Genomic DNA, 43,864 nt, shown 5'->3' on the forward strand with positions numbered 1-43,864 from the left:
CAGGCGGCGACGGCCGCGGGACCGGTCACGCCGGTGGCCGCGAATCCTCGTAGCGCCACACCGACTTTCGATCACCTCCGGTACGAACACGCCGATGGCGAGGACCTCGTGGCGCCGGTCGCGGTCGCACGGATCGTCATGCATACCCAGCTCGGTCAGGGCGTCACCCACGATCAAGCTCTCCAGTTCTGGCAAAGAGCGCAGCTGGCAACGGATCTGGAGTTCGGCAGGGGTGAGATTCTGGAGCCGCTGCAACTGCTGCACGTCGACCTCGTGCCCACCCAGAGCACAGCGGATATCGCCTCGGCGCACCTGAACATCACCATCGGCCACGACCACGGCCAATGGCATCCCGACATGTCCGTGGAAACCTTCACCGAGAACCTGCGCGAGCACCTCGGCCTGCCGCGCCCCTCGGATCCCGACGGGCTGAGCGCGGACGATCTCCGGCACTTCACCAACGCGATGGCCCGAGCGCTCACCGCATCACACCTCACCGGCCTCGGCGGCACCCGCCACTACGGACTCAACTACCTGCAACCGCTGGAGGACCCCAGCTTCCAGCACGAGGTCGAGGACGCCCTGCGCGACGGCGACAGATTCCTGATCGGCGCGGACCCGCGCGACAACGACTACGGCACACTCATCAACGCCGGCGGCACCAGCGAACCGGGCCGCAACAACAACTGTCTCGATACGTCGCTGGCCGGTCTGGCGAGTTTCATGGGCGACCCGCAGGTCGCACTGGCGCGGTGGCTCGACAATCGCTGGGGTGAGGCGGGCGGTATGCAGCGTGCCCAGAACTTCCTCGGCACCCCGATCCAGAGCTTCTATTCCGCCGGTCGAATGGACAGACAGTTCGCGGCTCTGCACGACTACATGAAGCAGCAGGGCCCCGGCTCGGCGGCGCTGGTCCACAACGTCTGGCAGAAGGAGGACCCGATCACGAAGCAACCGCTGTTCCATGCGAACGGGTTCCCGGTCCTCAGCGACATCAGCCATGCGACGGTGATCGTCTACCCGACGATCGTGGCGCCGAACCGCACACCGGGACCGGTGTGGTGGGACCCCCAGAGCGGCGCCACCTCCGACCGCCCGCCCGCCTGGCTGGTGAACAGATCGGCACATATGGAATACCTACTGGTACCCCGGCAGACGACCACACCGGCCGGCCCCACCAGCTGACACCCGTACCCCGCATGATGACGAGGGAGTGGAAATACCTGCTCGCCCCGACAAGGAGCCGCACATGCCCGACCTCAGTACCCGGGAACGCACCCGCGAGTACCTGGCCGAGATATTCCCCGCCGACGATCGGGAATGGCGGATCTACCAGTTCCCACTCGGCTGGATCTGCCAGCCGGAGCTGACCCCGGAGCAGATCGAGGCGGGCCGGGGCCTCGGCCAGACGAACCTGGTGATCGACGCGCACACGGCGGTGGTGCTCGAGTACCCGAGCTGGTCCATCGATATGGTCGCGGACGACTACACGGCCACCGAACAGAGCGGCCGCCGCCCCAACGGCAGGCAGATCCACCCGCCCCTGTGGCGTCTGACCATCCGCCGAACCCAGGAAACCCCCGACACGATCGGCTACCACGTCCAGGCGCTGTCCCTGGCGACCCCGCCGACCGAGAACGCGGAGTACGACCTCACCATCGACAAACACACGTTCCAGCGCAATGGCAACGGCCCACTGGCAGGCAGCGTGATCGCCTGGGCGGAAGCCCGGAGCAGAGAACACGGCAACTGGCCCGCCCAGGGCACCTGGGACCTCTGACCCCACCGCCGGCCCTCACGGCAGCGCCTGCGCGGGATCGATCCGGCCGGTGGTGAACCGGCTGCTCGCGTCGTGATCGTGCGTCGGGACGATGGTCACCGTGTGCCGCGCCAGGTGTAGCCGGTGCAGCGTCCGGAAGGTGGCATCGCGGTCCACGTCGGCGAAAAGCCCTGGGTATCCGGCCTTCTGGCGAATGTCTTCGATTTGCAGGTGATGCCACGCGGCATCGCCCGCGAGCAGCACCCAGCCGGTCGAGGTGTGACACAGGATCCCGATACTGCCCGGAGTGTGACCGGCCAGATCGACGAGCACCACACTGCCGTCGCCGAACAGGTCGCGGCTGCGGGTGAAGGTGAGCACCGGTGGTCCGTCGAGGTCGAACTGCTCGACCGGACGGTCACGCAACGAATCGCGCACGCCGCCGACCGGAGCGACCACCCCGTCGGCGATCCACCGATGTTCGTCGCTGTGCAGGTGGACCGGCAGACCGGGAAAGTCGAGCAGACCGCAGACATGATCCCAGTGCGCATGTGTGGGCAGCGCGAAATCCGGTGCGGGAAGCTGAGTTTCGCCCTTCAAGGCGGTGACCGTCGCAATGGTGTCGGCGGGCGGGCGGACCGCGACCCGCAGGATCGCGGGCAATTCGGCGATGGCCCGGCGCTCGGCATCGAGGCAGAAACTCGGATCCACCAGGAAGGTGGCCTCGGGATGCCGCACGACGAACGAGGTGAGCGCATTGCGAATCCGCCTCGGATTGAACCGGCCCTCCACGACCATGGGCGTCGGCACCGCTCGCGGCACCTGTTCCAGGGTCGTGATCTCGACCGTGCGCCGCGCGTTCGGCAACCCCGCATCGGCGATCGACCGCAGAAAGGACTCGTCAGGCTTGCGCGGACGCACCATTCCACGCACCAGACTCGTTGCAGCGGAACAGCATTCGAATACATTCGGACTACGAACTGGTTCGGACATGACGGAACGCTAATACTTGATGTCGACATGAAGTCAAGGAGGCGAACGTGAGCACCGAATCGACCCTGCGCATCGGCGACGCCGCCGCGATCCTCGGCATCGAGGCCCACGTCCTGCGCCACTGGGAATCCGTCGGCCTGCTGCACCCACCCCGCACCCCCTCGGGCCACCGCACCTACAACCAGCAAACCCTCGACATCGCCCGCCTGATCCGCATCCTCCAGCGCACCGGCCTGTCCCTCGAACAGATCCGCGACCTCGGCGCGAACAGCAGCGCCACCCGCATCACCCTCATCGAGACCAGACGCGCCGAAATCCGAGCCCGGATGGCCCTCCTCGAAGCCACCGACAGCTTCCTCGCCCACCTCACCACCTGCAGCCATCCGCTGATCGCCGACTGCCCCGAATGTTCGAAGTTCAGCAGGCTCACCCCACCGCCACACCTCGATACACCGATCGGCAACACCCGCACACCGACCACCACACACGCCCCCGCACCGCGAAGTGAATCAGCCGGGATCCCCTGAGAGTGCGACTGCGCGCACCACGCTGTTATTGCGGGAAGCGTTGCTGTGGAAGCCGATTGGCCGTATGCACAGCGGATCGCCGACCTCGCGATCTCGCACCGTACGCAACACCTCTCGATGACATCGACCGGGAATTCCGACACTGAGAGGGCGCTGAGAATTACAGTTCCCGCTGTCGATCGCCATCCCGGTCAGGCAGGATGCGTAGGTTCGCCGTGGCCGCCGATGGCCAGGATCACCACTCGTTCGCGGTAGCCCGACGTTCCGATTCGGGCCCAGGAGTTAGGACCGACTTTTGCGGATCGCCAATCCGGTGTACGAGGTGTACACCCGCAGGCTCAGACATCAGCTCGCCGGAGCGGAACTGCCGCGGCACGTCGGCCTGATCATGGACGGCAACCGCCGCTGGGCCCGCAAGAAGGGCCTGGCCGACACCCGGCTGGGGCACCGCTACGGCGCCGAGCACGCGGAGAACGTGCTCGCCTGGTGTGAGAGCCTCGGCATCCGGCACGTCACGGTGTTCCTGTGTTCCACCGAGAATCTGCAGAACCGCCGCAACGACGAGATCGACTTCCTCATGCAGGTCGTCGAGGATCTGGTCACCGATCGCCTGGGCCGCCCGGATTCCGGCTGGCAACTGCACGTCGCCGGTTCGATGGACGTCCTGCCCGACACCACCGCCCGCGCCCTGAAGAACGCCATGGAAGCCACCCGGGACTGCACCACCGAGGCCCACGTCACCCTCGCCATCGGCTACGGCGGCCGCCAGGAGATCATCGACGCCTTCCGCGACCTGCTCTACGAAAACGCAAGCCAGGGAAGATCTCTCGCCGACATAGCCAACACCCTCACCGCCGAGGACCTGGCCGCCCACCTCTACACCGCCAACCAACCCGACCCCGACCTGGTGATCCGAACCAGCGGCGAACAACGCCTCTCCAACTTCCTGCTCTGGCAATCCGCCTACGCCGAACTCTATTTCTGCGAGGCCTACTGGCCCGCCTTCCGCGAACTCGACTTCCTCCGAGCCCTCCGCAACTACGCCAGCCGCCACCGCCGCTACGGAAAATAAGCCCCTCCCCGCGCGCCATATCCCCCGTTACCAGCTCGAACCCCGTGTCAGGGGCCGTGTCAGGCCGACATCAGGCCCATATCAGCCGGGCTGGCGACAGTATCCCCATGAACATGGCAATCACGGCCTCCGGGCTGCGGAAGTCGTACGGCGACAAGGCCGTACTCGATGGCGTCGACCTGAGTATCGGTGCCGGAACGATCTTTTCGTTGCTCGGACCGAACGGGGCGGGCAAGACGACGACGGTGAACGTGTTGACCACGCTGTTGAAGGCGGACGGCGGCACGGCACACGTCGCCGGGCACGATCTCACCACCGCACCCGAAGCGGTGCGCGCGGCGATCGGTGTGACCGGACAGTTCGCGGCGGTGGACGAGCTGCTGACGGGCGAGGAGAACCTGCAGATGATGGCGGATCTGCACCGCCTGAAGGGCGGCGAGCGCAAGCGTGTCGTCAGCGAGCTGCTGGAACGATTCGATCTGGCAGGGTCGGCGAAGAAGCGGTCGTCCACCTATTCCGGTGGGATGCGCCGTAAGCTGGACCTGGCGATGACGCTGGTCACCCGGCCGCAGATCGTCTTCCTGGACGAGCCGACCACGGGCCTGGATCCGCGCAGCCGACGCACGATGTGGGAAATCGTGCGGGAGCTGACCTCCGACGGCGTGACGATCTTCCTCACCACCCAATATCTCGAGGAGGCCGACCAGCTGGCCGACCGGATCGCGGTGCTCGACCAGGGCCGCATAGTCGCCGAGGGCACCCCCGACGACCTCAAGCGCCAGATGCCCGGCAGTCACATCCGGCTCCGGTTCACCACGATCGACGAATTGGATTCGGCCGCACGGGCGCTGCCCGGATCCACCCGCGACGACGAGGCCCTGACCCTGCGGGTTCCCGGTAGCGGCGGCACGAAATCCCTTCGGCTGCTGCTGGATCGGCTCGGCGAATCCGCAATCGAGGCCGAAGAGGTCTCCGTCCACACTCCCGATCTCGACGACGTCTTCCTTTCCCTGACCGGTCACGCGACCACGGAGGCCACAGCATCATGAGCACCATCACAGCACCACTCGGCGATTCCTCGATCATGTTGCGCCGCAACGTCAAACACATCACCCGGACCCCGGTCACGATCTTCAACGCGGCCCTGATGCCGGTCGTGATGATGCTGATCTTCGTGTACGTGTTCGGCAGCGCGTTCGATGTCGGCGAGCACTACATCGACTACGCGACGCCGGGAATGATCCTGCTGGCCATCAGCTACGGCCTGTCGGGCACGGCGGTATCGGTGAGTTCCGATATGGCCAAGGGCATCATCAACCGCTTCAAGGTGATGGACGTGTCCCGCAACGCGGTCCTGATCGGTCACGTCGTGGCCACCGTCCTGACCAACGTGGTCGCCATCGCGGCCATCGTCGGCATGGCCTTCGCGCTCGGATTCCGTTCGTCCGCAACAGCACTCGACTGGCTGGGCGCGATCGGCGTCATGGCCGCGACATCGTTCGCGGCCTCCTGGCTCACGGTCGCGCTCGGGATGGCGGCGAAGACTCCGGAATCCGCGGGCATGAGCGTCGTGCCGCTGATCATGCTGCCCTTCCTGAGCAGCGCGATCGTGCCCGCCGACAAGATGGGCCAGGGCGTGCGGCAGTTCGCGCAGTATCAGCCCTTCACGCCGATCATCGAATCCCTGCGCGGTTTTCTCACCGGACACCCCTGCGGCGGATACACCGCGGCTGCGCTGGCCTGGTGCGCCGGGTTCGCCATCGTCGGATACCTGTGGGCACGTGCCACTTTCAACAAGCGAGTGTAGTCGCGGCCAGCTCATGCCAGTCCGCCTGCGCACCCTCCCTCGTCGCCTCGGTGAAACGTTCTTCACCGAGGCGACTTCGTGCTGCCTGCTCGATCCGGGCCACGTCCGGCTGGGAATGATCGGGGAGTCCACGGACCGCCTCGCCCGCCGCGAGCAGCCGCGCGGCCTGTTCGTCCCGGCCCTCACGCAGGGCCAGATCCGCGATCCCGACCAGCACTCTGGCGACGAAGGGCGCGTACCCCGCCTCGGCGGCGGCCCGGAAGGCCACGGTGTGCTGTGCGCGCGCCTCGTCGAGACCGTCGGCGAGATAGCCGAGCTGACTGTGTATCTCCGCGCTGACGCTCGCCTGCTCGACGTCGCTGCCGAACAGGGTTGTCGCGGTATCGATCTGCCGATGGGCCTCCGCCGCGTCACCGCTCCACCGGGCCAGATCCGCCTTCGCCATGGCCAATCCGGCCAGCGCGCTCGGCCAAGCAGCCTGATCCGCGCACCGCTGCGCCTCCGCCACGGCGAACGCACTCGCCTCCGAATCACCCAGCAGCCAATATAATTGGGCCTGGCGCCACCGGCATCGGACGACATCGTCGAGCGTGCCGACCTCGGTGACCACCGCGATCCCTTGCTCGAAATACTCACACGCAGAAGCGAATTCGCCACGCATGGCAATGCGATCCGCCAGTTCGGTCAACGCGAAGAAAATGCCCCAACGCTCACCGATCGCCCGGAACTGGGCCAGGGCCGTCTCGAAGTACTCGTCCGCCTCCCGCCCCTGCCGGCCGACCATCGTCCGCATCTTGCCCAGCTGCAACCGGGCCAGCGCACGCACCCAGGGGTCGTCGTCGGTGAGCAGCGGTTCGAACGCGGTCAGCAGCGCGTCCGGCCCCTGCAGCATTCGTTCGAGCGCGGCGACGAACCCGAGCAGCGGGTAGCGGGCCTGGCTGTGCCGGCTGAATCGGTATGCCTTGTGGATCCATTCCTGCGCCAGGCTCTCATCGGTCGGCCCGGACATCATGAAGTGCACGACCAGGCCGTACACCATGGCCCGCGTCCCGTCGTCGACCTCGCCGGGCAGGTCGGCGGCCGCGGTGATCAACTCCAGGCCCTCGGCCTTGTGCCCGCCGAGCCACCAGTACCAGCCCGCGGCCGCCGCGAGCCGTATCGCCCCCGCATCGCCGGCCGCGAGCCCGCCGCGCATCGCCACCGCGATGTTGTCGTGCTCGGCCTCGAGCGTTGCGAGCCACCGGATCTGCTCTGCGCGGCGCAGATTCGGCTCCGCGGCCTCGGCGAGCTCGGTGAAATACTCCAGATGCGCCCGGCGCGCCGACTCCGATTCACCCGACTCCTCGAGCCGTTCCCACGCGTACTGCTGGATCGTGCCGAGCATCCGATACCGCGGCCCACTGTCGTCGGCGATGAGCAGCAGGGATTTCTCGGTCAGGGCGGTCAGCAGCTCGAGTATCTCCCATTGCTCGATCGCCGTATCCTTCCCGCCCCCGCGACCCCCGACCCTCACACAAACCTGTTCGGCCGCTTCGAGACTCACGCCACCGGAGAACACCGAGAGCCGACGCAGAACCATCCGCTCGGCATCGGTGAGCAGCTCCCAGCTCCAGTCGACCACCGCGCGCAGCGTCCGATGCTGCGGTATCGCGGTGCGGCTGCCGCCGGTCAGCAGCCGGAACCGATCATCGAGGCGAGTGGCGAGCTGATCGAGCGACATGGTCCGCAGCCGGGCCGCGGCCAGCTCGATCGCCAGCGGTATTCCGTCCAGGGCCCGGCAGACGTGCACCATCGTCGACAGGGCGCGGGCATCGGCCGGGAGATCCTTGCGCACAGCACCGGCCCGATCCCGCAGCAGCTGCACCGCCGGGGAGGCTTCGATCTCGCCGGTGCTCGCACCCTCGGCCGGCAACGTCAACGGCTCGACCTGCCACAGCGCCTCACCCGTGATGCCGAGCGGTTCCCGGCTCGTAGCGAGGATCCGCAACTTTCGGCACTCCCCCAGCACCCGGTGGGCGAATGCCGCCGCGGCATCGATCACATGCTCGCAGTTGTCCAGGATCAGCAGCGTTTCCCGTTCACGCAGCGCCGCGACCAGCCGGTCCATCGGTTCCGCATGCTGCACGGCAAGCAACGCATCCCGCAGACCCAGCGCAGCCAGTGCCGATTGCGCCACATCACCGGTCGCACCGACGGAAACCAGCTCCACCAGCCAGGCCCCGTCCGGCAGGTCGTCGAGCATGCTGCGCGCGGTCTCGAGCGCCAGCCGGGTCTTTCCCGAGCCACCGGGCCCGGTCAGGGTGGTGAGCCGATGGTTCGAGATGAACTCGCGCACGGCCGCGACGTCGGCGTATGTGCCGATGAACGTGGTGAGCTCGGCCCGCAGATTCGTCCTGCGCTCCGCCTCCTCCCGCGCACCGACCTCGCCCCGCAGCAGCGCGACGTGCAGCGCCGACAGCTCGGGTGAGGGGTCCGCGCCCAGCTCGTCGGCCAGTGCCTCCCGCGCGCGCTGGTAGACGGTCAGCGCCTCGGCGGCACGCCCCGCCTCGCCCAGCGCCCGCATCAGCCCGGCAACCAGCCGCTCCCGCACCGGGTTCCGGGCCACCAGCTCGGTCAGCTCGGCGACCAGTTCCGGCCCCCGGCCGAGCCGAATCTCCGCCTCGTACAGATCCTCCGCGGCCGCCAGGCGCAAGCCCTCGAGCCGAGTGACCACCGCGTCGACGCCCTCACTGTCCTGGATACCGACGTCCTGCATCAATGCGCCGCGCCACAGCTCGACGGCCTCGCGCAGCAGCTCGGCGCGATGCGCGTCGCCACCGCCACCGGCCTGGTCCAGCAGCTGTTCGAAGCGCACGGCATCGACGGCACCGGGCTCGATGATCAGCCGGTATCCGCCCGCCTGCACATCGAGCGACCCGTCCGGCAGCACCCTGCGCAGCCGGGAAACCAGCGCCTGCAGCGCATTCGCCGCGTCGGCGGGCGGCTGCTCGCCCCAAATCCAATCGACCAGCGTCGATTTCCGGACCGCGCGGCCGGGTTCGAGCGCCAGGGCGATCAGCAACGCCCGCAACCGCGCACCCGGTACTTCGATCACCCCACCGTCATCTGCTCGGATATCGAGCGGTCCAAGCAATGCGATCTTCACCCGGCCATTCTGCCGTGAACGGGCAAATCGTCCACCGACAACTTTCCGGCGGCCACGCAACCGAGGTCTACCAGGTGGAACACCGTGCCGGCCAGACCGAACGCCGTGTCAGCGGGCATGTCAGAGCGATGTCAGGCCGGTATCAGCCACCCCGGCGAAAGTATTGCCATCAACGAAATACAGCAATCCAGCACACCGGCTGAATTCGCTACTCGCACAAGGAGAAACGCCATGAACATCTTCCAGACCCCGAACCCGATCGCCGTCGTCGTCGATGTCCTGTCCGCGACCGTGAACGTGATCGCCTCGGACCGCACCGACACCATCGTCCAGGTCCACCCCGCCGACGAGTCCAAGAAGGCCGACGTGCGCGCCGCCGCGCAGACCCAGGTCGACTTCGCCGCGGGCACCCTGACCGTGACGACCCCGAAGGACTGGCGCACCTACTCCCCCTTCGGCGGCAACCCCACCATCGAGGTGACCATCGAGGTTCCCACCGGCTCCCAGCTGAGGGGCAACGCCGGAGTGGGCCGCCTGCGGGGCACCGGCGAATTCGGCGAATGCCGGCTGGAGATCGCCGCGGGTGACATCTTCGTCGACCGCCCGCTCGGCTCGGTCACCGCCAAGACCTCCTGCGGCGACATCCGCATCGGTGCGGCAGCCCGCGGAGACATCCGGCTGGAAACCTCCATGGGCGAGCTCGAGGTCGGCATCCGTCCGGGCAGCGCGGTGAACGTGCAGACCAACACCATGAAGGGCAACGTGCAGAACCAGCTGGGACCGGTCGCGGACGCCAGCGGCGACACCGTGCAGGTGTACGCGCGCAGCGCGATGGGCAACATCACCATCCACCACGCCGCCTAGTGCGCCCGGCACCTCCGCAGGCGGGTGCGCGACGCGCGTCAGCGTCGGCACCCGCCTCTGGAAACGGCCTCGAGCAGGATGAACATCGCCCCACCCGGCATGTCAGGTCCGTATCAGGCCGGTATCAGCCGACCCGGCGACAGTATTCCCATGAACAGCTCAGCAATCGCGGCGACCGGGCCGCGGAAGGCGTACGGGCACACAATGATCCGCAACGACGCGGAGATGCGCAACGACGCGCTCGCCATCTGCCGCACGCCCTCGCGCCCGGTCGCCGGGGAGAAGGGGTGAGCCCATGGAACTCAGGGTGGACCGGGAGCGCTGCATCGGCGCCGGAATGTGCGTACTGACCGCCCCCGGAGCATTCGGCCAGGACACCGCGGACGGCCGGGTGATCCTGCTGCGCGACCCGGCCGAGCCCGAGGCCGTCCGCGAGGCCGTCCGGGTGTGCCCGTCCGGCGCGATCACCATCGTCGAATAATCGTCACGTAAGGAAAACCCCGATGAGTCAAGCAGATTCGATCCCCCACGGCCTCGCCACCGACCGCGACGCGGGCCCCTTCAACCCGCCCAGCGGTACCACGCGGCTGCGCGAGACCCGCCCCGTCAGTCCCATCGTCTTCCCCGACGGTCACCAGGGCTGGATCGTCACCGGTTACGAGGCGCTGCGCACGCTCATGGCCGACACCCGGTTCAGCTCCCGCCAGGACATCGGTGTTCTCCACACGCTGGAGGACCTGCCCGGCCTGCCCGTCGACCGGGAACCGTCCCCGCAGATCCCGGGCGTATTCATCGCGATGGATCCGCCGGACCACACCCGGCTGCGGCGCAAGCTCACCGGCGCCTTCACCGTCCGGCGCATGAAACAGCTCGAGGACCACATCGTCGAGGTCGTCGAGCGGCAGCTGGACCACCTGGCGAGCCTGACCCCGCCGGTCGACCTGGTCGAGGAGTTCGCACTGCCGGTGCCTTCACTGGTGATCTGCGAACTGCTCGGAGTTCCCTACGCGGATCGCAGGACCTTCCAGGCGAATTCGGCCAAGTTCCTGATCAAGGACCAGCCGATCGAGGAGAAGATGGCGGCGTACGGCGCGCTGACCACCTATCTCGCCGAACTGGTCATGAGCAAGCGCGCCGACCCGGGCGAGGATATTCTGTCCGACCTGGCCCGCCAGGACGACCTGTCGATCGAGGAGCTCACCGGCATCGCCTTCCTGCTGCTGCTCGCGGGTCACGAGACCACCGCGAACATGTTGGGGCTGGGCACCTTTGCGCTCCTGGAGCACCCCGGGCAAGCCGCCGAACTTCGCGCCGACCCGGATCTGATGCCCGGCGCCGTCGAGGAGCTCATGCGCTATCTGTCCGTCGTCGACATCCTCTACCGCTACGCCGTCGAGGACATCGAGCTCGGCGGCGAAACGATCGCCAAGGGATCGACCGTCGTCATCTCGACGCTGGCCGCCAACCACGACCCGCACCGCTTCGACAACCCCGACACCCTGGACATCCACCGCACCGCCCGCGGCCACCTGTCCTTCGGCCACGGCGTCCACCAGTGCCTCGGCCAGCAGCTGGCCCGCATCGAGATGCGCGCCGGCTTCCAGGGACTGCTGCGCCGCTTCCCCACCCTCGCACTGGCCATCCCCGCCGAGGACGTGAAGCTCCGCACCGACATGAACATCTACGGCGTGCACGAACTGCCGGTCACCTGGACCGACACGGCCGAATAACCCGATACGCCAACTTCAGGGCGGTGGATCCGAGGGATCCCCGCCCTGAACTTCTGTGCCAACGAATTACACCGCCGAGCTGCTCCCCGGCGAAGTGCTCACCACCCGAGAACTGGCCCTACGCCCCCACCCAGCCTGCCCAGCCATCAACGCTGACCTCCCCGTTTTCGCGATCCGCCACCGAGACGATAGACTCGCACAGCCGAAAGGTACGCCGCCTTAGCTCAGTCGGTAGAGCGCTTCACTCGTAATGAAAAGGTCGGGGGTTCGATTCCCCCAGGCGGCTCCATTTTCCCTGGTCGATCCTGGTTCAAGAGTCGATTATGTCGACGCGGACTGCCGAGATTCCTGCAAGATCCCAATCACTTCCCTCCGCGTGCAGATGGACACTCTCCGCCGACAGCACGCGTCAGCGCATCGGCGGCAGCTTCGTGCGCCCTCGCCCGATACAGCGCCGTTGAGTCATGGCCAGGTCACCATCATCCCGCCGCACTCGAACCGTCGCGCGGCAACTCCGGCCAGATCGCGCACAGGAACCACCGCTCCCGCCAGCACCCCCACCCCCTGGGAACATTCCACAAAACTATGACACATCATTCTGTGGTATGTACCATCAAACTGTGGCATATTGAACCGGCCGGAGAACTACATCGAGCGCTGCCGCCCAGGTAGCGCGGACGTTTTCGCGATGGAGAGCGGATGACCACATTCAGCACACCTCCCGCCGATGCCGGGGCCGTAGCGGTGCAGGAGCTCTGCCGGGCCGCGGAGGCACACCGAGAGTTCGGGGACAGATACGGGACGTTGCATCCGAAGGTGTGGCAGGAGTTGGAGGATTCCGCGCTGCCGCGCGCTGCGTTGCCGAAGCAGTTCGGCGGGCTCGAGTGGTCGGTGCCGCAGCTGTTGGAGGCGGTGCGCGAGGTTTCCGTCGCCGATCCGGCCACCGGGTGGGTGGCTGCGATCAACGGTCCGGCCGGGGCGTTTCTGTCTCGCCTATCTCCTTCTGTCGCAGGTGATTTCGCCGACCGCCGCCTGGTGATCGGCGGCTCCTCGGTACCTGTCGGCACCGCCGTCCGGCACGGTACGAGGGTTCGGCTGCGGGGACGCTGGCCGCTGGTCACCGGTGCGCCGTCGATGACCCTGGCTGCGCTCGCGGCTCCCGCGATGGAATCCGACGGAGTCTCGGGCACCCGGTGGTGGCTGGTCCCGCCGTCGGCATTGGTTATCGAAAAGGACTGGGACGCATTGGGTTTGCGCGGTAGTGCGTCCTACACACTCGGCTGTGACACCGTGGTGCCGAGCGGACACAGCGTCGACCTGACCGCACCACCGAACATCGACGCGCCGATGTTCCGATACCCGCTCTACAGCCTGTTGGCCGGGTGTATCGCGGAGGTCGCACGGGCGACCGCGGACCGCGCACTCGCTGCCTTCGCGAACCTGGCCGCTTCCACCCGCACCCGTTACGGGGCCGGACCGCTCGCCGAACAACCCGTCGCGCAGGCGGCATACGCCCGCGCGCACGGACGTGTGCAAGCCGCGGCGGCGTTGCTCGACAGCGCCACGACGCTCGCGTGGTCCAGCGCGCAGGTCGGCGAGGTTCCCACCGAGCAGGTGGCGCTGCTGCGCTCGGCCTGCTGTCAGATGGTCGATACCGCGCAGGAGGTGTGCCGCGACCTGTTCGAGGCCGGTGGCTCCGCGGCGATCCACCGGCGCAACGGACTCGAGGGATGCTGGCGCGACACCGTGGTGATCGCCCGCCACGCCCTGGTCGCGGCGCGCGGACGACAACTCGTCGGCGCGCATCACCTCACTTCCACTGCAGCCAAGGACCTGTGACGGTGCGGTCCGCTCCAGCGCTACCCGCGCCACCGTCCGCCGCCCCAACCCGAGCATCCAGCTGGACCCTGGTCGCGCTGTGCCTCGGCTTCTCCCTGGTGACCTTCGACAACACCGTCGTCACGGTGGGCCTGCCGCAGATGCAACAGCAACTCGGCATCGGCGCCGAGGTCGCACTCTGGATCGTGGACGCGTACATGGTGGCCTTCACGGCGCTCCTGCTCATCGGCGGCTCACTCGCCGACCGATGGGGAGCCAGACGCGTGTACCTGAACGGAACCGCACTGATCGCCGCAGGCTCGGCATTATGCGCGGTCGCCGACTCGGGCGGACTGCTCATCATCGGCCGGGCGCTGCAAGGAATCGGTGCGGCGGCGGTGATGCCCGGCTCCCTGGCGTTGATCAAATCCAGCTACACCGACGACCGGCATCAGGCTCGCGCGGTCGTCATCTGGACGACGGCCGGCAGCGCCGCCGCGGTCGCGGGACTCGTCTGCAGCGGTGCGCTCGTCTCCGCCTTCGGCTGGCGAAGTCTGTTCTGGACGAATCTGGCCGTCGCCGTTCTAACGCTCGCCCTGTCCGGACTGTGCTTGCGCGAAGCGCCGACCGTGCACAACCGACTGAACCTGTTGAGCCAAGGCGTATTTCTCGCCGCCCTGACATCCTTCGTGGCAGGTGTGATCGAGTGGGGAGCATCGAGTACGGATTCGCTCACGGGTCCGGTCCTCATGGCAGTCGGTCTGGCGCTCGCCGTGGGCTTCACCGTCGTCGAACGCCGATACCCCAGCCCCGCACTGCAACTGTCACTGCTGCGTCGTCCGGACGCCCGCGCCGCCACGACAGTGGCATTCGTGGTCAACTTCGGTTTCTACGGACAACTCTTCCTGACGGCCGGATTTCTCCAGCGAGTCGAGGGATTCTCGCCCCTGCAAACCAGTCTCGTGATCACGGTCGAAGCGGTCGGGGCGGTGTTCGGTTCACCGTGCGGCAGTTGGATCGCCGAACGCTCTTCGTACCGCATCGCCATGCTCACCGGACTGCTGGTCATCGCAGGCGGAATGCTCGTCATGGCGACGGGCGTATGGACTCACACACTGGAACTCACGGCCGGGTCGTCGTTCTTCGTAGGTCTCGGCGTCGACCTCGCGATCGCCTCGGCGACAGCGGATATGCTGCGCGTCGCGTCCACCGGCCGCGCCGGGGCCGCATCGGCCCTGCTGACGGTGTCCCGCCAGGTCGGCAGCGCGATCGGCGTCGCCGTGCTCGGTGTGGCAGGGGCGGCGAGCGCCCCATCGGCAACCGGTTCCTCTCGCGCGTTGATCATCGCCGCGCTGAGTTGTGCGGTGGCCGCATACCTCATCCGACGGACAGGCACCGCACGATTCCACGGCCGACTCGGTGACCGGCCCGCGACTCCCGCAACAAGCAGGTGAGAGATGAAGATATCGATCCGCGTCAACAACGACCTGTCCTACGACGAACTCCTGCAACTGGTTTCGGCCGCCGAAGCGGCAGATGTGGACCAGATCTGGGTATCGCACGATCTGCTGCTGCGTTCCGCGCCGGTGCTGATGGGCGCTCTCGCCGCACGGACCGAACGCATCCACCTCGGCATCGGCATCATGAATCCGTACACGGTGCACACCACCGAGATCGCGATGGTGGCCGCCACCGCCCAGGAGGTCTCCGGCGGCAGATTCGCCCTCGGAGTGAGCGCGGGTGCGACCGACTTCCTCGGCTGGGCCGGACTCGAGCGCCGACGACCGATGACGACGGTGCGACAGTCGGTGACAGCGTTGCGAGCCCTGTTGGGGCACAACGACATAGCCGAAGACGACCTACCGGACTGGTGGAGCAGTTCGTTCTCGCTTCGTTTCCCTCCGACGAGCCCGGTACCGGTATACATCGGCGCGACGGGACCACAGATGCGCCGGCTGGCCGGCCGGATCGCCGACGGAGCACTCCCCCTGCTCCCCTGCCCGGACCTGTTCGGCAAGATCAGCGCCGATATCCACAGCGGCCTCCGCGACGCCGACCGCGACAGCGCCGCATTCGATCTACCGGCATGCATCTGGGTATCGGTCGGCGAACGCGACGCAGCGCGCCGGGCACTGGCCGAGAAACTCGCCTACTACGGCCAGTCCTTCTCCCCGGACCATCTGGCCCCGGCGGGCCTACGCCCCATCGACTTCCATGAGGCCGGAAGATACGCTCGCGCAGGGGATCTCGGAAAGGCCGTGGAATTCATCGACGACCGGATGATGCGTCTCGCCGTGGTCGGATCACCCGAGGAGGTGATCGAGGGGTGTCTCGAGTTGCGCGAACTCGGTGCCCGACACGTTTCGTTCGGTCCACCCCTCGGCCCGGATCCCCTTGCCGCACTTGCAAAACTGGGACGCTCGGTCATTCCGGCACTGCGTTCGGCGACGTCGTGATCAGCCAGGTCCATCGCTCGCGGCGGCGAGCAGCGGCACCACCAGATCGCTGATCGGCGTCGGGATACCGTGGGCCCGTCCGCGACGCAGCACGACACCATTGCGCACGTCCCATTCGAGCGGCCGATCGGCTTCACGGTCGGCGAGGATGGAAGTGCCCATATCGGCCGGGTAGGCCCGAAACCCGTCGACGATCTCCTGCGGCAAGTCATCGCTCAGCGCCGCGCCGTCGGCTCGGGCAACCTCGAGACACTCTCGGAGATAAGCCAGGGACAGTTCGGCGATATCGCCCCTGGCGAACATCCCGGAGCGCCGCCCCGTCAGAACCATCAATCCGGCGACCGCGTTCTGCAACAGCTTGCGCCACGCCACGGACTTGAAGTCCGCGGCCAGTTCGACCGAGCACCGCGTGCCACCCAGAGTCTGGACCACCACACGAGACGCCGATGTGTCCGGCAGGGTCAGGCGCGCCTCGCCACGCAACCACACCGAACCGTCGGACTGGGTCTGAGCGGGAAACCACACCACCGAGGGGATGACCCGAGCACCGCAGACATACGGCCCGACAACCGATTCCTGCTCGACACCGTTCTGGAGAACACAGACGACAGTGTCCGGACCGCACAATGCCTTCAACCATGACGCTGCCGCCTCGACCTGCGTCGACTTGACGGCGAGGAAGACGAGATCGGCCGCCCCGTCGACCTGTGCCGGGTCGATCTGCACAGGCCCCGGCACGACGACCCGGCCGCCCTCCACCTGCAACTCGAGGTTTTCACGCGCGGTCCGACCACACATCCTCGGCGTCCGGCCGACCTCGTGCAGCGCCGCCGTCACGGTCGTGCCGATCGCCCCCGGCCCCACAACGGCGACGGTTGGATTCATCGACAACATCCTCTCCCTCGAGTGGTCCCGGCCTCGCACCCGGCCGAGCAGGCCCTTGTGTCTCGGACAGATCGTCTACCGAGGTTAGGCAACTCGCGCCGCCACCCCTTGGCCCGACCCAGTGAAACCCCGCACCACGAACCGGATCACAGACCTGTGTGTCGGGATATGAAGGTTCGGTAGGCGAGCCAGATCATGAACGCCTGGTGGTCGAGCGGGACGACCGGCGCGAGGGAGAGCCACTGGCGGTGAATGAAGATGGCGGTGAACCAGCCGTCGCCCAAGGGTTCGCCCTGTTCGGTGACGGTGTAGCGGTCGCCTCTGCCCTGCACCATCTGGTAGCGGCGGTCTGCTGCCTGAATTCTCCAGTCGTACCGCGCGAGGTGGGTGGTGACGGCTGTCATCGTCGCCGAGGCCGGAGGTGGCGCCAACGGGTCGGCATCTGGGGGGACAGGGTGGGCGCGGATATCGACGTTGGAGTGGTTGCGGAAAGTCATTGTCGCCGTCGGCAGATCCGCGATGGCACGATGCCCTCGTTCCCGGAGAACGCCGACAGGCCGGTCGTCGTGAGTCAATTCCAGACGACGCCACCTGGCCCGCGCTACCAGCATGCGCCGACGATAACGCGACGGCGCTGTCGGCAGCACGCGAGTTTCCTGCGCTCTCGGCGAGATGTTCACGGCCTCGGCGAGCGTGGCGCGTCGGTGACGGCCAGTGGCATACGGATTCGATGCACGTTACATTTCTGCGGGATGTAGCGAAAGGAGATCCGGTGCGCAGACGGCGCATGCTCATCGCAGCCGTGGCGACACTGGGCGCGATCGTGTCATCGGGCTTCACCACGGCGCACGCCGATCCGATGCGCACCGCGAATTCGCAAGTGACACCGGTGGCAGGGGTGCCGCTCGACCAGTTCCGCAACGCCTTCGTCCAGCGGGACCGATCCGCACTCACCGTGGCCGGTCACCCGTTCCGATTCTCCGGCGCGAACGTCGAATGGCTGGGCCTGGAGAACTACGGCCCCGATCCCGCGCCCGCCACCCCGCTGGGCAGCGAACGTTATCCGAGCGACTACGAGATCGACGACGTATTCACCACCGCCCGAGAAATGGGCGCGACCGTCCTTCGAGCGCAGACGCTCGGCGATACGATCGGCTGCCCGTCCTGCCTGGAACCCGCACTGGGACAATTCAATCCGGCCGCCTTCGCGCATATGGACAAGGTCGTGGCCGCGGCCCGCGCGCACGGGATCAAACTGATCGGCGAATTCTCCGGCGACGCCAACGGCGCACCCGCCCCGAACCAGAACTCCCCGTCCGCCGACAGCCACGACTGGTACTGCACCTGGCGGCATCGCCCCGACTGCGGGCAGGCGTTCTTCACCGACCCGGCCATCATCGGCGACTACCAGCGGCACATGAAAGCCGTACTGGAGCATGTGAATCCGCTGACCGGACTCGCCTACAAGGACGATCCGACGTTCGCCGGCTGGGTCGACGGCAACAATCTCGACCTGCTCGACGGCGCACCCACGCCGGTCGCCGAGAACTGGTTGCGCACCGTCTCGGACTACTTCCGCTCGATCGACTCCCGGCAGCTGTTCATCAACATCAGCCTGGGCGGCGGCGACGGATTCGTCACCGACGGCGCGCTGCGGCTGCCCAACGTCGACGTCTACGCGGCGGAGTACTACCCGCACTGGCTGCCGATCATCTCCGGGGGCAACCGCGTCGACGGCTGCGCCGGGAAGCTGCACGACACCGCCGCCCAGGTCGCCGCAGCCGGAAAGGCGTTCAGCGCGATCGAATTCGGCTGGGACAGAACAGATTTTCTCACCACCGACGCACTGGGCGATTTCCTCACCGGCCTGGAATCCGACCCGCACATCGCCGGTGACAACTTCTGGGCGCTGGCCGCACACGCCGAAGGCCACGGCTGGCAGCCCATCCCCGCCGACGCCCACTGCTCCCCTACCTGCGAATGGGGTGAGGACGGCAACTGGTGGGCCCTCTACTACACCGGCCGCACCACCGCCTCCCACACCGCGGCCGATATGTCGACGCGCGCACAGCAATTGCGCACACACGCCTACTCGATGTCGGGATATCCGGTACCGCCGCCTCATCGCCGGGTCCCCGCGCCGATCATCACCTCCACCACCGAGGGCAAGGTACTGTTCGAGGGCTCGGCCGGTGCGCCGAACTATTCGATTCAACGCCTGTCCCAAGGTATTTGGATGACGGTGTGCGACCACTGCACCACCGATGCCGCCGACGGCTGGCAGGACACCGATCCGCACGCCGCGCGCTGTTATCGGATCATCGGCGACAACCTCGACGGCGTCGAAGGAACACCATCGGCTCCCGCCGGGAGCGACTGCCGCCGCAACGCCCGCGGCCACACGCTTAGCAAATCGGAGTGAAGGAAATCCATGTCCCGGTTCAAGATTCGGTGTGCCGTGCTGCTCGCCGGAATATGTGCGGCGCTGTCCCTGACCGGGCCCGCGACGGCCGCGCCCGCCCCCAACGGCGGGCTGACGCTGCGCTCCGACATAGCGATCAATGCGCGCCTGCACGAACTGGTGTTCACCACCCCCGACCTGAACGCCCCCACCTACGTGAGAGTGCTGCTGCCGCAGGGCTATTCGTCCGCCCGGCGCTATCCGGTGCTGCTGCTGCTCGAAGGTTGCTGCAATGCCGCACCACAGGCTCGCGACTGGACCGACCCGGCCAAGGGCAATGCCGAGGCGATCGTCGGCAACACACCGGTGATCCTCGTCATGCCCGACTCCGGTAAGGGCGGGTTCTACAGCGACTGGTACAACAACGGCCACGGCGGCAATCCGCGCTGGGAGAGCTACCACATCGGCCAGTTGCTGCCCTGGATCGACGCGCATTACAGCACCGTGTCCGGACGTCGCGGCCACGCGGTCGCCGGTTTCTCCATGGGCGGATTCGGTGCGATGAGCTACGCCGCCCGGCATCCCGACCGATTCGTCTCCGCCGCATCGTTTTCCGGCGCCCTGGACTCCAACGATCCACAGGCCGTCACCACCGACGAGATGCTCGCCTACCTGGACAACCCCGTCCCGGGAAGCCTCTGGGGTCCACGCTCCACCCAGGAAATCCGTTGGCGCGCACACAATCCGTGGGATCTGGCCGCGAATCTGCGCGGGATGCATCTCGAGTTGTACACCGGCAACGGCAATCCGGGACCGTTCAACAAGACCTACGACTCCACCGAGGGCAAGGATGTTCATCCGCAGAGCGTCAGCATGCACAACCGGCTGAATTCCCTGGGTATCGCCCATGAATGGCACGACTACGGCGGCGGTTCGCACTCCTGGTCGTACTGGCGGCGCGACCTGACCCAGTACCTGCCCGGCCTGATGGCCACCTTCGCGCACCCGCCCGCGCAGCCCGAACCGTTCACCTTCACCGCCGCGGAACCGCGCTTCGACGCATACGGATATCAGGTCACGGTGAACCGCAACAGCCCGGCATTCACCACCCTCAGCGGCGTCACCCACAACGGATTCACCTTGAACGCAACAACTTCCGCAACGGTCGTCACCGCCACCCGCTACCGCTCCGGCGCCGCCTACCAGGTCACGACCAGCACCCCCCGCGGCAAGAAGAGTCAAACCATCCACGCCGCCCGCGACGGCCGACTCACCATCCCCGTCTCCCTCGGCGCCCTCACCACCAACCAACCCGACATCGACACCCTCATCGCCCAGCACTCCGAAACCGCGACCATCACCATCGCCGAACACATCTGACCCACCCGCGTGCTGCCCGCCCCGGGCAGCACGTCACACACCCGCACTGATCGTCCGACCTCACAGCCGGATAGCCATCGCTCACCGACGTCAGGCGTTCACAAGCCGTGCACCAGCGGCGATCACAACCGATGCCCCGCCTCTACCGAATCACCGAAGGGCGAGCGGCGACAAGGATTGCACTCGCCGACAGATTGACGGAAAGCCAACTCCGCCAAGGCCTCACGGCACCTGTGGACCGATCCGGCGAATCAGCGGGTGCGGGCGGCGATGAGGGTGGCGACCATGGCGGCTACGGCGAAGCGGGGTTTGACGTTGGTGTCGAGGGCTTCGCGGCAGTGCAGGACGGCTTCGATCGAGCGCAGCAGGCCCTCGGGGGGAACCTCGGTGGCGAGATCGCGGATCTCGTCGCGGAGATCGGGATGCGTGAGGGTGACGGGGCGAGCAGGGCCGGTCATGCGGACCGCGAGGGCGTCGCGGTAGAAACCCGCAACGTCGATCAGAGCCCGGTCCAGCGAATCGCGACTGGTGCGGGTGGCGCGGGATTTCTGGCGACGTTCGAGATCCTTGAGCACACCGGCCGAACCGCGGGTCGCCGAGGCGGTGCCCTTGCCGGTGCCGCCCGCGCCGAGGGCGGTCGCGAGCTCCTCGCGCTCACGTTCGTCGCGAGTGGCGCTGACCTGCTTGGCTTCCTCCTCCGCGGATTTGACCAGCTCATCGGCGGCCGTGTAGGCGACCGCGGGACGCGCGGTGGCCGCGACCAGAGCCAGTGCCCGCTTGCGGCGGCTTCTGGCCTCCTCGTCGGTGGCCAGGCGACGGGCTCGCCCGACGTGACCGCCGCTGATCGAGGCCGCCCACCCGGCGGTCTCCGCGTCCAGACCGTCGCGCTCGCGCAAGACCTGGGCGATCGAGTCGACCGAGGGGGTGACCAGATGCATATGACGGCACCGCGAACGCAGCGTGACCGAGATGTCCTCCGGATCCACCGACGGCGCACACAACAGGAACACGGTGCGCTCTGGCGGCTCCTCGACCACCTTGAGCAGCACATTTCCGGCCGCCTCGGTCAATCTGTCGGCATCCTCGACCAACACCACCTGCCAGCGCCCGGTACTGGGCCTGCGGGAGGCCACCTGGACGATCTCGCGCATCTCCTTGGTGCCGATGCTCAGCCCCTCGGGAATCACCCGGCGCACATCGCCGTGCGTCCCCGCCATGGTGGTGGTGCAGGCGTGACAGTGCCCACAGCCGGGCGCACCCGGATCGGTGCACTGCAGCGCGGCCGCGAAGCACAGTGCCGCAACCGATCTGCCGGACCCAGGAGGCCCGGTGAACAACCAAGAATGCGTCATCGCCGACGACGAGACCCCGCTGCGCGCGGCGACCGCGGCAGCGGTCAGTTCGGACTCGACCGCATCCTGGCCGACCAGCCGATCGAAGACACCCGCCACGGCATACACCCTAGCGGCCGCCACCGACAGCCTCCGCGGTCCACCCAGGAGGCACGTCCCGGATCAGCCCGCGCGCTGATAGGTGGAGTTCGCGCCGTCGAGCGCCTCACGGATGATGTCGGCGTGGCCGCTGTGATGAGCGATCTCCCGGAAGATGTGCAGCAGCGTGAAACGCACTGTCCACCAGACACGTTCGGGAACCCACGGCGAGGTCGGGGTGGGAATCGAGACATCCAGATCATCCACCTCCCGGATCAGCCGAGTGGTGTTGTCCGCCAGCGTATCCCACTCCTTCAGCAGCCCCTCGACAGTTTCCTCCGGTGCCATCCGGTATTCCGAATCGAACTGCGACACATCGAGTTTCGAGTTCTCGTCGCGTTCCACGATGACCGATGTCCACAGCTGTTCACAGTGGACCAGGTGGTGCAGCAGACCGCCGAGTGTCAACTCGCTGACCGTACTGCGCTGGCGCGCTTGCGCATCATCGATGCCACGCAAGGTGATCCGGAACAGCTCACGTTGCGAGGCGAGCATCGCGATCAGGTCTTCCCGCTCCTGATCGCGGCGCTCGGTCGAGGGTGCGGTCATCGGATGTCCTTCCGCTGAAGCGTGCTGGGATGGCGACACGCTACGGCAGGGCACCGACAGAAATCGGACAGCGACCGATTCCCGCCATTACGACTTGGCTGTGGCCGTCTTTCGAGCGGTGGTCTTCGCGACCGTGGTCTTCTTGGCCGCGGTCTTCTTCGCGGTCGCCTTCTCCGCTGCGGCGGTGGTGGTCTTCTTCGCCGCGGTCTTCTTCGCGGCCGTGGCCTTCTTGGCCGGCGCCTTCTTCGCCGCCGTCTTCTTCGCGGCCTTCTTCACCGGGGCCTTGGCCCGGCGATCGGCGAGCAGTTCCGAGGCCCGATCATCGGTGATCGACTCGACCTCGTCCCCCTTGCGCAGGCTGGCATTGGTCTCGCCGTCGGTGACGTACGGTCCGAACCGGCCGTCCTTGATCACCATCGGCTTACCGGTGGTCGAATCGTTGCCGAGTTCCCGCAGCGGCGCGGCGCTGGCGGCCTGCCGGCCACGGCGCTTGGGCTCGGAGTAGATCTTCAGCGCCTCCTCGAGGGTCACCGAGAAGATCTGATCCTCGCTGGTCAGCGACCGCGAATCGGTGCCCTTCTTCAGATACGGGCCGTAACGCCCGTTCTGCGCGGTGATCTCGTCGCCGGATTCGGGATCCTTGCCGACCACCCGCGGCAGCGACAGCAGCAACAGTGCGTCCTCGAGGGTGATCGTGGACAGATCCATCGACTTGAACAACGATCCCGTGCGCGGTTTGGGCGCGTTGGCCTTCTTCGCGCCCTTCTTGGGCTCGCCGTCGTCCTCGGGCTCGGGCAGAACCTCTGTCACATAGGGGCCGAAACGTCCCTCTTTGGCCACGATCCGATGACCCGTCTCCGGATCGACGCCCAGCGAACGCCCCTCCTGCGGGGTGGAGAACAGCTTCTCCGCCACCTCGGGGGTCAGCTCGTCCGGCGGCAGATCGTCGGGCAGATTGGCGCGCTGCGACACCGGATCGCCGTCCGGATCATCCGGATTGACGACCATCCGCTCGAGATACGGCCCGAACCGCCCGACCCGGACCACCACATCGCGGCCCTGATCGTCGGCGAACAATTTGATCGAGTTGACCGAGCGGGCATCGATGTCGTCGAGCTGCCCGCCGACCATCTTCTTCAGGCCGCCGGTGCGCGCGATCGAATCCTCCGCACCGTGATCGCCGCCGAAGTAGAAGCTGGTCAACCAGTTTCCGCGCTGCTCGCGTCCACCGGCGATGGCGTCGAGATCGTCCTCCATGGCCGCGGTGAAATCGAAATCGACCAGTCGGCCGAAGTACGCCTCCAGCAGTCCGATGACGGCGAACGCCACCCACGAGGGCACGAGCGCGTTACCGCGCTTGTAGACGTATCCGCGATCGAGGATGGTCTTGATAATCGAGGCGTAGGTGGACGGGCGGCCGATGCCCAATTCCTCGAGCGCCTTGACCAGCGACGCCTCGTTGTAGCGCGGCGGCGGATTGGTGGTGTGGCCCTCGGGAGTCAGCTCGGCCGCGGCGACCTCCTGGCCCTCGGTCAGCGCGGGAAGACGGGATTCGGCGTCGTCGGACTGGCTGCCCGAATCCTCGTCGACGCTCTCCACATAAGCCTTGAGGAAACCGGCGAAGGTGATCGTGCGCCCCGACGCGGAGAACACGCACGGAATACGGCCCTCGTCCAGACCGGCGTGGCCGGTGATCCGGACGGTCAGGGTGGTGCCGCGGGCATCGGCCATCTGCGAGGCGACCGTGCGCTGCCAGATCAGCTCGTACAGCCGGAACTCGTCGTGGTCCAGGCGCGCGTGCAGCTGACCGGGCGTGGCGAAGGTGTCGCCCGACGGGCGGATCGCCTCATGCGCCTCCTGCGCGTTCTTGACCTTGCGGGTGTACTGGCGCGGCGTCGGGTGGACGAATTCTGCCCCGTACAACTGCGTGGCCTGAGCCCGCGCGGCGGCGATCGCCGACTCCGACAACGTGGTCGAGTCGGTACGCATATAGGTGATGTAGCCGTTTTCGTAGAGCCGCTGAGCGACCCGCATGGTGCGCTCGGAGGTGAACCGCAACTTGCGCGCGGCCTCCTGCTGCAACGTGGAAGTCATGAACGGCGCATACGGCCGACGCGTATAGGGCTTCGACTCGACCGAGGTCACCTGGAAATCGGCGCCGTCCAGGGCCGCGGCGAGTCGACGGGCGTATGCCTCGTCCAGCACCGTGACGCCACTGGCAGTCTTCAACTGCCCGTCGGAACCGAAATCACGTCCGCCCGCGACCCGCGAACCGGCCACCGTGACCAGGCGAGCGCCGAAGGTCCGCGGGTTGGCCGCATCGGCCTCGCCGCCGCCCGCGTCGAATTTCGCGGCGATATCCCAGTACTCCGCCGAGCGGAACGCCATGCGCTCGCGCTCGCGCTGCACGACGATGCGGGTCGCCACGGACTGCACCCGGCCCGCCGACAACCGCGGCATGACCTTCTTCCACAGCACCGGGCTGACCTCGTAGCCGTACAGCCGGTCCAGGATCCGCCTGGTCTCCTGCGCGTCGACCAGGTCGTTGTCCAGCTCCCGGGTGTCGGCGGCGGCCGCGCGGATGGCGGGTTCGGTGATCTCGTGGAACACCATGCGCCGGACCGGCACCTTGGGCTTGAGCGTCTCGAGCAGATGCCACGCGATCGCCTCGCCCTCACGGTCGGGGTCGGTGGCGAGATAGAGCTCGTCGGCGTCCTTGAGCAGGTTCTTCAGCTCGGAGACCTTGGCCTTCTTATCCGGGCTGACCACATAGATGGGCTCGAAGTCGTGATCGACGTCGACGCCCAGGCGCGCCCAGGGCTGACCCTTGTATTTGGCCGGCACATCCGCCGCACCCCGCGGCAGATCCCGGATGTGGCCGACGGACGCCTCCACGACGTATCCACGGCCGAGGTACGGGGCGATCTTACGAGCCTTCGTCGGTGACTCGACGATGACGAGACGACGCACCTGGCTGCCCGCATCGGACCCTGCCTCGGAGTTCGGCGTTGCACCGCGGTCTCGTGTTGCCACCGGCGAACACACCTTTCCTGTCGACCTGCGCGGCGCGGGGAGGCGCTGCGCGCGGCTGGGGCAAGCGGAGGGAACAGATGTCCCCTGCCAGAGACGTTTATACCCTGTTCATCTGCTGTACCGGTGGTACGGCAGGTCCGCAGCACCTCTGGCACGGCGAGTTGATAGCCCCGTTTTGCGGTCGAGTGTACTTGCCCCGGATATGACTCGTCCCCCACCGCCGTGGCGGTGAGGGACGAGCTTTCCGTTTGAGTAAGTTCGAGTGCTCAGCTGAGCGCACGAACTCCGGTGGCCTGCGGGCCCTTGGTGCCCTGGCCAACCTCGAATTCGACCTTCTGGTTCTCCTCGAGGGTGCGGAAGCCCGAACCCTGGATCTCGGAGTAGTGGACGAAGACGTCAGCGGAGCCGTCCTCGGGCGCGATGAAGCCGAACCCCTTCTCCGCGTTGAACCACTTCACAGTTCCCTGTGCCATTCTGTTCCTTCTCTTTCCATACCGGAACGGCGGACAAGGTAGGTTCGTCCACCGGGTCCGTTCCGACCGCTGTACTCTGTTCCCCCTGCAGGAAGCACCAAGCACGGCGTTCGCAACATCGATCCTGCTGATGGTTTGGACCTTTGATCCGTTCCCTCGAACACAGAAGCTTGCGACCAGGAACCAGTGAACCATGTCTTCGAGCAATTCGACAGTCGGGTTACCGACAATTTGCAAAAAAGATGATCTTGCGAATGCGCAGGTAAGGGGCACAATGCCCAAATCCGTACTCGGGGTAGGTTTGCTTCCGGATAACCGAGTGAGTGTCAGGCAAACGAGCTGTGACGCAGATCGCTACTCGGAAGTGAATGCGCTGGTTGGCCTCGCACGGCACACAGCTTTCGCACATTTTGTGCGTGTCGAGGACCCGGCTTGCTAGATCCCGCCGACACGACGACCGCCGCAGCGCGCGGAACCGGATCGAGCTATGGGCGATCGTTGCTCAATCGTGTCCGAATCGGACTGGCCGACAGTACCGATCGTCTCACCCATGTCACCGAATTACCCGCGCGTGCGGCGCAGGTCACGACATGGCCGAGTTGGGTATCACCGGACGTGATCGAAGCGTTACGAAATACCGGTCTGGACAATCCCTGGTCCCATCAGACCCGCACTGCCGAGTTGGCCGCTGCCGGAACACATGTCGTGGTTTCCACGGGAACCGCATCCGGTAAATCCCTCGGTTACCAGCTGCCGGTACTCACGGCATTGCAGGAGGATCCGCGGGCCACCGCGCTGTATATCTCGCCCACCAAAGCGCTCGGCGCGGATCAACTGCGCGCGATCGGCGAACTCACTCACGAAGGCCCGCTGCGCGATATCCATGCCGCGCCCTACGACGGAGACACCTCCGCCGAGATCCGGCAGTGGGTGCGCGCCAACGGCCGGTGGATCTTCACCAACCCCGACATGCTGCATCTGAGCATGCTGCGCGCACATCAGCGGTGGGCGCGGGTGCTGCGGCGGCTGCGCTATGTAGTGGTCGACGAATGCCATTCCTACCGGGGTGTATTCGGTTCGCACGTCGCGCTGGTGCTGCGCCGGTTGCGCCGGTTGGCGGCGCACTACGGGGCCGATCCGGTGTTCATCCTGTGCTCGGCCACCACCGCCGATCCGGCCGCGGCCGCGTCGCGGCTGATCGGCGCGCCGTGCGAGGCCGTCACCGAGGACGGGTCACCACAGGGGGCGCGCACGGTCGCACTGTGGGAACCGGCGCTGCTCACCACGGTGACCGGCGAGAACGGCGCGCCGGTGCGGCGACCGGCCACCGCCGAGGCGGCGCGGATCATGACCGACCTGGTGGTCGAGGGAGCGCGCACGCTGACCTTCGTGCGTTCGCGGCGGGCCGCGGAGGTCGTGGCCATGGAGACGCGCCGCATGCTCGCCGAGGTCGATCCGGAACTCGGCCGCCGGGTGGCCGCCTACCGGGCCGGATATCTCGCCGAGGACCGCCGCGAACTGGAGGCCGCGCTGTCCGACGGCGCCCTGCTGGGGGCCGCGACCACTAACGCGCTCGAGCTCGGCGTGGATATCGCGGGGCTCGATGCCGTGGTCGTCGCGGGATTTCCCGGGACGGTCGCCTCGTTCTGGCAGCAGGCCGGGCGGGCCGGGCGGCGCGCGCAGGGGTCGCTGGTGATGCTGGTCGCCCGGGACGACCCGTTGGACACCTACCTGGTCCGGAACCCGGACGCGCTGCTGGGGCGCCCGGTCGAGGCGACGATCACCGATCCGCACAACCCGTACGTCCTCGGGCCTCATCTGCTGTGCGCGGCGATGGAGAATCCGCTGACCGATGCCGAGGTCGACGAGTTCGGGGCGGCCGATCTGATCACCGACCTGGCCGATCAGGGGCTCGTCCGGCGACGCCAACCGGCGAAGGGCCCGGCGCGGTGGCATATGACCGCTGCGGTGCGACCGCACGACGAGGTCGACGTGCGCGGCGGCATCGGCTCGACGGTGGCCATCGTCGACGAGGAGACCGGACGCATGCTCGGCACGACCGACGCCGGCCGGGCCCCGGCCACCCTGCATCCCGGCGCGGTGCACCTGCATCAGGGCGAGACCTATGTGGTGGACGAGCTGGATCTCGACAGTGGCGTGGCCTTCGTCCATGCCGATCAGCCCGGCTGGACGACCAGCGCCCGTACGGTCACGTCCATCGCGATCGACGAGATCGACGCCGAACGTGCGCACGGCGCGATCACCACGGCCCTGGCGCAGGTGCGGGTGAGCCGACAGGTGGTCGGCTATCTGCGCACGCTTCCCACCGGTGAGGTGCTCGACCTGGTGGAGCTGGACCTGCCGGAGCAGACGCTGCCGACCCGCGCCGTGCTGTACACCGTGACACCGGCACTGCTGGCCCGCGCCGGAATCGACCCGCGGCGCGCGCCCGGCGCACTGCACGCCGCCGAACATGCCGCGATCGGGATGCTGCCGCTGGTGGCCAGCTGCGACCGCTGGGATATCGGCGGGGTGTCCACGGCCGAACATCCCGACACCGGGCTGCCCACCGTCTTCGTGCACGACGGGCATCCCGGCGGCGCGGGCTTCGCCGAGCGCGGCTTCCAGCGGCTGCGCACCTGGCTGCGGGCGACTCTGGCGGTGATCGAGTCGTGTGGCTGCCCGAGCGGCTGCCCGTCCTGTGTACAGTCACCCAAGTGCGGCAACGGCAATCAGCCGCTGGACAAGGCGGGGGCCGCGGCCCTGTTGACCGCGGTGGTCGCCGAACTTCCCGACGATGACGACGATCGGTCCGTCTCGTGACGCGGTGGTCATCAGCTCGATGCCGGACCGGGACTCGAATCGTCGGCAACTCGGACGATGCCCGCGATGCGGTTGGCGTCACATACGGCGGCTCCGCCGCATGATTGATGTGAAACGCGTTCATGTTAACTAGCTCGTTGCCGATTTCCTAAAGAATCTGAAGTCGAATGCCGTCAATGACACTTCATCAATCAATTGGAAATCGACGGATCGCAATTGTTCACACGTCCAAATTGCTCCTCCGCGACATATGGCCGAACACAGATCGCCAACTCTTGCGCATTCTTTGAACACCAACCGCTCGGTATTCATTCGTCTTGTTCCTCCGCCGGTCCGGCGCGCGCGATGGCCCGAACATCCGGACTACCGAGCGGACCCAGCGATGCGGTGACCTCGGCGACCACAGTGACGTCCCAGTCGACGACCGTGCAGGTCCGCACCCGAACTCGCATGCGCTGCCCGAGATCGCGGGCCCGAGCACAGGCATCGTCCCCGGTCCTGGACGCACCGGCGGCTGCCAGAGCACCGAGATCCGCTGCGGCCTGCGCCCGATGTCGAGCCACGATCACCACGCCGACCTGCACGAACAACAGCGTTGCGGCGAGCAGGGCGGTCAGGGCCAGGCAGGCCGCCACGGTGGCCGCGCCGCGCTCGGCCTGCCGGGACGTCATCCGGACTCACCCGGTTCTCGGACCGCGACCGCATCGGCGTGCAGCCTGAGCATCGGCAGCAGCGGCACCCGCACCGAGACGACGGCGATCACCTGATCGCCGTCAGTGTGGAGGGAGACCTCCGCACCGGTCGGCGCCACCCGCAGCGCCGCCGGTTTCGCCTCGGCGTCCGCACCGCGCGCGGCCAGCCGTGCCGCCTCGCGCGCGGCGTCCACACAGCGCACCTGCGCCGCGGCGGCCAGCAGCGTCCCCAGGCACAGCACGACCACGACGAGGAGGGCGGCCAGCGCGATGGCCGCCTCCACCGTCACCGCGCCCCGTTCGCCGGTCCCGCACCGCGGAACCGTTGCGAGCGTGCGTATCCCCTGTGCGCGACCACGTCTCAGACCGAGGTGGCGAGTGCCTTGTCGATGATCTTCGTCAGGGCATTCACGATGGAATCGCCCGTCACCACCGAGTAGAGCACCGCTCCGAACGCCGCGGCAGCCACCGTGCCGATCGCGTATTCGGCGGTGCTCATCCCCTCCTCGGCGACCAACGCTCGCAGCAGGCGCGCACGCAACTCCAGTACTGCCGATCGAACTGCCACCCGCATCGATCTCCCCTTTCTCTGTCACCGGCACGGGCGTTCCGCGCCGGAGGTCTCGCCTGTCGCTCACAGCCCGCCGCCGAGCACCCGCGTGGCCAGGCCGATGACTACCGGCACGATGCCCAGACAGATGAAGGCCGGCAGGAAGCACAAGCCCAGCGGTCCGCCGATCAGCACCCCGGCGCGCTCTGCTCGGGCTGCCGCGGCGTCCTCCACGGCGGCACGGCACTGCCCCGCCAACTCGCTCACCGCATCCGCCAGGCACGCGCCCGAGCGGGCCGAACGCGCCGCCATCCGGGCCAGTGCCTGAATATCGGCGGATCCGGCCTCCTGAGCCACGCGCCGCCACGCATCCGGCTGGTCCGCCCCCAGTGCCAGCAGATCGGCAACCCGATGCAGTGCCGTACCGAGTTCCGGCGGAGCGATCGAGGCCACCGCACGAGCCGCGACACCGACCGGCAGCCCCGCCCGCAGACAGGCCGCGAGCAGATCGAAAGCCGACGCCGTCCCGAACCGATCCCCGCCACCGGCGCGACCCCGAAGCCTCGAAACCCGATGTGCCCCAACAAGTACAGCCCGTCTCCGCAGCGCCGCCGCCGCGGCGTCGCCCGGCACGCACACCAGCGCAGCCACCAACAACAGCAGCCCGCAGACGACCATCGACCCTCCCCTCGCGTCGTATCCGAAAGCGCCACAACACAAGTCCCCCGTCCGCTCCCCGTCGACAATCCACACCGCCGCCTACCCGCCCGAGACAACCGATGCACGTGCATTCCGTCGCGACCCTCGCCCCACGCGCGGATCGATCGGAACAACCACCGCCACAACGATCTCGGACCCGCCGATCGAGATCAGAGACAGCCGTGGAGGCCGCCGCACTACCACGAGATCCCCGTCGCCGCCGCCGCGCTACGCCCCACCACATCCGCTGCGCCGCCCCAACCGCCCGGACCGGATATCGCAGGAACAGACCGCGAATGGCTACCGAACAGCCAAGTCCCGACGGTCGCAATACATCGCCCCGTCGGCCCACATTTCGAACGTCTGCACCCTGATCACATTCGTCCACAGCAAGTTCCGAACAGGCACGTCCCGCCTCCCGGCCACGCCCGAATTCACAGGTACGCTCGACAACCCCCGCTGACCGAACTGCTTGAACACCAACGGAACCGAACAGTCGTGCCCCCGCACCAGCGAGCACCAGACCCCACATGCGGGCACATCCAACTTGCTCACATCCATCCACAACCGGCCCTACACAGCCTCCAGCCGCGCCCGAACACCGTGGGTAGTTGGGCGGGTTTCGGGGTGCTTCGGGGGTGGTGGGTGAGGCTCTCATGTGGGTACCTGGGCTGTGATGGCGTCTGCCCAGAGCATGCCTGCGCAGATCAGGGCTGCGCCGAGGGGGAGCAGGGCGGTGCCTGGGCCGGGGGTCAGGAGGATTTGCAGAGGGGCCGCGTTCATCATGTGGCCCAGGGCTATGCCGAGGAGGGGGAGGGTGGCGAGGACTACGGCGCTGGCTCGTGCACCGGCCAGGGCTGCTGTGGTCTTGTCGCGAAAACGTATGCGGCTGGACAGGTCTGCACGTGCGGCGACGAGGAGTTCGGCCAGAGCCAGGCCGTGCTGGTCGGCCAGTTGCCAGGCGTCGGCGATGCGGGCGAGTTCGGCGGCGATGACGGACTCGGCATTGCGCAGACCGGCTGCGGCGGATCCGCCGAGCCTGCTGCGGGCCGAGCCGATCGCGAATGCGCGTGCCGCGACGCCCTGGACCTCCCCGGCCGCGACGGCCGCGGCGGCACTGGGGTGCGTACCGACCCGCAGCTCACCGATCACGATCTCCAGACCTTCCAGCAGCGCAACGCATTCGGCCCTGTGCTGCTGGGCGCGACGCGAGCGGCGGCCGCGCAGACCGACCGTCACCGCCAGAAACAGGGCGGCGAGCAAGGCGCCTACTCCGGCCGCGGCCGCTCCCGCGACACCGAGGTATGCGCCGATCCGGAACAGCCGGTGCGGCGGGACTTTTCGCATACCGCTGCGCACGCCGAACAACGCGAGATAGCGCCGGGCGCCCGCCGAAGGCGGCACGGCGAGTACCGCCGCCGCCAGACAGGCCACGGCGAGCGGCAGGGTCATCGGGCGTCCCGTTCGTCGAGCAGACGGCGCAGGGATGCGGCCGCGGGAGTGGGTGCGTCGTCGGTGCGCCAGGCCGCCTCGATACGGACCCGGCCGTCCGGATCGCGGACGACCAGCCCGATCTCGCACAGCGCACGCGCGCCGTCGGGACGGCGATACACGTGCAGAATCACCTGGACAGCCGCGGCGAGCTGGCTGTGCAGGGCTGCACTGCCCAACCCGCCCAGTGCCGCCAGGGCTTCGAGGCGGGCCGGAACCTCACGTGGCGAGTTCGCGTGCACGGTGCCCGCACCGCCGTCGTGGCCGGTGTTGAGTGCGGTCAGCAGGTCGATCACCTCGGCGCCGCGCACCTCACCGATGACGATGCGGTCCGGGCGCATTCGCAGTGCCTGGCGTACCAGATCGCGAACGGTCACCGCGCCTGCGCCTTCCACGTTCGGCGGACGCGCCACCAACCGCACCACATGGGGATGCGGCGGAGCGAGTTCGGCGGCGTCCTCGACGCACACGATGCGCTCGGCCGCGTCGACCTCGGCGAGCAGACCGGACAGCAGCGTGGTCTTTCCCGCGCCGGTGCCGCCCACCACCAGAAAGGCCAGCCTCGCGCGAATGATGCGCTCCAGCAACGCCTTCGCCTCGGCGGGGACCGACCCGGATGCCGCCAGCGCCTCCAGACCCTGACTCGCCGGACGTAGCACCCGCAGCGCCAGGCAGGTGCCGCCGGGCGCGACCGAGGACAACACCGCGTGCAGTCGCACACCGAACGAATCCCCCAGCACGCCGGTACCTTCCGGCAGCCGCCCGTCCACCCACGGCTGCGCGTCGTCGAGCCGCCGCCCCGCGGCCAGTGCCAGGCGCTGGGCCAATCGCCGCACCGCGGCCTCGTCCTGGAACACCACCGACGCCCGCTGCAACCCCTGTCCGCGATCCACCCACACCGAATCGGGCGCTGTCACCAGCACATCCGACACCCGCGGATCGTGCAGCAGCGGTTCGAGCACCCCGGCCCCGGTCATCTCGGTCTGCAACAACCGCAGCACCCGCAACAGATCCGTATCCCCGAGCACCCCGCCCGCCTCGGCCCGGATCGCCGCCGCGACCCGCGCCGGATCCGGCTCGCCCGACTCGACCGCCAGCCTCTCCCGCACCCGGTCCAACAGCTCGTCGGTCACCAACGCACTCATCGCCCCCGCACCTCCCCGACCACGAACCCGACCTCACCGACGCACCGCACCACACCCACGCCGACATCCCTCGTGGCCGGACCCGCTCGATCCCGAGCCTCACCATGTGCAGGCACGATGTCGCATGCGGATCGGCGAAAGGTCGAACTGTGCAGCCGTTTCGGTGTTACCGGAACCAGCCGCGAACTCATCGATCCTTCGCCGGGCAGAGACGCACCCACCGCCTCGACGGCCATCCGCGTGCGGCCGGGCAATGTGAATGCACCCGGTGTGCGACCGAGACCGGCTGATGCACTTGCATTTACGAGGCCATCGGTCGACCCCGACCGGATATCCATCACGAGTGCTGGATCACCGATGAACTCGCCGAACGTGGTTTCGTGGATGACCTTGGCGTGGCAGTGTTTTCGCACGGACGCGCGCGCAGGGCGGATCATCGGTCATCTCCGGTCAGCAGGGACAGCACCGATTCGGCGGCAGTTCGCAGGGGCCCACGCGGAGTGGTCAGGCCGGCGCGTTCGAGTTGGCCGGACAAGCCCGGGTGGGCGCGGACCGCGGCCAGCAGCGGGAGGCCGAGCGCCTCGGCGACCTCGTCGCCGTGCAGGCCACCCGGGGCGGGCCCGCGAACGATCAATGCCTGGTTGGGATTTCGGCGGCGCACATGCGCCACGGTGGCGCGGGCCGCGGCGATCGAACGCAGTCGCGGTGTCGCGACGAGGACGACCAGATCCGCCCCGTCGAGCATCTGATCGGCATGCGGGCCGCGCTCACGAGAGATATCGCAGACGACGAGATCGCCTGCGGCACGGCCCGCGTCGAGAACCGCGCGCACCGCACCGGGACCGATCTCGGTGGGGCCGGTATCGGGAGTGGCCCGGCCACAGGCCAATACGCGCAGGCCGGGCGCGGCCTCGGGCAGTGCCTCGCGCAGGGTTGCCGCGGCCACCCGGCCGTCCTCGACGACCAGATCGGGCCAGCGCAGCCCCTCCTCGGATTCGATGCCGAGCAGCAGATCGAGGCCGCCGCCGAACGGATCGCCGTCGACCAGGATCGTGCCGGGGCGGAAGCGAATCGCGGACGCGGTCAAGGCGATCGCACCGGCCAGTGTGGACGCGCCCGCGCCACCGCAGGCGCCCACGACCGCGACGACCGCACCACCGCCCTCGGCGGCGGACGCCGGCTCGGCGAACACCTCGATCAGCCGATCCGCGGCCGCGGGCAGGCCGAGCACCAGTTCGGCGCCGCCGGTGATCGCGGCCTCCCATTGATCGGCCCCGGGTTCTCCCTCGCTGACCAGGACGGTGCCCGCACGACGCGGATATCCGGCCGCGGCGCATTCGTGCGCGGCGGCCGTGTCGAGAATCACGAGCGCGGCCTCGGTCCAGGCGTATCTGCCGATCGGCATCGAATGCTCGGCCAGCTGCCGATCGGCAGCGGCCGCGATGCGCCGGACCTCCTCGCGCAGCCGATGTCCGGATACGAGCGTCAGGGCCGGAGGCTGCTCCGCTGTAACGGAATTCATGCAGGTCAGCCTCGCCCGGATGACGTTGCGCCACCAGAGGTGACCGCTCGGTTGTGGATAACTCCGGGGGTGTGAGCAAAAACGAAACTCCCGGTACCACGCAACAGGCCGACGGAATTCGCCGACCGAAGGCCGAGCGAGGCAGGGGCCCGGACCGACACGGTCCGGAAATAGAGGACGGCCCCAGCCGGGGGGGGGAGGAGGCTGGGGCCGTCGGGGTTCAGCCCCGGGGGGTCGGGCTGAACGCGCCTGGACTATGTCCAGGTGCCAGCAATACTACACCCAGGGCCGGGCCGAAACGCAAGTGCAGCGGGCGAGGAAGTTTTCGCCGCCGACGGGGCATCGAGGCGGCAAATCCGATCGGCGGGCGATTCGGCGGCACGCGCCGCCCCTGGGCATCCCGTCCGGGCGAAATTTCCCTATCCTGGACCGCGTGACGGCCGAGGGCGACCAGACAGCGGCGGAAGATCCGATCAGCGCGACAGATACGAACGAGCAACGAGGCGAGCGAACGAGTGCGCGTCCGGGGCGGGTGGCGGCATTCTTCGATCTGGACAAGACGGTGATCGCCAAGTCCAGCGCGTTCGTGTTCAGCAAGCCGTTCTTCGATCAGGGCCTGATCGATCGCCGGACGGTTCTGGAGAGCAGTTATGCGCACTTTCTGTACATGCTCTCCGGCGCTGATCACGACCAGATGGAGCGGATGCGCGAGCATCTGACGAAGATGTGCGCGGGCTGGGATGTGGCCCAGGTGCGCGCCGTGGTCGCCGAGACGCTGCACGAGCTGGTCGATCCGCTGATCTACGCGGAGGCGGCGGATCTGATCGCCGACCACAAGATCCGTGGCCACGATGTGGTGATCGTCTCGGCATCCGGCGAGGAGATCGTCGCGCCGATCGCTGCCGCACTCGGTGCGACGTACACCGAAGCGACGCGCATGGTCGTGAAGGATGGTAAGTACACCGGCGAGGTCGAGTTCTACTGCTACGGCAAGGGCAAAGTCACCGCAATCGAAAAACTCAGCGCCACAGAGGGTTACGACCTCTCTCGGTGCTATGCCTACTCCGATTCGGCGACCGATCTGCCGATGCTCTCGGCGGTGGGACATCCCACTGCGGTCAATCCGGACCGAAATCTGCGACGGGAGGCCATCTCTCGCGACTGGCCGGTGCTGACGTTCTCGAATCCGGTCTCGCTGTGGGCACGGCTCCCGGCCCCGTCCACGACGACCCTCGCGGCGACGATCGCGCTCGGCGTGAGCGCACTTCTCGCGGGAGCGATCAGCTACCGACTGCTGCGCCGACGGGACTGAGACGGCCCCTCGAATACCCCCTCACACCCGTCCGAAACGAGCTTGCACGACGGGTGCGCAACCCCTCCAGGGGAACACGAAACGCCGCACGACACGCCGGTTTCTAAAATGTTTACGCAGGTCTTGCCTGTGAGGGGACTCACAGGTAAGAATGGATTCACGGAAGGCCGGACGGCCAAGATCGAGGCGGAAGAGAAGCGTCGAGCTCCCATCCCACCTTCCCAGCACGGGCGCCAGGCACCCACGCGGAGCGCGCCGCGACAGGGCAGCAGCGTTGTGGGCTTGCGAGATTCGGGTTCTTGTCGGCGATGGCCTCGCACAGGTTGCGGGGATGAACCGGCAGGGTCCGAAGAATCGCCGAGGCCGCAGAACACAACCCAAACAAGCACGCTTGGTAACCGGGTGGTCCGTGCTAGCGGGCGGTGAAGTCGGAAACGACACGCCGCCCGTTTTGGTGTGCGCAGGCTCAGACGCTGTCGGCGATGGAGCGCGCCTCCCGCGCCCCGTCCTCGAATGCCCCGCAGCACAACACGACCCAGCCGCCGACGCCCTCGACCGTGCCCGCGCCGAACGCTGTCCCCGCATCCAGATACGCCTGCCGCCGACGCAACCAGAACACCTCCGGCACACCCAGACTGTGCGGGTCCAGCCCACTGGACACCGAAACCAGCCTGGACGCCGCGCGCGCCACGACGCCGTCGCCCGTGCCGAACGGACGCAGGGCGAGCAACTCGCCGTGCACCACCGCCGCGACGACGGGTGCGGGGGCATTCGAGGTCAGCACGGTCTGCGCGAGCAGATCCAGCCGCTCGGCGATTTCGCCGCCCGGACGCGGACGGCCCAGCTGTTCGGGATCCTCCACCAGATCCGCGGCCGCGAGCAGATGCAGCCGGGCCAGCGCCTGCAACGGAGCCCGCTGCCACACGCCGACCAGATTCTGCAGCGCCTCCCCGTCCAATGCCTGGCCGACCCGCAACGCGCCGGTCAGAATCGGATCCCCGACACTCCCGGGCTCGGGCAGCTCGGTGCTCCCGCCATCGATCGCCGCCGACGACCGCGCCGCACGCACCGCGGCCTCCGCGGCCGTCGTGCGCCATCCCCGGCGATTGGCCTGATGCCGATGCACCTCGGCCAACGCATCACGAGCCCGATCGGCGGCATCACGCACACCGGGCAGATCGACCAGGGGTTGCAGCACATCGGTCACGAGTGCACACGCTACTCGAGCGTCGAATGACCACCGGAGGGGATCGTCCCGGACCCGGGACGACGCCTGGACAGGGCCCGGACAAAAACAGTCCCCGGTACTCACGTCTCGAACCGTGAACCTCAGTCGTCGCTTCGGTTCCGTGCTCGGGGCTGACGTGCCGGGGGCCTGACCAGGTGCCTCAACAACCTCACATCATCTTCGGACGTCTCCGCTGGTCATGTGCTGCTGTTCCGCATTTCCTGATGTGTAACTCATTGTCCTCCTCTGCGCCGTCACGTCAAGACTTTCGGCGGCATATTTTCACCACGAATATGAGCTCCCACCTGCAAGTTCACCGCTCAGCGCGCACCGAGCAGATCCCGCCCGGGAATAGCCTCGAGCAGGTTGCGGGTGTACTCCTCGCCGGGAGCCTCGAAGACCTCGTCGGTAGTGGCGGACTCGACGACCTTGCCGTTCTGCATGACCATGACGCCGTCGGCGATCTGCCGGACGACAGCCAGGTCGTGGGTGATGAACAGATAGGACAGGCCAAGTTCGGCCTGCAGGTCGTTGAGCAGGGTCAGAATCTGCGCCTGAACCAGGACGTCCAGGGCCGAGACCGCCTCGTCGCACACCACCACCTCGGGCTCCAGGGCCAGCGCGCGGGCGATCGCGACCCGTTGCCGTTGCCCGCCGGACAGCTCGTTCGGATATCGGCGCATCACCGAGGCGGGCAGCGCCACCTTGTCCAGCAGATCGCGCACCCTGGCCTCCCGCTGGGCCGAATCGCCGATCCGGTGGGTGCGCAGCGGTTCCTCGATGGTGCGGTAGATCGAGTACATCGGATCCAGTGAGCCGTACGGGTTCTGGAAGATCGGCTGCACCCGGCGCCGAAAGGCGAACGTGCCCTTGCGATCCAGATCCGCGATGGACTTCCCCTCGAAAGTCACCGTGCCGGAGGTGGGTTCGAGCAGACCCAGCACCATCTTGGCGACCGTCGATTTGCCCGAGCCCGATTCGCCGACGATGGCCGTGGTGGTCCCGCGCGGCAGCCGGAACGAAACCTCGTCCACGGCACGGAATTCCGCGGACTTCCACGGTGAACCGCCGCGCACCTTGAACACCTTCGTGAGCCGTTCGGCCACCAGGACGTCGTCGGTGACCGACGCGACCTCGGCATCGGCCGCGGCGACCTGTTCGGCGACGTGCACGGCCCGCTCACGCACCTCCGCGCGACGGCTCACCGACGCGCGCTGCTGCGCCGCCAGCGACGGCGCCGAACGCACCAGACGCTTGGTGTACTCGTGCTGGGGTTCGCGCAGAATCCGCAGTGCGGGACCGGATTCCACCACCCGCCCGCGATACATCACCACCAGATGTTCGGCCCGTTCCGCGGCCAGACCGAGATCGTGGGTGATCAGCAGCACCGCCGTGCCCAGCTCGTTGGTGAGTTCGTCCAGGTGATCGAGGATGCGCCGCTGCACGGTGACGTCCAGCGCGGAGGTGGGCTCGTCGGCGATGAGCAGCCGGGGACGGCAGGCCAGCCCGATCGCGATCAGCGCACGCTGGCACATACCGCCGGAGAACTCGTGCGGATACTGGTTGACCCGCTGCGCCGCGTCCTGCATACCTGACTGCTCGAGCAGCGTGATCGCCTGCTGCTTCGCCTCCTTGCCGCGAGCTATCCCGTTGGCCGCCAACGTTTCCCGAACCTGGAAGCCGACCTTCCAGACCGGATTCAGATTCGTCATCGGATCCTGCGGGACGAAACCGATCCCGTTACCGCGCACCGCGAGAATCTCCCGGCGCGAGGCCGCGGCGAGATCCTTTCCGTCGAAGAGGATTTCGCCGCCGGTGATCTTTCCGGTGCCGGGCAGCAGATCGATGATCGCGTGAGCGGTGGTGGACTTCCCGGATCCGGACTCCCCCACGATGGCCACCGTCTGCCCCGGATACACGGAAAGATTCACCCCGCGCACCGCGGGCACCTGTTTGCGGTCGGCCGTGAAAGATACATTCAGGTCCCGGATTTCGAGCAGTGGACCGGCCTCGGACTGCTCGGGATCGGTCGGCGCATCGGATGTGTTCGTCGCATCGGTCATTTCCGCACTCACCTCTTACGCGCTTTCGGATCGAGCGCATCACGCACCGCGTCGCCGAGCAGGATGAAGCTCAGCACCGTCAGCGCCAATGCCGTTGCGGGATAGAACAGGATCGCCGAGGTGCGGATCGACTGCTGGTCGGCGGCGATGTCCGCACCCCAGGACACGACCGTGCGCGGCAGGCCCACACCGAGATACGACAGCGTCGCCTCGGTCACGATGAACACGCCCAGCCAGATGGTGGCCACCACGATCAGCGGCCCGGCCGAGTTCGGCAGCACATGCCGGACCAGCGTGCGCAGCGGTGACACTCCCAATGCCTTTGCCGCCGTGACGTATTCGCTGTTCTTGGCCTCGATGACCGCACCGCGCGCGATGCGAGCCGCCTGCGGCCAGGTGAACGCGGCCAGAATCAGGATCACCGTCCAGATCGTGCGCGAGTTCAGCAGCTGCATCAGCACGATCGCCGCCAGGACCAGCGGCAGCGCGAAGAAGATCTCGGCCAACCGGGACACCACCGAGTCCAGGATGCCGCCGTAGAACCCGGCGAGCGCGCCGAGCGTGCCACCGATCAGCACGAACAGGACCGCCGCACCGATACCGCACAGCACCGAGGCCCGGGTGCCGTAGATGGTGCGCGCGTAGACATCACATCCCTGCAGATCGAATCCGAAGGGATGACCCGAGCGATGCGCGGCCATACTCAGCGCGGTATCGCAGTAGCGCGGATCCTGACCGGTGAACAGCTGCGGCCAAGCCGCGACGAGCAGCACGATCACGATCAGCACCGCGCCGACCAGGAAGATCGGATTGCGCCGCAACTGCCGCCAGGCATCACGCCAGATGCTGGTCGGCGAACCGCCGTCCTCGACACGGTCGGTGGCCAGCACTTCCACTTCGTCCGGCGGCGCGACGTAGTACTCCTGGGTACGGCGATCGACGCCGTAATCATTGTCAGGCATAGCGAATCCGTGGGTCGAGGGCGGCGTAGAGCAGGTCGACGACGAGGTTCGACAGCAGGAAGATGACGATCAGCACGGTGACGAACGACACCACGGTCGGCGCCTCGCCGCGGATGACCGCCTGGAACAGTGTGCCGCCCACGCCCGGAATGTTGAAGATGCCCTCGGTGACCACCGCGCCCGCCATCAGCGCGCCCAGATCGGTGCCGAGGAAGGTGACCACCGGGACCATCGAATTGCGCAGGATGTGCACGGTGATCACCCGTCGCCGGCTCAGGCCCTTCGCCGTCGCGGTGCGGACATAATCGGCGGTCATGTTCTCCGCCACCGAATTTCGGGTCAGGCGCAGCACATAGGCGAACGACAACGACCCGAGCACGATCCCCGGGACGATCAACTGTCCCCAGGGCGCCTTTCCGGAAACGGTGACCGGCGCGATGCCCCACTTCACGCCGAGCAGGAACTGCGCGAGAAAGCCCACGACGAAAATCGGCACGGCGATGATGACCAGACTGATCACCAGCAGCGTCGAATCGAACAGCTTCCCCTTGCGCAGCCCTGCAACCAGGCCGAACGCCACCCCGAAGACGGTCTCCACCACCAGGGCGATCACGCTGAGCCGCAACGTGATCGGAAACGCCCGCGCCAGCTCGGCCCGCACCGGGCGACCGGAGAACGCCGTGCCGAAGTCGAGAGTGAAGATGCCCTTCAGATAATCCAGATATTGAATGATGAACGGCTGATCGAGATGGTAGCGAGCACGCAATGCGGCTTCCAGGCCCGGCGTCATCGGCTTGTCGCCGGCCAGTGCCCGGATCGGATCCCCCGGGATGAGAAAGATCATTGCGTACACGAGCAGCGTCGCCCCGATGAAGACGGGAATCATCTGAAGCAGTCGCCGCACGACATACCAGGCCATGAGTGCCTCCGCGGTCGATGGCCGGGGCAGTGCGATCCGCCGATGGACGAATCGGCACTGCCCCGGCTTCCAGCAACTAGTTCTTCTCGATGTTCTCGAAGTCGAACAAACCGGACCACGCCAGCTTTGCCGACTTCACATTCTCCGAATAACCGCCCGTGCCTTTGTAATCCAGCACCGGGATGTCGGCCATATCGCGGAACAGCACCGCCTGGGCCTGGGTGATCACCTTGTAGGAATCCTCCGGCGTCGCCGCGGACTGAGCCTGGACCAGCAGATTGTCGAACTCGGGATCGGAGTAGCCGACGTCGTTGGTTTCCGAACCGGTCTGGTACTGCGAGGTCAGGAATTCCAGCATGGACGGGTAGTCGCCCTGCCAGCCGTAGCGGAAGGCCTTACCGATCGTCTTGCTGTGCACCTGATCCCGGATCTGCTTGAAGGTCGGCAGCGGGGTGGCCGACGCGTCGATGCCCAGGGTGTTCTTGATGCTGTTGGCGGTGGCCTCGACCCACGCCTGATGGGTGCCGTCCGCGTTGTAGGCGATCTCGAACTTGCCCGACCACGGCGAGATCGCGTCGGCCTCCGCCCACACCTTCTTCGCCTCGGACGGGTTGTATTGCAGCACTTCGTTACCCGGCACGGTCGGGTTGAATCCGGGCAGCGTGGAGGCGGTGAAATCCTTCGCCGGGCCCTTGGTGCCGTGGAAGATGGTGTCGGAGATCTGCTCTCGGTTGATCGCCATCGAAATGGCCTTGCGCCGCAGCAAACCCTCCTGACCGCCGAAGTGCGGCAGCGAGCTCTGGATGCCGATGTGTTCGCTCTGCGCGGTCGGCTTCACGATGGCGCGGTCGCCGAGGTCCTTCTTGAAGGTGGTCAGCGCGTTGTTCGGGATCCGGTCGATGGTGTCCAGATTGCCGCCGAGCAGGTCGTTGTAGCCGGCCTCGTAGCTCTGATACATCTTGAACTGCAGGCCCTTGTTCTTGGGCGGCCGGCCACCGTGGTAGTCCGGGTTGGTCACCAGGTCGATCGAAACCTGGTGCTGCCAGGCGCCGTTGCGCGCGAACTTGTACGGACCGTTGCCGATCGGATTCTCGCCGAACGCCTTCATGTCCTTGTAGGCCACGCTCGGCAGCGGGTAGTACGGCGCGAAACCGAGTTGCAGGGTGAAGTCGATCGACGGATTCTTCAGATCCACGGTGAAGGTGTGGTCGTCGACCACCTTCAGACCCGACATCGTCTGTGCCTTGGGCGGATTCGCGGCCAGGTCGTCATAGCCCTGGATCAGGCTGAACACCCAGTTCTGGTTCTGGCCGTTCGTGCTGAGCGCGCCGTAGTTCCAGGCGTCGACGAACGACTTCGCCGTCACCGGTTCACCGTTGGTGAACTTCCAGTCCGGCTTGATGGTGATCTTGTAGTGCTGACGATCGGTCGTTTCGATCGACTGCGCCATCTCGTCGTGCGCGTTGCCGTCGGCGTCGTAGTACTTCAGCCCGGCCCACAACCGATCGACGACCCGACCACCCATGTTCTCGTTGGTATTGGTCGGGACCAGCGGATTCTGCGGTTCCGAAGCGAACGTGGTCACAACCCCCGCGTCCACACCTCCGTCCCCGGACGAGCAGGCCGTCAATGCCAGCCCTGCCGCCAATAATGCCGCCGCGGCCAGCGCGGTAATCGTCTTGACTCTCAACGCATTCTCCCGATTTCAGGACGGGCGAAGCGACCGGCGGCGTGCACGGGATCTCCTGCACGGGCCGGACGATCGCCATAGGTGAATCGGACATTAGCCATACAACCGGTTGTTGTCAGCGGATCGACCCCGGTTAGTCGCTCGTGTTAGCAAACCGGCAACATCGTTGACGCATTGCGGCCGATTCCAGTAGCACTTTGCACAATTGGCTAGGCACAGCGACGAGTTGACCGTCCGATCGCCGTGTCACCACCGGTCCGCGCCGGACAACGGAGTCGGCGTCGTATCGACCCTCGGGACCTGACCACGACGCCGATCCCGGTCCGTTACTGTCGGAATGTGGCCGCGCTCACCCCCGGCCGAAGGCATGCGAAAGAAGAGGCGAG

The 43,864-nt window shown here is 67.3% G+C and carries 37 protein-coding genes and 1 tRNA gene (1 of these 38 only partly in view); 18 read left to right on the forward strand and 20 right to left on the reverse strand.

The window, feature by feature from the left end; genetic code table 11:
• Both ON40_RS30785 and ON40_RS30790 read left to right on the forward strand, forming a co-directional pair.
• A protein-coding gene (locus tag ON40_RS30785) for an ADP-ribosyltransferase (RefSeq protein ID WP_040828364.1) crosses the window boundary here: on the forward strand, positions 1-1,185 show its 3' portion. 29,952 nt of this gene lie to the left of the window's left edge; 1,185 of the gene's 31,137 nt are visible here — the last part of the coding sequence; the start codon falls outside the window, past its left edge; its stop codon occupies positions 1,183-1,185.
• Positions 1,186-1,249: 64 nt separating this feature from the next.
• Positions 1,250-1,780, forward strand: coding sequence for an SUKH-4 family immunity protein (locus ON40_RS30790; protein ID WP_040828365.1), 531 nt, complete (start codon positions 1,250-1,252; stop codon positions 1,778-1,780).
• Between the two features lie 15 nt (positions 1,781-1,795).
• Here ON40_RS30790 and ON40_RS30795 read toward each other — a convergent pair whose 3' ends face one another.
• The gene (locus tag ON40_RS30795) at positions 1,796-2,683 is read right to left on the reverse strand and encodes an MBL fold metallo-hydrolase (protein ID WP_245568070.1); all 888 of its coding nucleotides are present in this window, start codon (positions 2,681-2,683) and stop codon (positions 1,796-1,798) included.
• Between the two features lie 116 nt (positions 2,684-2,799).
• Here ON40_RS30795 and ON40_RS48440 point away from each other — a divergent pair, with 116 nt between their 5' ends.
• The 4 genes from ON40_RS48440 (at position 2,800) to ON40_RS30815 (ending at position 6,158) form a co-directional block, all read left to right on the forward strand.
• Entirely contained in the window at positions 2,800-3,279 is a 480-nt protein-coding gene (locus tag ON40_RS48440; RefSeq protein ID WP_051193753.1) for a MerR family transcriptional regulator, read from the forward strand.
• Positions 3,280-3,574: 295 nt separating this feature from the next.
• Complete coding sequence (gene uppS, locus ON40_RS30805; protein WP_040828366.1) at positions 3,575-4,351, forward strand: polyprenyl diphosphate synthase; 777 nt, start codon at positions 3,575-3,577, stop codon at positions 4,349-4,351.
• A 107-nt stretch (positions 4,352-4,458) separates the two neighbouring features.
• Positions 4,459-5,400: a daunorubicin resistance protein DrrA family ABC transporter ATP-binding protein gene (locus ON40_RS30810; protein WP_040828367.1), complete on the forward strand. Its 942-nt coding sequence runs from the start codon at positions 4,459-4,461 to the stop codon at positions 5,398-5,400.
• The gene (locus ON40_RS30815) at positions 5,397-6,158 is read left to right on the forward strand and encodes an ABC transporter permease (RefSeq protein WP_040828369.1); all 762 of its coding nucleotides are present in this window, start codon (positions 5,397-5,399) and stop codon (positions 6,156-6,158) included. Before ON40_RS30810 ends, ON40_RS30815 begins: the two co-directional genes overlap by 4 nt.
• Here the strand turns inward: ON40_RS30815 and ON40_RS30820 are convergent.
• On the reverse strand, positions 6,142-9,303 hold the full coding sequence (locus tag ON40_RS30820) for an AfsR/SARP family transcriptional regulator (protein ID WP_040828371.1): 3,162 nt from the start codon (positions 9,301-9,303) through the stop codon (positions 6,142-6,144). The two genes, ON40_RS30815 and ON40_RS30820, sit on opposite strands and share 17 nt — an antisense overlap.
• Positions 9,304-9,534: 231 nt before the next feature.
• Between ON40_RS30820 and ON40_RS30825 the strand changes: the two genes are divergently transcribed.
• The 8 genes from ON40_RS30825 (at position 9,535) to ON40_RS30860 (ending at position 16,171) form a co-directional block, all read left to right on the forward strand.
• A complete protein-coding gene (locus ON40_RS30825; RefSeq protein ID WP_040828372.1) occupies positions 9,535-10,167 on the forward strand; it encodes a DUF4097 family beta strand repeat-containing protein in 633 nt (210 codons plus the stop codon).
• A 150-nt stretch (positions 10,168-10,317) separates the two neighbouring features.
• Entirely contained in the window at positions 10,318-10,458 is a 141-nt protein-coding gene (locus ON40_RS30830; protein ID WP_157186474.1) for a hypothetical protein, read from the forward strand.
• 4 nt (positions 10,459-10,462) lie between these two features.
• Entirely contained in the window at positions 10,463-10,648 is a 186-nt protein-coding gene (locus ON40_RS30835; RefSeq protein ID WP_040828374.1) for a ferredoxin, read from the forward strand.
• Positions 10,649-10,670: 22 nt separating this feature from the next.
• On the forward strand, positions 10,671-11,897 hold the full coding sequence (locus ON40_RS30840; RefSeq protein WP_040828375.1) for a cytochrome P450: 1,227 nt from the start codon (positions 10,671-10,673) through the stop codon (positions 11,895-11,897).
• Positions 11,898-12,110: 213 nt separating this feature from the next.
• Positions 12,111-12,186: transfer RNA gene (locus tag ON40_RS30845), tRNA-Thr, on the forward strand.
• 410 nt (positions 12,187-12,596) lie between these two features.
• Positions 12,597-13,736, forward strand: coding sequence for an acyl-CoA dehydrogenase family protein (locus ON40_RS30850; RefSeq protein ID WP_040828376.1), 1,140 nt, complete (start codon positions 12,597-12,599; stop codon positions 13,734-13,736).
• 2 nt (positions 13,737-13,738) lie between these two features.
• Positions 13,739-15,169 carry an MFS transporter gene (locus tag ON40_RS30855; protein WP_157186475.1) on the forward strand — a complete coding sequence of 477 codons (1,431 nt, stop codon included), beginning with the start codon at positions 13,739-13,741 and terminating at the stop codon, positions 15,167-15,169.
• A gap of 3 nt (positions 15,170-15,172) precedes the next feature.
• Positions 15,173-16,171: an LLM class flavin-dependent oxidoreductase gene (locus tag ON40_RS30860; protein WP_040828378.1), complete on the forward strand. Its 999-nt coding sequence runs from the start codon at positions 15,173-15,175 to the stop codon at positions 16,169-16,171.
• Here ON40_RS30860 and ON40_RS30865 read toward each other — a convergent pair whose 3' ends face one another.
• Positions 16,172-17,056 (reverse strand): oxidoreductase, encoded by an 885-nt coding sequence (locus ON40_RS30865; protein ID WP_051193779.1) that lies wholly within the window; start codon positions 17,054-17,056, stop codon positions 16,172-16,174. It abuts the gene before it with no gap.
• A gap of 146 nt (positions 17,057-17,202) precedes the next feature.
• Positions 17,203-17,667, reverse strand: a complete 465-nt coding sequence (locus tag ON40_RS30870) for a hypothetical protein (protein ID WP_169541924.1) — start codon at positions 17,665-17,667, stop codon at positions 17,203-17,205.
• 161 nt (positions 17,668-17,828) lie between these two features.
• Between ON40_RS30870 and ON40_RS30875 the strand changes: the two genes are divergently transcribed.
• Positions 17,829-19,478 (forward strand): glycoside hydrolase 5 family protein, encoded by a 1,650-nt coding sequence (locus tag ON40_RS30875; RefSeq protein ID WP_157186477.1) that lies wholly within the window; start codon positions 17,829-17,831, stop codon positions 19,476-19,478.
• Between the two features lie 9 nt (positions 19,479-19,487).
• Positions 19,488-20,837, forward strand: coding sequence for an alpha/beta hydrolase (locus tag ON40_RS48445; protein ID WP_051193754.1), 1,350 nt, complete (start codon positions 19,488-19,490; stop codon positions 20,835-20,837).
• Positions 20,838-21,088: 251 nt separating this feature from the next.
• Here ON40_RS48445 and ON40_RS30885 read toward each other — a convergent pair whose 3' ends face one another.
• The 4 genes from ON40_RS30885 to ON40_RS30900 form a co-directional block, all read right to left on the reverse strand.
• Entirely contained in the window at positions 21,089-22,288 is a 1,200-nt protein-coding gene (locus ON40_RS30885; RefSeq protein WP_040828524.1) for a DNA polymerase III subunit delta', read from the reverse strand.
• Between the two features lie 63 nt (positions 22,289-22,351).
• On the reverse strand, positions 22,352-22,876 hold the full coding sequence (locus ON40_RS30890; RefSeq protein WP_040828385.1) for a mycothiol transferase: 525 nt from the start codon (positions 22,874-22,876) through the stop codon (positions 22,352-22,354).
• Between the two features lie 87 nt (positions 22,877-22,963).
• The gene (gene topA / locus ON40_RS30895) at positions 22,964-25,909 is read right to left on the reverse strand and encodes a type I DNA topoisomerase (protein WP_083896043.1); all 2,946 of its coding nucleotides are present in this window, start codon (positions 25,907-25,909) and stop codon (positions 22,964-22,966) included.
• Positions 25,910-26,175: 266 nt separating this feature from the next.
• Positions 26,176-26,382, reverse strand: coding sequence for a cold-shock protein (locus tag ON40_RS30900; RefSeq protein ID WP_011206895.1), 207 nt, complete (start codon positions 26,380-26,382; stop codon positions 26,176-26,178).
• 498 nt (positions 26,383-26,880) lie between these two features.
• Here ON40_RS30900 and sftH point away from each other — a divergent pair, with 498 nt between their 5' ends.
• Complete coding sequence (gene sftH / locus ON40_RS30905; protein ID WP_040828388.1) at positions 26,881-29,205, forward strand: DEAD/DEAH box helicase; 2,325 nt, start codon at positions 26,881-26,883, stop codon at positions 29,203-29,205.
• Positions 29,206-29,513: 308 nt separating this feature from the next.
• Here sftH and ON40_RS30910 read toward each other — a convergent pair whose 3' ends face one another.
• From ON40_RS30910 to ssd, 7 genes are all read right to left on the reverse strand, one after another.
• Entirely contained in the window at positions 29,514-29,876 is a 363-nt protein-coding gene (locus ON40_RS30910) for an Rv3654c family TadE-like protein (RefSeq protein ID WP_040828390.1), read from the reverse strand.
• The gene (locus ON40_RS30915) at positions 29,873-30,187 is read right to left on the reverse strand and encodes a TadE family type IV pilus minor pilin (RefSeq protein WP_040828392.1); all 315 of its coding nucleotides are present in this window, start codon (positions 30,185-30,187) and stop codon (positions 29,873-29,875) included. Before ON40_RS30915 ends, ON40_RS30910 begins: the two co-directional genes overlap by 4 nt.
• 71 nt (positions 30,188-30,258) lie before the next feature.
• Positions 30,259-30,471 (reverse strand): DUF4244 domain-containing protein, encoded by a 213-nt coding sequence (locus tag ON40_RS30920; RefSeq protein WP_040828394.1) that lies wholly within the window; start codon positions 30,469-30,471, stop codon positions 30,259-30,261.
• 60 nt (positions 30,472-30,531) lie between these two features.
• Positions 30,532-31,125, reverse strand: a complete 594-nt coding sequence (locus tag ON40_RS30925) for a type II secretion system F family protein (protein WP_040828395.1) — start codon at positions 31,123-31,125, stop codon at positions 30,532-30,534.
• A 675-nt stretch (positions 31,126-31,800) separates the two neighbouring features.
• Positions 31,801-32,598 (reverse strand): type II secretion system F family protein, encoded by a 798-nt coding sequence (locus ON40_RS30935; protein WP_040828397.1) that lies wholly within the window; start codon positions 32,596-32,598, stop codon positions 31,801-31,803.
• A complete protein-coding gene (locus ON40_RS30940) occupies positions 32,595-33,782 on the reverse strand; it encodes a TadA family conjugal transfer-associated ATPase (protein ID WP_040828398.1) in 1,188 nt (395 codons plus the stop codon). Before ON40_RS30940 ends, ON40_RS30935 begins: the two co-directional genes overlap by 4 nt.
• 433 nt (positions 33,783-34,215) lie before the next feature.
• Positions 34,216-35,304 (reverse strand): septum site-determining protein Ssd, encoded by a 1,089-nt coding sequence (gene ssd, locus ON40_RS30950; RefSeq protein WP_083896044.1) that lies wholly within the window; start codon positions 35,302-35,304, stop codon positions 34,216-34,218.
• Positions 35,305-35,776: 472 nt separating this feature from the next.
• Between ssd and ON40_RS30955 the strand changes: the two genes are divergently transcribed.
• On the forward strand, positions 35,777-36,616 hold the full coding sequence (locus ON40_RS30955; RefSeq protein ID WP_040828526.1) for an HAD family hydrolase: 840 nt from the start codon (positions 35,777-35,779) through the stop codon (positions 36,614-36,616).
• A 466-nt stretch (positions 36,617-37,082) separates the two neighbouring features.
• On the opposite strand, the gene ON40_RS30960 is transcribed toward ON40_RS30955, so the two are convergent.
• The 5 genes from ON40_RS30960 to ON40_RS30980 form a co-directional block, all read right to left on the reverse strand.
• Positions 37,083-37,823, reverse strand: a complete 741-nt coding sequence (locus ON40_RS30960; RefSeq protein ID WP_040828400.1) for a Fic family protein — start codon at positions 37,821-37,823, stop codon at positions 37,083-37,085.
• 341 nt (positions 37,824-38,164) lie between these two features.
• Complete coding sequence (locus ON40_RS30965) at positions 38,165-39,907, reverse strand: dipeptide ABC transporter ATP-binding protein (protein ID WP_040828401.1); 1,743 nt, start codon at positions 39,905-39,907, stop codon at positions 38,165-38,167.
• Between the two features lie 8 nt (positions 39,908-39,915).
• On the reverse strand, positions 39,916-40,869 hold the full coding sequence (locus ON40_RS30970; RefSeq protein WP_040828402.1) for an ABC transporter permease: 954 nt from the start codon (positions 40,867-40,869) through the stop codon (positions 39,916-39,918).
• Complete coding sequence (locus tag ON40_RS30975; protein ID WP_040828404.1) at positions 40,862-41,788, reverse strand: ABC transporter permease; 927 nt, start codon at positions 41,786-41,788, stop codon at positions 40,862-40,864. Before ON40_RS30975 ends, ON40_RS30970 begins: the two co-directional genes overlap by 8 nt.
• Positions 41,789-41,864: 76 nt before the next feature.
• The gene (locus tag ON40_RS30980) at positions 41,865-43,478 is read right to left on the reverse strand and encodes a peptide ABC transporter substrate-binding protein (RefSeq protein ID WP_245568062.1); all 1,614 of its coding nucleotides are present in this window, start codon (positions 43,476-43,478) and stop codon (positions 41,865-41,867) included.
• Positions 43,479-43,864: the final 386 nt, after the last annotated feature.

This window comes from Nocardia jiangxiensis NBRC 101359, from assembly GCF_000308615.1.
In the GTDB taxonomy this organism is placed as follows: Bacteria; Actinomycetota; Actinomycetes; order Mycobacteriales; family Mycobacteriaceae; genus Nocardia; species Nocardia jiangxiensis.

Bases quoted from the DNA above. Each gene is read 5' to 3' on its own strand.
- ON40_RS30835 (WP_040828374.1), top strand. From the start codon at position 10,463: ATGGAACTCAGGGTGGACCGGGAGCGCTGCATCGGCGCCGGAATGTGC.
- ssd (WP_083896044.1), bottom strand. From the start codon at position 35,304: ATGAATTCCGTTACAGCGGAGCAGCCTCCGGCCCTGACGCTCGTATCC.
- ON40_RS30810 (WP_040828367.1), top strand. From the start codon at position 4,459: ATGAACATGGCAATCACGGCCTCCGGGCTGCGGAAGTCGTACGGCGAC.
- ON40_RS30965 (WP_040828401.1), bottom strand. From the start codon at position 39,907: ATGACCGATGCGACGAACACATCCGATGCGCCGACCGATCCCGAGCAG.
- ON40_RS30925 (WP_040828395.1), bottom strand. From the start codon at position 31,125: ATGGTCGTCTGCGGGCTGCTGTTGTTGGTGGCTGCGCTGGTGTGCGTG.
- ON40_RS30865 (WP_051193779.1), bottom strand. From the start codon at position 17,056: ATGAATCCAACCGTCGCCGTTGTGGGGCCGGGGGCGATCGGCACGACC.
- ON40_RS30850 (WP_040828376.1), top strand. From the start codon at position 12,597: ATGACCACATTCAGCACACCTCCCGCCGATGCCGGGGCCGTAGCGGTG.
- ON40_RS30935 (WP_040828397.1), bottom strand. From the start codon at position 32,598: ATGACCCTGCCGCTCGCCGTGGCCTGTCTGGCGGCGGCGGTACTCGCC.
- ON40_RS30910 (WP_040828390.1), bottom strand. From the start codon at position 29,876: ATGACGTCCCGGCAGGCCGAGCGCGGCGCGGCCACCGTGGCGGCCTGC.
- ON40_RS30920 (WP_040828394.1), bottom strand. From the start codon at position 30,471: ATGCGGGTGGCAGTTCGATCGGCAGTACTGGAGTTGCGTGCGCGCCTG.
- ON40_RS30840 (WP_040828375.1), top strand. From the start codon at position 10,671: ATGAGTCAAGCAGATTCGATCCCCCACGGCCTCGCCACCGACCGCGAC.
- ON40_RS48445 (WP_051193754.1), top strand. From the start codon at position 19,488: ATGTCCCGGTTCAAGATTCGGTGTGCCGTGCTGCTCGCCGGAATATGT.
- ON40_RS30970 (WP_040828402.1), bottom strand. From the start codon at position 40,869: ATGCCTGACAATGATTACGGCGTCGATCGCCGTACCCAGGAGTACTAC.
- ON40_RS30790 (WP_040828365.1), top strand. From the start codon at position 1,250: ATGCCCGACCTCAGTACCCGGGAACGCACCCGCGAGTACCTGGCCGAG.
- ON40_RS30940 (WP_040828398.1), bottom strand. From the start codon at position 33,782: ATGAGTGCGTTGGTGACCGACGAGCTGTTGGACCGGGTGCGGGAGAGG.
- ON40_RS30975 (WP_040828404.1), bottom strand. From the start codon at position 41,788: ATGGCCTGGTATGTCGTGCGGCGACTGCTTCAGATGATTCCCGTCTTC.
- ON40_RS30825 (WP_040828372.1), top strand. From the start codon at position 9,535: ATGAACATCTTCCAGACCCCGAACCCGATCGCCGTCGTCGTCGATGTC.
- ON40_RS30860 (WP_040828378.1), top strand. From the start codon at position 15,173: ATGAAGATATCGATCCGCGTCAACAACGACCTGTCCTACGACGAACTC.
- ON40_RS30815 (WP_040828369.1), top strand. From the start codon at position 5,397: ATGAGCACCATCACAGCACCACTCGGCGATTCCTCGATCATGTTGCGC.
- ON40_RS30870 (WP_169541924.1), bottom strand. From the start codon at position 17,667: ATGCTGGTAGCGCGGGCCAGGTGGCGTCGTCTGGAATTGACTCACGAC.
- ON40_RS30795 (WP_245568070.1), bottom strand. From the start codon at position 2,683: ATGGTGCGTCCGCGCAAGCCTGACGAGTCCTTTCTGCGGTCGATCGCC.
- ON40_RS30890 (WP_040828385.1), bottom strand. From the start codon at position 22,876: ATGACCGCACCCTCGACCGAGCGCCGCGATCAGGAGCGGGAAGACCTG.
- ON40_RS30900 (WP_011206895.1), bottom strand. From the start codon at position 26,382: ATGGCACAGGGAACTGTGAAGTGGTTCAACGCGGAGAAGGGGTTCGGC.
- ON40_RS30830 (WP_157186474.1), top strand. From the start codon at position 10,318: ATGAACAGCTCAGCAATCGCGGCGACCGGGCCGCGGAAGGCGTACGGG.